This window comes from Mesorhizobium sp. CO1-1-7 (genome assembly GCF_020164885.1).
In the GTDB taxonomy this organism is placed as follows: Bacteria; Pseudomonadota; Alphaproteobacteria; order Rhizobiales; family Rhizobiaceae; genus Mesorhizobium; species Mesorhizobium australicum.
The window spans coordinates 390054-445702 of sequence record NZ_JAIUHA010000004.1 but is presented as its reverse complement, the minus strand read 5'-3'; the positions used below and the strand labels follow the sequence as shown (position 1 = coordinate 445702).

Genomic DNA, 55649 nt, shown 5'->3' with positions numbered 1-55649 from the left:
GAGGCCGAGTTCCTGATGGCGCGCGGCGACGTCGCCTTCGTCGTCACCATCCCGGCCGATTTCGCCCGCCGCGTCGAGCGCGGCGACAAGCCGCAAATCCTGATCGAGGCCGACGCCACCGATCCGGCGGTCGCCAGCGGCGCCATCTCGACGCTCGGCACCATCGCCGGCCAGGCGCTGCTGAGAGCGCAAGGCACGCAGGAAGCCGCGGCGGAAGCCGCCAGGGGGCAGCTCGATGTCGTCGTCCACCGCCGCTACAACCCCGAAGGCATCTCGCAATACAACATCGTGCCCGGCCTGCTCGGCGTCATCCTGCAGATGACCATGGTGATGATGACCTCGATCGCGCTGACGCGCGAGACCGAGCGCGGCACGATGGAAAATCTCCTGGCGATGCCGTCGAGCCCGCTGGAGATCATGATGGGCAAGGTGCTGCCCTACCTGGCGGTCGGCGCGGTGCAGGTGGTGGTGGTGCTGGCGGCGTCGAAGCTTCTGTTCGCCATCCCCTTCACCGGCTCGATGACGCTGCTTTTGTCGGCGGTGCTGGTGTTCGTGCTGTCGCTGGTGCTGCTCGGCTACACGATCTCGACGATCGCACGCACGCAGATGCAGGCGCTTCAGCTCACCTTCTTCTTCTTCCTGCCCTCGATCATGCTGTCGGGCTTCATGTTCCCCTATCGCGGCATGCCGGACTGGGCGCAGACCTTCGGCGAGATCTTCCCGCTGACGCATTTCCTGCGCATCACCCGCGCGGTGATGCTGAAGGGCGCGGAACTGCCGGCCGTGGCGACCGAAATCGGCTGGCTGGCGGTTTTCGTGGCGCTGTTCGCCGGCGTGGCGCTGGTGCGGTTCAGGCGCACGCTGGACTGACGAGAGCTGACCTGTGCCGCCCTACGCCGCCATGATCCCGGCATAGGTGCCGAAATCGACATTGCCGCCGGACAGCACCACGGCAACGCATTTGCCGGACAGCTCGATCTCACCCGATGACAGCGCCGCCAGCGCGACGCAGCCTCCGGGCTCGACCACCAGCTTGAGATAGGCCATGGCGTCGCGCATCGCCCGCCTAACGGCATCCTCTGAGACGGCGACGGCGCCGGCGAGGTTGCGGCGGTTGATCTCGAAGGTGATCGCGCCCGGCTCGGCGGTGAGGATGGCGTCGCAGATCGAACTGTGGCCAGGCTCGTTCGAAACCCTGGCGCCCGCCGCCAGCGAGCGGCGCGTGTCGTCGAAATGCTCGGGTTCGACCGCCCAGATCGCGGTGCCGGGCGAGGTATCCTTCACGGCAACCGAGATGCCGCTGGTCAGGCCGCCGCCGCCACAGGGGATGACGACCGCGTCGAGGCCGACACCCAGCGCCCGCGCCTGCCTCACCAGCTCCAGTCCGATCGTGCCCTGGCCGGCAATGATGGCCGGATCGTCGAAGGGCGGCACCAACGCCATGCCCTTGTCGAGATAGGGGCGCACCACCGTCATGCGATCGTCCTTGAAACGGTCGAAGGGCACCACCTCGGCGCCCATCTTGCGGACATTGGCGATCTTCATGTCAGGCGCGTCCGCCGGCATGGCGATGACCGCCTTGACGCCGAACATGGCGGCGGAAGCCGCCACGCCTTGCGCATGATTGCCCGAGGAGAAAGCCACGACGCCACGCGAGCGCTCCGCCTCGCTCAGCGTCGACAGCTTGTTGTAGGCACCGCGGAACTTGAACGAGCCGGTGCGCTGCAGCGTCTCCGGCTTGAACAGGATGCGGCCGCCGAAGCGCCTGTTCAGTTCCTGCGATTCGATCAAGGGGGTCTCGACGATCAGGCCCGAGAGGCGCGCGGCGGCGGCGTGGATGTCGGCGATGCCGGGAGGGGTGATCATGGCGGGTCCTGTGGCGATGCGATCCGGCCATGGTGCACGCAAAGGCGCGCGCGATGCCAACGAAAAGATGTGACGGGGACAAAGTTCGCGATTGTGATCAAGACACAAACACATCCAGCGTTGCGGCCGTCACGCCCGCATATCGAAATTCACCCCAGCAATGTCCGCTGCCGCTTGCTGCCGCCCAGCTTGCGCCAATTGTTGAACCGATGCGTGGCGGCGGCAAACGAGATCTTCATCTGCTGGGCGACCGAATAGCGCGACTTGCCCTCGTCGAACATGCGGTAGCAGCACTCGACGCCTTCCTCGGTCAGCTTGCCGTCGGGTGCCTTGTTGTGCGGGTTGGCGGGGTCGAATTTCTCGATCTGCTGCTCGACCAGCCCCTTCAGGCGCTGCAGGTCGGCCTCGATGCTGGCGATGAGATCGAGGACCGGTTTCGGGTCGTAGGCGTGCGGAGGCTTCTTGGCCGTCATCAGCTCGTTCCTTTTTTGGCTTGGCCCGATATATAGGTAAACATTCGCTGATAATGAAGGGGGGATGCCCGGTGCCGGCTCAACTATTCTTGACTGCGGCCAAGCGCACGATTGACCAAGGACGTTGCAAACCATAGTTTAGAACAATTCTAAACTAGGGTGATTCCTCATGCTTTCCCGTGTTTTCGGCTTCGGCCGCCGCTCCTTCGAATCGCTCTCCGAACAGGAGATCCTGGCGCTGGCCATTTCATCGGAGGAGGATGACGGGCGTATCTACCGGGCCTATGCGGACGGATTGTCCGAGACCTTTCCGCAATCGGCCAAACTCTTCGAGGCCATGGCCGAGGAGGAAGACGGCCATCGCGACTCGCTGATCGAACTCTTCCGCAAGCGGTTCGGCGAGCGCATTCCGCTGATCCGCCGTGAACATGTGAGGGGCTATTTCGAGCGCAAGCCCGACTGGCTGGTGCGGCCGCTCGGCATCGAGGCCGTGCGCCGCCAGGCCGAGGCGATGGAGCGGCAGGCCTATCTGTTCTATGTCGAGGCGGCCAAGCGCACCACCGACGCCTCGACCCGCAAGCTGCTCGACGATCTGGCCGCGGCCGAACAGGGCCATGAAAGCTCGGCGCATGCGCTGGAGCAGAAACACGTGCCGGGCGAAGTCAAGGTCGAGGAGGCGACCGCCGAGCAGCGCCAGTTCATCCTCACCTATGTGCAGCCGGGCCTGGCCGGGCTGATGGACGGGTCGGTGTCGACGCTGGCGCCGATCTTCGCCGCCGCCTTTGCCACCCATGACACCTGGCAGACGCTTCTGGTCGGTCTCGCCGCCTCGATCGGCGCCGGCATCTCGATGGGTTTCACCGAGGTCGCTTCCGACGACGGCAAGCTGTCGGGCAGGGGTTCACCGATCAAGCGCGGCCTGACCGTCGGCATCATGACGACGCTGGGCGGCCTCGGCCACGCGCTGCCCTATCTCATCCCGCATTTCTGGACCGCGACGGCGGTAGCCGCCGTGGTGGTGTTCTTCGAATTGTGGGCCATCGCCTTCGTCCAGAACCGCTACATGCAGACCCCGTTCCTGCGCGCCGCCTTCCAGGTGGTGCTGGGCGGCGCCCTGGTGTTCGCGGCGGGCGTGCTGATCGGGAATGCGTAAACAAAGTGGCGAAGGTCAGCGCTGCCCCTCATCGCCCTGCCGGGCACTTCTCCCCGTATAGTGACGGGGAGAAGGAGGCTGGCTGCCGCGCTGGCTCCTTTCTTCCTCACCCATTCACGGCCCGGCTGTCCGCCGGGGCCTCGTCCCTCTCGGTCAGTCCGTAGTCGCGCACCACGTGCGCGATCCGCAATCGATAGCCGGCAAAGATACCGCCGCGCCCGGCCCGCTGCGCCTGCCGGTGCTCTTCGGTGTTGCGCCAGGCCTTCACCGCCTCCTCGTCGCGCCAGAACGACAGCGACAGCACCCGGTTCGGGTCGGCCAGGCTCTGGAAGCGCTCGACGGAGATGAAGCCGTCAATGCCGTCGAGCAGCGGACGCAGGTCGGCGGCTATGCTCAGATAGGCCTCGCGCCGGCCCTGCGCAGGCTGCACCTCGAAGATGACGGCGATCATAGCTTGACCAGCGGCGCATGCGGGCCGGAAGCCAGTTTCAGGAACATGCGGTCCTCCTTGAGGATGAAGCGTTCGCGCTTGGCGAATTCATAGTTTGCCTTGCCGGCGGGGTCCGCGGCAAGCCGGGCGCGGTAGGCTTCATAGGCGGCAAGGCTTTCGATGTTGTAGGCGGCATAGGCCGTCGTGGCCGAGCCCTCATGCGGCGCGAAATAGCCGATCAGATCGGCGCCGCAGCGCGGAATGGCCTGACCCCAGTTGCGGGCATACTCCTCGAAGGCGGCCTTGCCGAACGGGTCGATCTCATAGCGGATGAAGCAGGTGATGGTCATGGTCGGCTCCTTGGTGTTTAGCGGCGACAGTTCGGGCGGCGTCGAAACGTCGTGCCACCCGATCTGCTAGGCAGATGAGTTGGCGATCACACCTGCCAGAAGGATTTCGCGCATTCGCGGCGCACATCCTCCCGTGTCAGGCCGAGGTCACGCAGCAGGTGGTCGTCGATCTCCGAGAGGTCGCGGCGCTGCGCATGGCGGTCATACCAGCGGGCCAGCAACCGTGAGCGGACCCAGGTGACGAACGGGAACGATTGGCGGCGGGGCACCGGCTCGGGGGTGAAAGCGATTCGTGCGGCCATCCTCGTCTCCTTGATCCCGTCGGAGAATAATGGTTATCTGACAAGAATGCTTCGATGAGGATCAAACCATGCGTGAAGGACCCGACATTGCCCGCATCGCCAGCCTGGTCGGCGATCCGGCCCGCGCCAACATGCTGAACGCCCTGATGGGCGGCACGGCATTGACCGCGAGCGAACTGGCGCTGGAGGCCGGCGTGTCGCTGCCGACCGCCTCCTCGCATCTGTCCAAGCTGATGGAGGGCGGGCTGCTGACCTTGGCCAGCCAGGGCCGGCATCGCTATTACGGTCTGGCCGGCCCGCAAGTGGCCGGCATGATCGAGGCCATCACCGGCGTTGCGGAAGCCGTTGGCCTCAAGCGCGTGCGGCCGGGCCCGCGCGACGGCGCGATGCGCGTCGCGCGCGTCTGCTACGATCACCTTGCGGGCGAGCAGGCCGTTGCGATGCTGGACCGCCTTGTGGAGAAAAACATACTGGTCCGCAACGACAAGGAGATCAGGCTCGGGCCGTCCGCCGCATCGCATTTCGCGGCGATCGGCATCGATGTCTACACCAAGCCGCGGCGGCCGGTGTGCCGCGCCTGCCTCGACTGGAGCGTGCGGCGCTCGCACCTCGCCGGGACGCTTGGCGCCGCCATCCTCGACAAGATCCTTGCCGAGAAATGGGCGCGCCGCGAGAAGGACAGCCGCGCGGTGATTTTCTCGCCGCCGGGCAAGCAGGCGTTCGAGAGGGTGTTTTTGGGGTGAGGTCGGCGCGCCGAAAGTCGAGCTAGCCCCGCTTCAGCACCTTCCCCTTCTTGAAGAAATCCACCCACGGATCGGCTTCCGAGAGCCGTTTCAGCGTCGTCTTGTCGCCGATCGGGAAGGCGTTCGGCGGCAGGCCGGCCTCGATCTCGGCCCAGGTCACCGGCATCGACACCGTCGCGCCCTTCTTGGCGCGCGAGGAGTAGGGCGCGACGGTGGTCGCGCCGCTGCCGTTGCGCAGGTAGTCGACGAAGATCTTCCCCGTGCGCGCCTTCTTCGACAGCGTCGCGGTGTAGCGATCCGGCGCGCCTTGCTCCAGCGCCCTGGCGAAATCATGGGCGAAGCCTTTGACCTCGGCCCAATCCGCCGACGGCTTCAGCGGAACGACGACGTGAAAGCCCTTGCCGCCCGATGTCTTGACGAAGTTGGGCAGCGACAGCTCGTCGAGCTTGCCCCTGATGTCGAGCGCCGCCTCGCGCACCGCCTTCACATCGACGCCCTCGTCGGGGTCGAGGTCGAAGACGACCTGGTCGGGCTGTTCAAGCTTGTCGATGGTGCAGCCCCAGATATGGATCTCGACCACGCCGAGCTGGACCAGCGCCGCGATGCCGTCGAAATCGCGGATGAACAGGATTTCCTCGCCATCCGTGGGATCCTTGGTCTTCTCGATCTTCGCATGCATGCCGGGCGAGGCATGCTTCTGGAAGAAGCGCTGGCCGCCGACACCATCGGGCGCCCTGACCAGGCTGAGCGGGCGGTCGACCACGAACTGCTTCATGCGCGGCCATACCAGCGCGTAGTGATCGAGCAGGGCCTGCTTCGAGATCTTTTCGTCGGGCCACAGAAGCTTGTCCGGGTGGGAGAGCTTCACGCTGGTTTTCGCCGCCGGTGCTGCCGTATTGGCGCTGCCTGCCGCCGGCTTGGCCTTGGCGGGGCTTTTGCCTGTCGCTGTTTTGGTTCCCGCTGCCCCTGTTCCCGTTGCCCCTGTTCCCGTTGCATTGGGCTTTTCCTGCACGACTTCCTCCGCCGGCTTGTCCTCGCGCAGCCCCTGGAACGAAGCATGGCGTATTATACGGTCCGACGTCCAGCTGCGAAACTCCACTTCGCCGACCAGTTCCGGCTTGACCCAGACCAGGCCCTTGCCCTTCGGCACGGCCGCATCGAAGGGCGAGGCGTCCGCCTTCAGCGCATCGAGCTTCTTCTTCAGGTCGTTGGCGCTCTTGGTGGAGAAGCCGGTGCCGACACGGCCGGCATAGTGCAGGCTGCCGCCTTCGAAATAGCCGACCAGCAGCGAGCGCAGGCCGCGCCCGGTCTTGTCCGACGGCAGATAGCCGCCAATGACGAATTCCTGCCGTGCCGTGCATTTCGATTTGACCCATGCCGGACCGCGCCCGCTGCGGTAGGGCGCATCGGCGCGTTTTGAGACGACGCCTTCCAGCCCCATGCGGCAGGCATGTTCCAGCATGATCTTGCCGGGTTCGGCAAAATGGTCGGAAAAACGCACCGCCGCGGTGTCGGACGGCTCGCCGAGCAGCGCCTGCAGGGCCTGCTTGCGCTCGACAAGCGGCTCGCGGCGCAAATCCTTGCCGTCGAGCCGCATCAGGTCGAAGACGTAATAGATGAAGCGGTTCGTCCGCTTCGCCGACAGATCCTGCTGCAGCAGCGCGAAGGACGACACGCCGCTGTCGGCCAGCACGACGATCTCGCCGTCGAGGATGGCGTCGCTGCATTTCAGCCCGGCGAGTTCGGCCGCGATCTCGCCGCCGAATTTTTCCGTCCAGTCCAGCCCGGTGCGGGTCAGGAGCCGAACGTCGGTGCCGGCGATCTGCGCCTGCATGCGGTAGCCGTCGAACTTCACCTCATGCAGCCAGTCCTGGCCCGACGGTGCGTCGCGCTCCAGCGTGGCGAGCTGCGGCTCGATGAAATCGAGCTTCTTGCCGCCGGTCTTGGCCTTGCCGGCGGTCGGCTTGTTCGAATGCCAGACCTTCGGCTTCTCGCCCTTGGCCGCCTTGCCTTCGCCGACCTCCTCGATCGTCAGGCCTGATTTCACCGATTTCGGCTCGTCTTGCAGAATATCCTCGCCGGGGCGTGCGGCGGCATCGTCCGACTTGATCAGCAGCCAGTTGTCGCGTTTTTCGCCGGGCCGCGGTCGCAGCCGCACCAGATGCCACTTGCCACGCAGCTTGTGGCCCTCGAGCTCGAAGTTGATGTGCCCCTTCGCCATCATCTTGGCCGGATCGCCCTCGGGCATCCAGGCGCCCTCGTCCCAGACGAGGACCGAGCCGCCGCCATACTCGCCCTTGGGGATGGTGCCTTCGAAGCCGGCATAGTCGATGGGATGGTCCTCGACATGCACGGCCAGCCGCTTTTCGTGCGGATCGAGGCTCGGACCGCGCGTCACCGCCCAGCTCCACAGCACGCCGTCATGCTCGAGGCGAAAATCGTAATGCAGCCTTGTGGCGGCATGCTTCTGGACGACGAAGATGCCGCCGGCCTTCTTGCCGCGCGCAACCTTGCCCGCCGGCTCGGCGGTCTTCTTGAAGTCACGCTTCGAATGATACTGTTCGAGGCTGCTGGCCATCTCGTATCCTCAGGCCGATTTGCGCTTCGGCGCAACGCTTTTCGCCTTGGCACGTTTGGCCGCCGGCTTGGCTTTCGCCGGGGACGACTTGGTTTGTCCTGAACCCGAATCCGACGACAAGCTCTTCTTCAGCGCGTCGAACAGGTTGACGACATTGGAGGGTTTGGGCGCCTCCTTGGCCTTGGGCGCCTTGTGCCCCGCCTTCTTGGCGCGGATCAGCTCGAGCAGGGCTTCCTCATATTTGTCGTCGAATTTCGAGGGATCGAACTTGGTCTTCTTCTTGTCGATGATGAGCTCGGCCAGATCGGTCATCTCCTGGTCGGTCTTCACCGCCTCGATGTCGCCAAAGACGGTCTCCGGCTGGCGCACCGTGTTGTCGTAGCGCAGCGTGGTCAGCACCATGCCCTTGCCGAGCGGCTCGATGACCACGGGACGCTCGCGTCGATAAAGGACGATGCGCGCCAGCCCGGCCATCTTCTTGCCCGCCATCGCGTCGCGGATGACGGCGAACGCCTCCTCCGAAACCTTATCGGCCGGCGCGACATAGTAGGGGGTGTCGAGATAGATCTGCCGGATCGAGGATTTGTCGACGAAGCCGTCGAGGCTCATCGTGTGCGAGGTTTCGATCTGCACCGCCTCGATCTCGTCCTCCTCTATATGGACGAAGTCGCCCTTTTCGATCTCGTATCCCTTGATCTCGTCGCCGTCCTCGACCGGTTTGCCGGTCTCGGCGTCGACATAGATCCGCTTCACCGTATTGCCGGTCTTGCGGTTCAAAATGTGGAACGAGACCTTGTCGGCATGGGTGACCACGTTGGTCAGTTCGATGGCGCAGGTGACCAGCGAGAGCTTCAGATAGCCTTTCCAGGCCGGGCGCGGCGCCATGATGATTTCCCCGTGAGAAAGATCAGCTGGAACGGGCGACCACCCCGCTCGGTTCCAACCCGGTCGGCCGGGGCCGGCGCGGTTGCCGCCGGCCCTGGCTTCAGCCCCTATTCGGCGGCCTGCAGGTTGATCTTGCTTTCCGCGATTTCGGTCAGCTTGCGATCCGTCGCCTGCTCTTCCTTGAGATTCTTGGCCAGCACATTGGCGCAGTCGCTGCGGCCGAGCTGCTTGGCCCAGGCGATCAAGGTGCCGTAGCGGGTCATTTCATAGTGCTCGACGGCCTGCGCGGAGGCGATCAGCGCGGCATCCAGAACGTCCTTGTCGTCGACATCGCCGCTGACGTCGTCGGCCTCCTCGAGAATGCCGTCGATGGCCGGGCAGTTGACCTGCTTGGCCTTGACGCCATGCAGCTCGAACACCTGCTCGACGCGTTCGATATGGCCCTTGGTCTGCTCGAGGTGTTTTTCGAAGCCGGCCTTCAATTGCGGATCGGTTGCCTTGTCGACCATCTTCGGCAGCGCCTTCTCGATCTGCTTTTCGGCATAATAGATGTCGCGCAGCGTGTGCACGAAGAGGTCGTCCAGCGTTTTGATGTCCTTCGAAAAGAAGCCCATGATTTCAACCTTTCCATTGCTCTTGCTTGTTCGGGAGATCCCGGCCTTGCCTGGGCAGTGCCTGTGAGCCGGCAATGCCGGTTCTTGGAACTCAACGTCCATTGGTGGGGCCGGTTCCGAGCGCTCGCGGCCGCACGGCAGGAAATTCCCGGGCGGCACGAAAGTTGAAACACAAGCGCGCCAAGGCGACATTCAAACGAAACATATGTGATGCAAAAGTCACACCAACCGAAATGGTGACAAAAGGCGTCGAAACACCCCGAATCAGCCGCAATCCGGCCATGAAGCGACGGGTTTTCGACCAAAAATTAACATCACGTTCACTGAGTATTCACGCCTCGATGCTATCGTTCTCGCACTTCGGAAGGGACGTCCGAAAATCGGGACAGGGACCAGGTAAAATGAACTTCCTCACGCAACTCATCGGCTATGCCGCCGCCATCCGCGAATTCGTCGCGCCGACCTATCGGCCCGAGCGCTATTACATGCGCGGCCCCGGTCCGGCCTGCGCCCGTCGCGGCACGTCGCTGGGCGCGCACTGACCATGAGCTTCGAAAGCCGCCACAACAGCCGCATCTGCAGGCCGGACGCCGACAGCCGCGCCACCGCCTATCGCGCCGAACGCCCTGTCCTGGCCGACCGCCGGCGTGCGGCAACGCCGCGTCTTTGATGCCGCCATCGGCTGGCTTGGTGTCATAGGACATAAGCAGCCGAGGCCAGCGTGACCGCGCGTCCGCGGACGAGCCATCCCACGCAAGCCGTCCCTCTGAACCCTTCGGTGCAGCCGCTGATCCTCTTCGAGAGCGTCGCGCCTGGTTGCGGCCAATCGGATGAATGCGCGCTACCGCGGCCGGCTCAAGCGATCGGCCACACAGGGTTGGAGCACAATCGCGCCGCCCGCCGCCTTACCCAGTTCGCGGCAATCCTGGGACGTGCACAGCGTCCAGCCACCGGCCGTCGCGCCGGAGGCCGCCAGCACGAGACGGGGCTGCGGCCCGACCTTGGGCGAATAGGCCCACCAGCCATCCTTCAGCACCGCACCTTCCGGCGGCTCCATGCCGGCACCTGAGCCTTTGATACGGGCCTCGACTACTTGCAGGCCGGAGGGCGTCACCTTCCAGTCTTCCTCCCAGCGCGTCCGCTCCACCGAATGCGCCCAGGACAATGTGAAGGCGGCAACGCCGAGCGTCACGCTCTTGCCGGCGGCGAGGATGCACAGGCTCATGCGGTTTCTCGCCTGAGCAGGATCGCCGCCGCCAGCCGGGTGCCGCTTTTTGCGTTCGCCGACCTTCGCTTCGGGATCATGCCCTGGCCGGCGCCTGCCGGGCACGCCAGACATGCCAGCCGATCCAGGCCAGCGACAGCGCCCAGCCGGTCTCGTCGGTCAGCGGCACCGCCGCCACCAGCAGCACGCCGGCGGCGAAGGCGACCAGCCGTTCCCACCAGGCCATGCGCGTGGCAAGGAAGCCGACGGCGGCGGCGCCCCACAGCACGATGCCCATGCAGGCCTTGAGAACGATGTAGGCGACCTCGACGGGATAACCGAACTGGGCGGCGATCGGTCCGGCGTCCTGCAGCATCAGCGCCGGCGTGTAGACCGCCATGAACGGAACGACGAAGCCGGCAATGGCTAGTTTTGTCGCCTGGATACCGATCTTGAGGCCACTCTCCTTGGCCATGGGTGCGGCGGCAAAGGCGGCCAGCGCCACCGGCGGCGTCAGGTCGGCCATGATGCCGAAATAGAAGACGAACATGTGGCTGACCACCAGCGGCACGCCGAGCGATAGCAGCGCCGGCCCGGCCAGCGACGAGGTGATGATGTAGTTGGGGATGGTCGGGATGCCCATGCCGAGCACCAGGCAGGTCAGCATGGTCAGCACCAGCGACAGGAACAGATTGTTCTCGCCGATCGAGATGATCCAGCCGATGAAGGTCGAGGCGATGCCGGTCAGCGTCAGGGTGCCAATGACGATGCCGACGATGGCGCAGGCAATGCCGACCGGCAGCGCGTTCTTGGCGCCTTCGGCAAGCGAATCGATGCAGATCCGCAGCGTCTCGCGGCCACCCCTGAAGGCAAGGCAGGCAATGACGAGTGCGGCGATGACAAGGCTGAGGATGTTGACGCCGAATTTCATGAAGGAGGCGGCGGCAAGCCCCAGCGCCAGCCAGAAGACGACGCGGAAGGCGAGCGGCCCGATCAGCGCCGCCAGCGGCGTGCCGAGGATCAGCACGATGGTCAGCGCCAGGCCCATCGTACCGGCGAAGACCGGCGTGTAGCCGGCGAACAGCAGATAGATCAGCGCCGCCAGCGGCAGCACCAGCGGCCAGTGCTGTCGCACGGCGTCCCAGGGGTTGGGCAGGTCCGCCTTGGCCATGCCGCTCAGGCCGGCCTTGCCTGCCTCCAGATGCACCTGCCAGAAACAGGCGCCGAAATAGAGCAGCGCCGGGATGATGGCCGCCTTGACCACGTCGGCATAGGGGATGTTCAGCGTCTCGGCCATGATGAAGGCGACCGCGCCCATCACCGGCGGCATGATCTGGCCGCCCATCGATGAGGTCGCCTCGACGGCGCCGGCAAAGGCCGAGCGGAAGCCGAAGCGCTTCATCAAGGGAATCGTGAACTGGCCGCTGGCCACCACATTGGCGACGCCGGAACCGGAAATGGTGCCCATCAGCGCCGAGGACAGCACGCAGACCTGCGCCGGGCCGCCGCGCCAGGTGCCGACCAGGCCGAGCGCGAAATCGTTGAACAGCGCGATCATTCCGGCGCGTTCGAGGAAGGCGGCAAAGACGACGAAGATGAAAATATAGGCGGCCGAGACATAGATCGGCGTGCCGTAAATGCCTTCGGTGCCGTAGGCGAAGGTGTCGACCAGCTGGGCGAAGTCATAGCCGCGATGGATGAAGGGCGGCGGCAGATGATTGCCGACGAAGCAATAGGCGAGAAAGATGAAGGCGATGGCCGCCAGCGGCAGCCCCATCAGCCGGCGCGCCGCCTCGAAGACCAGCACCACCAGCACCGCGCCGACGATCAGGTCCGGCGTGGTGAGGAAGCCGGAGCGCCGGATGAGGTCGGTATAGAACACCCAATTGTACAGGCCGGTGCCGAAGCCGAGCACGCCCAGCGTCCAGAACGCGGCCTTGGCCGGCAGGCTGGTGGCGCGCAGATTGGCGATCAGGCCGAAGCCGAGCAGCAGCAGGAAACCGACATGCATGGCCCGCACCACCTGGCTCGGCAGGCTGCCATAGGCGGCGATGTAGATCTGGAAGGCGGAAAAAGCGACCGCGATGGCGAAGGCCGCCTTGCCGGCGATGCCGTCGCCGAAACCCGGCGGCAGTCCTTCGACCTGCTCTTCGGCGACGGGGAGATGGAAGGTGGAGGATTTGCCGTCGACTGCTTCGCTCATCCGACGCACTCCAAAATGAGCGAATGATAGTGCGAGGCGCGTCGCGAAGACATCTCAGATAGTCCTCGCCTACTTCAGCAGCCCCTTCTCCTTGTAATACCGCTCCGCGCCCGGATGCAGCGGCACCGGCATGCCGTCGAGGGCCTTGGCCGGGTCGATCGCCTTGGCGGCGGCGTGCGCGGCGGCAAGCTGGTCGAGATGCTCGAACATCTGCTTGGTCATCTGGTAGGCGGTCTCATCCGAGACATCGGCACGGGTGATGAGGAAGTTGCCGACGGCGGCTGTCGCGACATCCTCTGCCTGGCCCTCATAGGTGCCCTTGGGAATGACCACCGACAGATAGGGCGAGCCGATCTTGGCGACGTCTTCGGCCGGCACCGCAACGACATTGATCGGCAGCGAGGTGGCGAGATCGCGGATCGAGGCGACGCCCAGCCCGGCCGATTGCAGCGTGGCGTCGAGCTGGCGGTTCTTGATCAGCTCGACCGATTCGGCGAAGGGCAGATATTCGACGCGGCCGAGGTCCTCGTATTTCAGCCCGGCGGCGGCGAAGATGGCCCGCGCGTTGAGCTCGGTGCCCGATGCCGGCGCGCCCACCGACAAGCTCTTGCCCTTGAGGTCGGCGAGCGTCTTGATGCCGGATTCCTGGCTGGCGACGATCTGGATGTAATTGGGATAGATGGCGGCGATGCCGCGCAACTTGTCCAGCTTGCCGGGGAAGCCGGCCTCGGCATTGCCCTCGGCGGCCATCTTGACGGAATCGCCAAGCGCGAAGGCGATCTCGCCCTTGCCCTGCTGCAGGAGGTTGAGGTTCTCGACCGAGGCCTTGGTCGCCTGCACCTGGGTGCGGGCGCCCTCGATGCCCTTGCCGTAGATTTCCGACAGTGCCACGCCGAGCGGATAATAGACGCCCGAAGTGCCGCCGGTCAGCACATTGATGAATTCCTGCGCGGTGGCAGACACCGCGCCAAGGCCAAGGGAAAGCGCCATCGCGCCGGCAGCAACAAATTTCGTCCTGAAATTCAACATCCGGTTTCCTCCCTGAAATATCGGCCGCATCGCCTCCCTGACGCGAACCGGGCGAGTTTAGACAGCGGAGGGGAAATGCCAACCCGCAATTCCGCTCGTTAGACGAATGGTTGAGAGTGTCGCCAAACATATGCCCGCTTGCACAAGGCGCGGCCGGAGCCGAAAGTTTTTCCAGCGCCTGTCGAAATCGGCCAAGGTCGCGCGACATACGTTCGGCCCGCAACGAAGCGGCCTTCGAAACCACGGGAGAAGACCCATGCGATACATGCTTATGATTTACGCCGACGAAGCCGCGATGGCGAACGTGCCGACCGAGGCGACCTATCAGATGAGCGCCGCCTATGACGCCTACACGGAAGCGCTGAAGAAGTCCGGCACCTGGCTGGCCGGCGACAGGCTGCGCCCGAGCCAGGCGACCACCCTGGTCCGGATGACTGACGACAAGACCAGCGTGCTCGACGGCCCCTATGCCGACACCAAGGAGCAGCTTGCCGGCTTCTACATGATCGAGGCCGAGGACGCCGACGCCGCGATCGCCTGGGCGGCGCGCTGTCCGGCGGCCAGCACCGGGACTGTCGAGGTGCGACCGATCTGGGAAATGGCCGACTATCTGCCCAAGAAATGACGGCGTGATGGACACTCGCCCCGAAATCGCCCGGGTGGCCGCCGAGACGGCCGCCCGGCAGAGCTACGGCAAGCTGGTCGCCTGGCTGGCGGCGCGCACGCGCGACGTGGCCGCCGCGGAGGATGCGCTGGCCGACGCCTTTGCGGCGGCGCTTGAACGCTGGCCGCGCACCGGCGTGCCGGAAAAGCCGGAAGCCTGGTTGCTCGCCGTGGCAAGGCGGCGGCGTGTCGATGCGATGCGGCGGCGGCTGACCAGCGAAGCCGGCCGCGACCATCTCAAGCTGATTGCCGAGGAGGCGGAGGCGCGCATGACCGATGAGGACCTGCCCGACGAACGATTGCGGCTGATGTTCGCCTGCGCCCATCCGGCGATCGAACCCGGCGTGCGGGCGCCGCTGATCCTGCAGACCATCCTCGGCTTCGATGCCGCGACGATCGCTTCCGCTTTCCTGCTCTCGCCGTCAACGATGGGGCAGCGCCTGGTGCGCGCCAAGAGCCGCATCCGCGAGACCGGCATTCCGTTCCGCGTACCGGAGCGAGCCGAACTCGGCGAAAGGCTGGACGCGGTGCTGGAGGCAATCTACGCCGCTTTCGCCGAGGGCTGGTCCGACCCGGCCGGTACCGAGACGCGGCGCCGGAACCTCGCCACCGAAGGCATCTGGCTCGGCCGGCTGGTGGCCTCGCTGCTGCCGCACGAGCCGGAAGCGCTGGGCCTGCTGTCGCTGATGCTGTTCGCCGAAGCGCGCCGCGCCGCGCGTCGCGACACGGCCGGAGAGTATGTGCCGCTCGCCGAGCAGGACCATGCACTGTGGGATCACGCCCTGGTCGACGAGGCCGAAGCCCTGCTCCGCCGTGCCGCCACCATGGGCACGATCGGCCGCTATCAGCTCGAGGCGGCGGTCCAGTCGGCGCATGTGGCGCGACGACTGAGCGGCCGCACCGACTGGGCGGCGATCCGCGCGCTCTACGAAGCGCTGTTTTCGATCGCGGGATCACCGGTCGTGGCGATCAACCGTGCGGTGGCGATCGCAGAGACCGAGGGCGCGGTGGCGGGGTTGGCGGCTCTTTACGTGCTGGGAGACGACAAGCGGCTCAATGACTACCAGCCCTACTGGGCCGCGCGGGCCGGCCTGCTGGCCAGGCTCGGCCAGGCACCGCAGGCGCTCGAGGCCTATGATCGGGCGATCGGCTTAGAGCGCGATCCGGCGGTGCGCCGCTTCCTGCAGGCAAGACGCGCCGCTCTCATCCAATGAGCTCCCGGGCGCGGGCGGCCTTTCGGACCACCTCGTTCAGGCCGGCCACATCTCGTGCGACGTGTTGAGCGTCTTCATGAGCGGATGCTCGCGCAACCGCGCCCACAGGCATTCGATACCGGGCCAGGCCGCCCGCGCCATGTCGATGTCGGGATGCCAGGCCACCAGCATGACGAGATAGATGTCGGCCAGCGACATCTGATCGCCGGCGAGCCAGTCGCGGTTGCGCAAGGCTGTATCGACGACGGCAAACCCGCGGTCCATCTCGGCGACCGCCGCCTGTTTCACCGCCTTCGTGCCCTCGGCATCCGTCGTGTAGCGATGGGCGTAGTAGAGCCGCAGCATCGCCGGGTAGAGCACCGAGGACATGAACGCCATCCAGCGCAGGAACTCCGCGCGCGCCGGTTCATCGGCGGTCGGTGCCAGGCCGGCTTGCGGGTGGCGCTCGGCGAGCAGGATGCAGATCGCCGCCGATTCGGTGACCGAGCGTCCGTCCGGCAAGGTCAGCACCGGCACCTGGTTCAACGGGCTGATGGCGAGGAAGGCCGGATCGGGCGCCTCGCTCTTCGGCACGTCGATCTGCTGGAAAGGCGCATCGATCAGCGCCAGCGCCGCCTCGACGACAAAGCCGCCGCTGCCCGGACGCGTGTAGAGCTTGTACATGAAATCCTCCCCCGGCCCGAACCAGGGCGCGCTCGAGATTTGCACCGGAAGCAGGGGCTACTCAAGTCGGGTAAGGACTCCACGGCAGGTTTTTCAACGGGCCAGGCTCAGGACGCTAAACAAGCCACGCTAGCGGGCCAGCGCCCCCCTCTGTCCTGCCGGACATCTCCCCCTCAAGGGGGGAGATCGGATGTCACGAACGTTTTCGCCAATTTTTGGCGCTGAAGAAAGGACGCGGGGCTGAAACTGCCAATCTCCCCCCTTGAGGGCGCTGGCCCGCCAGCGCTGCTGTTCTTGGGTATCGAGGCCTAAGCCCCCAGCCCCTCGAACAGGATCGTCGACAGATACCGCTCGGCGAAATCGGGGATGACCACGACCAGGGTCTTGCCCTTGTTCTCTGGGCGCGAGCCGACGACGATGGCCGCCTGCAGGGCCGCGCCCGAGGAGATGCCGACCGGCACGCCTTCGAGGCGGGCGATGAGGCGCGCATTGGCGACCGAATCCTCGTTCGAGACCTTGACAATCTCGTCATAGACCGTGGTGTCGAGGATTTTTGGCGCGAAGCCGGCGCCGATGCCCTGGATCTTGTGCGGGCCGGGCTGGCCGCCCGACAGCACCGGCGAGGCATCCGGCTCGACGGCGACGACATGCAGCGCGGGCTTGCGCTTCTTCAAGACCTGGCCGACGCCGGTGATGGTGCCGCCAGTGCCGATGCCGGCGATGAAGATGTCGATCCCGCCCTGGGTGTCGTTCCAGATTTCCTCCGCCGTCGTCTTGCGATGGATCTCTGGATTGGCCGGGTTTTCGAACTGCTGCGGAATGATGGCGTTGGGGATCGTCGCGGCCAGTTCGTCGGCCTTGGCGATGGCGCCCTTCATGCCTTTCGGGCCTTCGGTCAGCACCAGCTCGGCGCCGAGCAGCGCCAGCATCTTGCGGCGCTCGACCGACATTGTCTCCGGCATGGTCAGGATCAGCTTGTAGCCCTTGGCGGCGGCGGCGAAGGCGAGCGCGATGCCAGTGTTGCCGGATGTCGGTTCGATCAGCGTGGTCTTGCCGGGGGCAATCTTGCCGGCCGCTTCCAGCGCCTCGATCATCGCTACGCCGATACGGTCCTTGACCGAGGCGATCGGATTGAAGAATTCGAGCTTGGCGACCAGATTGGCGACGATGCCCTTCTCCTTGGCGAACTTGTCGAGCCGTACCAGGGGCGTGTCGCCGATCGTGTCGGTGATGGAATCGTAGATGCGCCCGCGGCCGGGCACGCGGGCTGAAGTGACGGGCTTGTTCATTGGTTTCGCTCCCTGGATTTCAGGCAATTGGCAGTAGCCGACAGAATAGGGCTTTCAACCGCGCAAGATAGGCTGCGGCTGGAAAATATCCGAGTGGGGCGCGTGCTGAAAACGCCTGGCACTCGGAAAAGCATTTCCCGAAACAGCCGAAGTAGGGAATGGTTTGGCCGAAACGACCTACTGACGAGCGGCGATCGCCGCCGCCGCGCCAACCATGAAGGCGCCGGCGGTGCGGTTCAGCACCTTCAGCGCGCGCGGCGACTTCAGGAACCAGCGCGCCTTGGCCGCCAGCGCCAGGTAAGGCACCAGCACGACGAACAGAACGACGACCGTCAGCGCGACGAGAATGCCGTAATCGGCAAGCGCGATCGTCTTCAGGTCGACGATGGTCGGCGTGATGGCGAGGTAGAAGATCATCGTCTTGGGGTTGCCGAGCGTCACGGTGAGGCCGGCGACGAAGCTCGACAGCAAGCCGCCCTTTCCCTTCCTGGCTTCGATGGTTTCGGGTGTGATGCCGGCGGTCCAGAAGCGCCAGCCGAGAAAAGCCAGGTAGGCGACGCCGGCCCATTTGATGGCCAGGAAAACCATGCCGAATTCCTGCGCGACGAAGGCGAGGCCCAGCACCACGGCGGTCAGGTAGGTGAGATCGCCCAGCATGAGGCCGAAGGACATGGCCAGCGACGAGCGAAAGCCCGAGCCCAGCGCACGCGCGACCAACGCGGTGATGCCGGGGCCAGGAATGGCGGCGGCGATACCAAGAGCGGCGCTATAGGCGAGGAATCCGGTGAGGGTCATGGCGTTGGCGTCCAAGGGCGGTCGCGCCCCTTGTCGCATGAGGCGGCCTCCAGGAGAACGCCCTGAGCGCGAAATTCGCTTGCACCAGACGGCATGGCCCGGTTCGCAAGCAAGGATCAGGAGCGGTCGCCGCTATAAGTCACGCGCCAGATCGTGCCGTTGCCATCCTCGGAGACGATCAAGGATCCGTCGCCGGCCACCGCAACGCCGACCGGGCGGCCCCACACCTCGCCGTTCGAAACGACGAAGCCGGTCATGAAATCCTCGTATTCGCCGGTTGGCTTGCCGTCCTTGAACTTGAGCCGGACCACCTTGTAGCCGGTCCTGTTGCCGCGGTTCCACGAACCGTGCAGGGCAACGAAGGCGTCGCCTCGATACGCCTGGGGAAAGCCGGTGTCGGCGGGCAAATCCTTGCCATCGTAGAAGGCGATGTTGAGCGGCGCCGAATGCGCCTGCATCAGCACGTCGGGACTGTCAGCCTTGCCGGCGAGATCGGACCGCTCGCCCCTGTGGCGCGGGTCCTCATTGTCGCCGATATAATACCAGGGCCAGCCATAGAAGGCGCCTTCCCTGACCGATGTCGCGTATTCGGCGGGCACATTGTCGCCGAGCCCGTCGCGCTCGTTGACGACACACCATAGCGCGCCGGTCGCCGGCTGGACGGTCATGCCCGAACAGTTGCGCAAGCCGGTGGCGACTGTGCGGCCGTTCTTGCCGTCGGGATCGAAGGCCCGGACCTCGGCCCGGCCCGCCTCGGAACCCCAACTGGCGCCGAGCGGCTTAGCCTTGACCCAGGCGTCGAGCCCGCCCCTGGGCCTCTTGCCCATGTCCTCGGCGACATTCGAGCCGGAGCCGACGGAAAGATAAAGTGTCTTGCCGTCGGGCGAGAAGGCGATGTCGCGGGTCCAGTGGTGGGTCGAAGGAATGTCGGCGACGATGGTTTGCGGCTCGCCCGAGGCCTTCAGGTCGCCATTGCCGTAGGCAAAACGCACGATGCTGTCGCTGTTGGCGACGTAGACCCATTGCGGGTCCTTGCCCGGGGGATAGAAGGCAATGCCATAGGGCCGGTTGAGACCGCCGGCAAAGATGCTTTTCTCCGCGGCTTTCGCGCTGCCCTTCGCCAGGCGATAGACCCGAACCTGGTTGGCCTTGCTGTCGGCAACGAACAGGTCGCCGTTGGGTGCGATGCGCACGACGCGCGGATTGTCGATCCCCGAGGCGATCAACTCGGCCGAAAACCCCGGCGGCAAATGCGGCTTTGCGTCCGCCGGCATGTCGATCACGCCGGCGCTGTTGGAGGCGGATTTGGTGACATAGGGTTTCGGCAGGTCTTCCGGCTTGATCAGCCGGCGCACGCCGGGCCTGTCCGCCCGCCAGTCGCCGAAGGCGGCCGGGCCTTTGAGCACAGGCTGGTCAGCTTGCTGGGCGAGCGCCGCGGTCGTGACAAACAGTGCGGACAGCGCCAGTCCGGCCAATCGCATCACTTCCTCCAATCCGTCATGAAGGAAAGCAACGATCGGTTTGCCCGTGGGTTCCGTTCGCACGATGCGCAAAACTTCTCGGATCAGGTCCCGGCAGCGTAAAAATCGTCGTCCAGGCGTTTTTCCAATTCAACGAGATCGGCCGGCAATGGCAGGCCCATGGCGCGCATCTCGCGCAGTTTTTCGCGCAGCTGTTCCTGAATTTCGTGCTGGTCCTCCGGCTGGTTGACCATCTCCTCGAGCAGCAGACTGATCTGGGCCTTGAACGATTCCAGCGCCATTCTTTTTCTCCTTTGCAGCCTGTCTGGATTTACGGTCCCGCCAGGAAAGTCGTTCGCGGTCGAATTCCGGCATGGAAACCAAAGCAATAATTCCTCGGACTCCTTACCTCAGCATGCGGGAAATCAGCTGTGCCGTATAATCCACCATCGGCACGATGCGGGCATAGTTCAGCCTTGTCGGGCCGATGACGCCGAGCGCGCCGACGACGCGGGCGTCCTTGTCGCGATAGGGCGCCACCACCAGCGACGAGCCCGACAGCGAGAACAGCTTGTTTTCCGAGCCGATGAAGATGCGCACGCCCGATCCCTGCTCGGCGAGGTCGAGCAATTGGATCAGCCCGTCCTGCGTTTCCATGTCCTCGAACAGGTGGCGCAAGAGTTCGATGTCGGCCTGGGCGGTGACGTTTTCCAGCAGATTGGCGCGGCCGCGCACGATGAGCCGGGCCGGCAGGCCGCTTTCGGCGCCCGCCCACACCGCAAGCCCCTTCTCGACGAGGTCCTGCGACAGCGTGTCGAGGGCGGCTCTCGTCTCTTCCTTGATGCGGGCGATCTCGGTGCGCGCCTCGGCCAGCGTGCGGCCACGGATATGCGCATTGAGGAAATTCGAGGCCTCGTGCAGTTGCGAGACGGTGATGCCGGCGGGCAGCTCGACGACACGGTTTTCGACATCGCCATTCTGCGATACCAGCACGGCAAGCGCCTTGGTCGGCTCCAGCTGGATGAATTCGATATGCTTGAGCGCCACCTCGTTCTTGGCCGCCAGCACCAGGCCGGCGCCCCGCGACATGCCCGACAGCATCTGGCTGGCCTCGGTCAGCATATGCTCCAGCGTCGCGCCGGAGCCGGAGGCCCGCACCTGCGCCTCGATGGTGCGGCGCTCCTCGTCGGAGAGGTCGCCAAGCTCCATGAAGGCATCGACGAAGAAACGCAGGCCAGCCTGGGTTGGCAGGCGCCCGGCCGAGATGTGCGGCGCGTAGATCAGCCCGAGATGCTCGAGGTCGCTCATCACGTTGCGGATGGTGGCGGGCGACAGCGAGGACGGCAGGATGCGCGACAGGCTGCGCGAGCCCACGGGTTCGCCGTCCCGCAGATAGGAATCGACGATGCGCCGGAAGATGTCGCGCGAGCGCATGTCGAGCGACTGAAGAGCCAGCGACTGCGAGGCGGGATCGACTGCCTTGGTCATTCGGCTAAAAACCTCCGGTTCAAGGATATAGACTTCGGTGGGCCGCGCGCAACCCGGTGTCTGTGTCGGGTCACCGCCCCTTTTCCTTTGCGCCGTGCCCTGCATGCGTCTAAAAGCCGGCCACGATTCAAAAAAATGACAAGAAAGCAGGCCGAATGCGCCCCTCCAAACGCCAATTCGACGAAATGCGCGCCATATCCTTCGAGCGCGGCGTCTCCAAGCATGCCGAAGGCTCGTGCCTGGTGAAGTTCGGCGACACGCATGTCCTGTGCACCGCCAGCCTCGAGGAAAAGGTGCCTGGCTGGATGCGCAATTCCGGCAAGGGCTGGGTGACGGCCGAATATGGCATGCTGCCGCGCTCGACAGGCGAGCGCATGCGCCGCGAGGCCTCCGCCGGCAAGCAGGGCGGCCGCACGCTGGAGATTCAGCGGCTGATCGGCCGTTCGCTGCGCGCCGTGGTCGACCTGCAGGCGCTGGGCGAACAGCAGATCACCGTCGACTGCGACGTCATCCAGGCCGATGGCGGCACCCGCACCGCTTCGATCACCGGCGGCTGGGTGGCGCTGTATGACTGCCTGCGCTGGATGGAAGCGCGGCAGATGGCCAGTGTTTCGAAAGTGCTGAAGGATCATGTCGCGGCGATTTCCTGCGGCATCCATGACGGCCAGCCGGTCATCGATCTCGATTATATCGAGGATTCCTCGGCCGGCACCGACGCCAATTTCGTCATGACCGGCAAGGGCGGCATCGTCGAGATCCAGGGCACCGCCGAGGGCGAGCCCTTCTCCGAAGAGCAGTTCGCGGCCTTGATGGGCCTGGCCAAGAAGGGCATTTCCCGGTTGGTCAGCCTGCAGCAGATGGCGGTGGCTTAGTTTATTCATGCGGAGCCTGGGCGCCCCCCTCTGCCCTGCCGGGCATCTCCCCCGCAAGGGGGGAGATCGGATGTTGTCGAGAGCTTCGCCAATAATCAGCATAGAATACCACGAGCCGGCGCTCACGCCGCCAATCTCCCTCCTTGCGGGGGAGATGGCCGGCAGGCCAGAAGGGGGTGCCTCGTGACTCCCTCTGCCATTCTTGAATCCGCCCTCTATGTCACCGACCTCGCTGAAGCAGAGGTCTTCTACACCGATATCCTCGGCCTCACTCTCCTCGGCAAGGTTGACGGCCGCCACCTTTTCTTCCGCTGTGGCCCGGGCGTCCTGCTCGTCTTCAACGCCGAGGCGACCAGAATTCCGCCCGCGCCGGACGCAAGGCTGAAAGTGCCGCCGCACGGCACGGTCGGCGAAGGCCATCTGTGCTTTGCCGCGAGCGCCGCTGAAATCGAGCTTTGGAAAACCCATCTCTTGGCGAAGAAAATCGCCATCGAAAGCGAATTCGAATGGCCGCAAGGCGGCCGTTCGATCTATATACGCGACCCTTCGGGCAATTCGATCGAGTTCGCCGAGCCGAGAATCTGGGGCCTTTGATGCATTCGCCAAACCTCCATACGCTCGATGGCAAGAAGATCGTCGTCGCCAGCCACAATGAAGGCAAGCTGCGCGAATTCGCCGAGCTGATGGGACCGTTCGGCTTCGAGGCGAAATCAGCCAAGGCGTATGGCCTGCCCGAACCGGACGAAACCGGCACCACCTTCGAGGAAAACGCCTACATCAAGGCCTTTGCCGCCGCAAAGGCGACCGGCCTGCCGGCACTGTCGGACGATTCCGGCCTCTGCGTCGACGCGCTCGACGGCGCGCCCGGCGTCTATACCGCGAACTGGGCCGAGACTCCGGACGGTTCGCGCGATTTCGCCATGGCCATGCAGCGCACCGAAGTGGCGATGCAGGAAGTCGGCGCGGCCACGCCCGAACGGCGCACGGGCCGCTTTGTCGCCGTCATCTGCCTCGCCTTTCCCGACGGCGAGGCCGAATATTATCGCGGCGAGGCCGAGGGCACGCTGGTCTGGCCGCCGCGCGGCGAGCTCGGCTTCGGCTACGATCCGGTGTTTTTGCCCAATGGCTTCGACAAGACCTTCGGCGAGATGAGCGCGGAGGAAAAGCACGGCTGGAAACCCGGCCAGGCGACGGCGCTGTCGCACCGCGCCCGCGCCTTCCAGAAATTCGCCCAAGCCCGGCTTGGTTCGGTGAGGCCTGGCTCGGCATGATCGGACCCGGCACCACCATGGCGCTCGACCGCGGTCCCGGCTTCGGCGTCTACGTGCATTGGCCGTTCTGCGCCGCCAAGTGCCCGTATTGCGACTTCAACAGCCATGTCCGCCACCAGCCGGTCGACCAGGAGCGCTTCGCCGCCGCCTTCGAGGCCGAGTTGGCAACGATGCGCCAGCGCACCGGGCCACGCGAAGTGACCAGCATCTTCCTCGGCGGCGGCACGCCGTCGCTGATGAAGCCGGAAACCGTGGCCAGGGTTCTGGACGCCGTGGCCAGGAATTGGACAGTGCCTGACGGCATCGAGGTGACGCTCGAGGCCAACCCGTCCTCGGTCGAGGCGGAGCGGTTTCGCGGTTACCGCGCCGCCGGTGTCAACCGCGTCTCGCTCGGCGTGCAGGCGCTGAACGACAAGGATTTGCGCTTTCTCGGCCGGCTGCACAATGTAAGCGAAGCCTTGCACGCCATCGGGCTCGCGCGCGAAATCTTTCCGCGCCTGTCCTTCGACCTGATCTATGCGCGGCCTGGGCAGACGCCGGAGGATTGGCAGGCGGAACTCGAACAGGCGATCGGCCATGCCGCCGACCACCTGTCGCTCTACCAGCTGACCATCGAGGAAGGCACGCCCTTCCATGCGCTGCACGCGGCGAAGAAATTCGTCGTTCCCGACAACGACCACGCCGCCGATCTCTATGCACTGACGCAGGAAATCACGTCGGCGCACGGCCTGCCGGCCTACGAGATCTCCAACCACGCCAGGCCGGGGGCCGAGAGCCGGCACAATCTGACCTATTGGCGCTACGGCGAATATGTCGGCGTCGGCCCCGGCGCGCATGGCCGCTTCGTGGAGAACGGCCACCGTGTGGTGACCATCGCCGAACGGATGCCGGAGACCTGGGCCAATCTGGTCGAGGCCAAGGGCCATGGCATCACCGGCGGCGAGCTGCTGACGCGCTCCGAAGAGGCGGACGAATTTCTTTTGATGGGGCTGAGGCTCGCCGAAGGCATCGACCTCTCGCGCTACGAGGCCTTTTCCGGGCGCGAGCTGTCGAGCGCTCGGCTGTCGGTGCTGCAGGGCGAGGGGCTGGTGGCGCCGATCGGCAACGCGCGGCTGCGTGCCACGCCGGCCGGCATGATCGTGCTCGACGCCGTGGTCGCGGATTTGGCGCGCTAAACCTTGAAAAACGTCCTCTTCGTCTGCAGCCAGAACCGCTTGCGCAGCCCGACCGCCGAACAGGTGTTTTCCACGCGGCGCGACATCGAAGTCGCCTCGGCTGGCACCAATCATGACGCCGACACGCCGCTGACGCACGAACTCGTCGGCTGGGCGGACATCATCTTTGTCATGGAGAAAACCCACCGGACGAAACTGCGGAAGCAATTCAAGGCCAGCCTGAAGGCGGCCAAGGTGATCTGCCTCGATATCCCCGACGATTATGAATTCATGGACCCGGAGCTGATCGCGCTTCTGAAGGCGCGCGTGTCCCGGTATCTGGACTGAGCGCTTGCGTTCGCCCCTTCGCCTTCGGCCGAACACCGTTGACCCCGAAGCCCATCTGTCCGAATTGTAGCCCCGATCCTCCCGGCTCCGGACGTCATGGCCACGCGCGAACCACCCAAACCCACGGACGCCCCGCTCACCTTCGCAGTGCTGGTGTTCCCCGGCTTTCCGATGATGGCGTTCAGTTCCGTCATCGAGCCACTGCGCGCCGCCAACATACTGGCGAAGCGGGAATGCTACCGCTGGATCATCGTCGGGGCGACCCAAGGGACGGTCGAGGCCTCGAACGGCGTCGTCATCCAGCCAGGCTTTTACGCCGAGGCAGCGCCCAAGGTCGACCGCATCGTGGTCTGCTCGGGCGGCGACGCCGACCATCTCGTCGCCGAGGACGCCGCGAGCTGGATCCGCCGCAGCCTGCGCGCCGGCGCCCATATCGGCGCGGTCGCGGATGCGGCGTTCTTCCTCGCACGCGCTGGCCTGCTCGACGGCCATGCCTGCACCTTGCACTGGACCAGCCAGGCCGCCTTCACCGAGGCGTTCCCCAACATCGAGCTGCGCCGCGACCTCTACGTCATCGACCGCAAGCGTTTTACCTCGGCCGGCGGCGTCGGCAGCCTCGACATGATGCTGGAGATCGTCACCCGCGACTACGGCGCCGAACTTGCCGCGGGCGTCGCCGAGTGGTTCGTGCACAGCCAATTGCGCTCGAGCGTCGACCGCAAGCTGATGCCGCTCAGGCTGCGCACCGGCGTGCAGAACGAGCTGGTGCTGTCGGCCATCGCCATCATGGAAGACGCGGTGGAGGAGCGGCTCGGCATGGCCGAGCTGACGGCGAAGCTCGGCGTTTCCTCCGACAAGCTCGAACGCTCGTTCCGCTCCGAACTCGCCATCTCGCCCAACGGCTATTATCGACGGCTCAGGCTGAAACGCGCCGCCGACCTGCTGGCGCATTCGACGCTTGCCGTGCGCGACGTGGCGCTCGCCTGCGGCTTTGCCTCGATGTCGAGCTTTGCGCGGGCCTTTAGGGAGGAGCATGGGCATGCGCCGAAGCTGGCGAGACGGCATTAGTCTTTCAGCGCGCGCAATCGCGGATGCTGCCTCGCCAGCATCTTTCATAAGCCAGCGGCATTCCGCACAGCCCACGCGGTTTTCGGCACAATTCCCCTGCTTCTCCTGCGCCATGGTCAAACCTTGCAACCACCCAAGGCCAGACACCATGAGCATCGTCGTTTTCGACCCCGACAGCACCGAGGACGTCGACTTCAAGGATCGCATGCGCCACCCGGCGGCGGCCGATCCGGCCGGCGGCATGTGGCTGTCGGACACCGAGCCGTCCTTCATCGATGCGGATGCCCTGCGAAAAGGCCGGCTGGCGAAACTGCGCGGCTGGATGCGCGAGGCCGGCTATGGCGGCGTCGTTTTGTTCGACCCCTACAACCAGCGCTACGCCACCGGCTCGCGCAACATGTTCGGCTATTTCCTGCGCAATTCGACCCGCTATTTTTTCATTCCGGCCGACGGGCCGATCGTGCTGTTCGAATATCCGCAGAGCTACCATGTCTCGATGGTGCTCGACACGATCGACGAGGCGCGTCCTTCGAAGCTCGTCTGGTCTTCCGTGTCGGGCCGCGACGACGAAACCGCCGGCCCCTTCGCCGACGAGATCGCCGAACTCTTGAGAAAGCACGGCGGCGGCTCGATGAAGCTCGGGCTCGACCGCTGCAGCCATCTGCAGGCCCTGGCGCTGGAAAAGCGCGGCTGCGAGGTTCGCGATTGCCAGGGCGAAATTCTCGCCGTGCGCGCGGTGAAGACGCCCGAGGAAGTCAAATGCCTGCAGGTGTCGATGGCGGGCGCCGAAGCCGCCGTCTATGCGGTGCGCGAGGCGATCAAGCCCGGCGTTTCCGAAAACGATCTGTTCGCCATCATGTATGGCGAGGTCATCCGCCAGGGTGGCGAATTCATCGAGACGCGGCTCTTGACCTCGGGCCAGCGCACCAATCCGTGGTTCAACGAGGCCAGCGGCCGCAAGATCAGGCCCGGCGAATTGCTGGCGCTCGATACCGACACGATCGGCTGTTACGGTTATTATTCGGATTTTTCCCGCACCTTCCGCTGCGGGCCGGGCAGACCGACGCCTTATCAGAAATCGCTCTACCGCATGGCGCACGATCAGGTTCAGCACAATATTTCGATCGTGAAGCCCGGCATGGCATTCCGCGAGATCGCCGAGAAGGCGTGGAAAATTCCGGACCGCTTCGTCGACCAGCGCTACACCTCGGTCATGCACGGCGTCGGCATGCATGGCGAGACACCATTCATCGCGCATGCCATGGATTACGAGACCTATGGCCGCGACGGCCATATCGTGCCAGGCATGGTGGTGAGCGTGGAAAGCTATATTGGCGAGAAGGGCGGCCGCGAAGGCGTCAAGCTGGAGGACGAAATCCTGATCACCGAGACCGGCACCGAGCTTCTGTCGCGCTTTCCCTATGAGGATGAGTTTCTGGAGAAAGAGATTTGATGGTGGTCTCCGCCGCTGGCCTACACGCGGTACTGCCAGCATTAGAGATTAGCCGCCACGCCTCTCGCTTCGTCATCCTAGGGCGGAGCAAGGTGCGAAGCGACGCGGCGCAGACCCTAGGATCCGCTCCGCTGCATCCTTCGACAAACATCACGGCATGGATTCCAGGGTCTTCGCGACGCCGCTTCGCGGCTGCTGCGCCCTGGAATGACGAAGTCGCGGGGCCTTTTCGGACAATCGTCCAAGCCTGCGCCAGCAGAGAAACAGCGTCAGCCGGAAAACCCTCCGCATGAAAGCCCCCATTTCCATCCGCCCCGACACGGTGGCCGCTGTGTTCATCGACCTGCAGGAAGAGCACCGGCGGGACAAGCGCTACCTTGTCGAGGGCTATGAAAAGATCCTCGGCAACGTCCAGCGCCTGCAGGCGGCGGCGCGTCAAAACCATGTGCCGCTTCATCACTGGGCCTATATCGTCGATCTCGACAGCCAGGACCGGCCCTTTCATCCGGTCGGCGAAGACGGCAAGTCGGCCTTTTCCGACAAGAGCGACCCGCTGACCGAAATCTGCCACGAGGTGGCGCCGGCGAATGGCGAGGCGCTGCTGATCAAGGCCGAGGCCAGCGCCTTCCGCTCCGGTCCGGCTGGCGACCGGCTCAAGGCTTCCGGCATCGAATGGCTCGTCATGGCTGGCGTGTGGACCGAGGCCTGCATCGACGCGTCGGTCAGGGATGCCGTGGCAAGGGGCTTTCGCGTGCTTTTGGTCAAGGATGCCTGCGGCAGCGGCAGCGCGGCCATGCACCAGACCGGCATCCTCAACCTTGCCAACCGGCTCTATGGCGGCGCGGTTACCGACACCGACGGCGCCTGCCGGCTACTGGCCGGCGAGCCGGTCACCGTCTGGCAGGTCGAAGGCTCGGTACCCCTGCGCTTCACTTTTGAAAACGCCGCCCGTCTCTATGCCGAGCTTTGACCTGCCCCTCGGATTGAAATGACCAGCCGCGGCAAATATGGACCATGGCTCGACCCGGCGCTCTGGGCCTATATCGACAGCGTCAACGCCTGGTACCCGCCGGAGATCGCCGGCCTGCCCATCGACAAGCAGCGCGCGGTCTATGCGAGGATGTGCCGGGCCTTCCACCAGGGCCGTCCGCCCGGGGTCAAGGCCACCGACAGCCTGGTCGCCGCTTCGAACCATGATATCCCGGTCCGCCGTTACCGGCTCGCCGGCGCCACACCGCGCGCGACAGTGCTCTATTTCCACGGCGGCGGTTTCATCCTCGGCGGGCTCGAAAGCCATGACGACATCTGCGCCGAAATCTGTGCCGGCACCGGCTTCGACGTTGTGTCGGTCGATTACCGGCTGGCGCCTGAGCATCTCCACCCCGCCGCCTTCGACGATGCGCTGGTGGCTTTCGAATGGGCGGCGGCGACCAGCGAGCCGCCGCTCGTGCTCTGCGGTGAAAGTGCGGGCGGCAATCTGGCGGCGGCGGTGGCACAGGCCACGCGTCGCCATCCGCGCGCCGCGATCGGCCAGGTGCTGATCTATCCCGACCTCGGCGGCAACGAGGCGATCGGCTCCTACGTGGAACACGCCGATGCGCCGCTGCTGTCGACAAGCGACGCCGCCTTCTACCGCGACGTCCGCTCGGCCCGGAAGCAATCGCCCGGCGATCCGACCTTCTCGCCGCTGCGCGACCGCGACTTTTCCGGCCTGCCGCCGACGGTGATCATCACGGCCGAATGCGATCCGCTGTCGTCGGACGGCGAAGTCTATCGCGACCATATCCTGGAGGCCGGCGGCAAGGCCTGGTGGCACGAGGAGCCCCGCCTCGTGCACAGTTTCCTGCGCGCCCGCACGACCGTGCCGGCCGCTGCGGAGGCTTTTGCGCGCATCATTGCGGCCGCTGCCGCGCTGGGCCGGGGGGAATGGCCGTACTGAGGCCGCTCCTCGGATGGCTTTATGAGGACAGCGCCTGGGCTGCTTCCTGGGGGGAGGCTTTCAGCCACAGCGCCTTTTCGCCCAGCGTCGCGACCATGGCGGCGTGCGCGGCGCGCTCCGCTTCGGTCAGGCGGGGCAGCAGCGGCGCCGGACGCTCGGCAACGATGATCTCAATATGCCTGACATTGTTGCCGCCCTGGGCCGGCGCGGTGGCGCTGTCGAGGATCAATGCGGCCTGCTTGCCGCCGATCAGCTCGATATAGACTTCTGCCAACAATTCGGAATCGAGCAGGGCGCCGTGCTTGGTGCGCTTGGTGTTGTCGATGCCGTAGCGCCGGCACAGCGCGTCGAGCGAATTGGGTCCCATCGGGTGCTTGCGGCGCGCCAGGGCCAGCGTGTCGACGACAAGCCCGTTATCGACAGGCGGGTGGCCAAGCCGCCCGAATTCGACATTGAGGAAGCCGATATCGAAGGTGGCGTTGTGGGCGACCAGCTTGGCGCCTTCCGTGAATTTCAGCCATTCCTCGGCAATTTCGGCGAAGCTCGGCTTGCCCGCGAGATCGGCCGCGCTGATGCCGTGCACGGACTGCGCCTCGGCATGGATCGCGCGGCCTTGCGGGTTGATATAATGATGGAAGGTCCTGCCGGTCGGAAAGCGATTGACCAGCTCGACGCCGCCAAGCTCGATCACGCGGTCGTCGCGCGAATCGAGGCCGGTGGTTTCCGTATCGAAAATGATCTCACGCATCGAATCAGGTCGCTCCTGGGAGGAGAATCGCCAGACCGGAACAAAATGGCAATGGGCAATGCTGACGGCCTGCCGTCAGGAGCCCGACTTATCCCTTGATTTCGGCAACAATCGAAGCAACCGCCGCACGCGCGGCGGCCAGCCCCTCGCCGGTGTCGATGACGAAATCGGCCAGCCGGCGCTTTTCGGCATCCGGCACCTGCCTGGCCAGAATCGACGCCAGTTTTTCCTCGCTCATGCCGGGCCGCGCCAGCACGCGTTGGCGCTGGACTTCGGCCGGCGCCGTCACCAAGACGACCTTGTCGACGCGGCCACGGCCGCCGGTTTCGAACAGCAGCGGGATGTCGAGGACCACGAGCGATTCGCCCGCTTCACGATGCCTGGCCAGGAAGGCATCGGCATCGGCACGGACCAGCGGGTGGATGATGGCTTCGAGTTTTTTCAGCGCCGCGGCATCGCCGAGCACGCGAGCGCCGAGTTTTGCGCGGTCAACGCTTCCGCCAACCGTGGTGCCGGGAAAGGCGGCCTCGACCAGCGGGGCCGCCTTGCCGGCATAGAGGCGGTGCACCGTCTCGTCGGAATCATGCACCGGAACGCCTGCCTCGGCGAACATCCTGGCCGTGGTCGACTTGCCCATGCCGATCGAGCCGGTAAGGCCGAGCACGATCATGATTTCGGCACCGGAGATTTGGGCACTAGATCGGCAACGATGAGTGCGCGCAGTTCAGCCGTCACCTTCGGCCTGACGCCGAACCAGCGTTCGAAGCCGGGCACCGCCTGGTTGAGCAGCATGCCGAGCCCGTCGACCGTCTTCAGCCCCCGTGCCCGCGCGGCAGCGAGCAGTGGGGTCTCGAGCGGCACATAGACGATGTCGTTGACCACGGCGTGGGCGGGCAGACCCCTGGGGTCGGCGGCCAGATCCCCGTTGCCCTGCATGCCCAGCGCCGTGGTGTTGACCAGCAGGCCGGCGTCGCGCAGCAATTCGCCGGTCGCCGCCAGGGAATGCGCGGACACCCCGGCGCCAAAGCGGTCGCGCAATTCGATTGCCCGGGCGAGCGTGCGATTGACGATGCGGATATCACGGAGGCCGCGCGCCTTCAGCGCATGGATCACGGCACGGGCGGCCCCCCCGGCACCCAGCACCACGGCAGGGCCATTGGCCGCCCAGCCCGGAGCGTGGTCGTCGAGATTGGCGGCAAAGCCGTGGCCGTCGGTGTTGCCGCCCCACAAAGTGCCGTCCTCGAACCAGAGCGTGTTGACGGCGCCGATCTCGTCGGCCGCATGGTCGCGGCGCGCGACCCCGGCGAAAGCCGCCTCCTTGTGCGGGATGGTTACGTTGCCGCCGCGATAACCGTTCGCCTGCAGCGTCGCCAGGAATTCGGCGAAGTTTTCGGGCGCCACATCGATCGCCTGATAACTGCCATCAATGCCATGCTTGGCCAACCAGTGACCGTGGATCATCGGCGAGCGCGAATGTTTTATGGGGTGGCCGGTGACGAAGGCCTTTTTCGAGGTTTCAGCCATCGATGGCTCCCAGTGCGCGCAGTTCCGCCAGCAACGGCAGCAGCGGCAGGCCGACAATGGTAAAATGGTCGCCTTCGATTTTTTCGAACAGCTGGATGCCTTCGCCCTCGACCTGGTAGGCGCCGACACTCGACAATGCCTTGACGCCGACCCGGGCCAGATGCCGGCCGATGAAGGCGGGGTCGAGCTTGCGCATGGTCATTGAGGCGATGCCGACATGGCGCCACAGCACCTTGCCGTCGCGCACCAGAACGGCGGCGCTGTTGAGCTGATGGGTCTTGCCCGACAACGCCAGGAGATGGCGGCGCGCGCCCTCCATGTCGGCCGGCTTGTGGAACACCTCGTCACCCAAGGACAGCGTCTGGTCGCAGCCAAGCACCAGCGCCCCGGGCCGGCGCTCGCTGACTTCGGTGGCCTTGGCTTCGGCGAGCACCAGGGCGACGTCCTCGGGCGAGGCGCCGCTGTCCTGCAACGGCGCCTCGAGCGCCCGCTCGTCCAGCGTCGCGGGAACCGCCTCGATGTCGACACCGGCATCGACCAGCATCGCCTTGCGGAACGGACTGCCTGAAGCGAGGATGATTTTTTCTGTCATGATCTTTCGCCTGTTACCCGTCGTTGAGTTGCTGGCTGGGTGGGACGCTAGCGGCCGCCGCACCCCTTGGCCACTGTAACGGCATGGATCCTAGGGTCTGCGCGACGGAGCTTCGCTCCTGCTTCGCCCTAGGATGACGAATGCATTGCGATCCACGGCTAATCTCAACGGCCGGAGATTTGCAGTTGTGTCGCCGCATAAGAAGTGACGATGCTGGCAAGTCACAAACCTTCGAGATTAGCCGGGACAATCATCCCTTCGTCATCCTAGGGCGAAGCAAGGAGCGAAGCGACGCGGCGCAGACCCTAGGATCCATGCCGTGACCTTTCGAAACACGCAGCGGTTCTGTTGGCAGGTTGGCGCACGGTTCCAATTATCTGTTCTTCCCCCGCAGGGCAACGATCGCCGCCGCCGTTTCCTCGATCGAGCGGCGGCTGACGTCGATCATCGGCCAGCCATGGCGGGTGCAGATCTGGCGGGCATAGGCGAGTTCCTCGTTGATGGCGGCGCGGTCGACATACTCGGTTGGCACATAGGTGCTCGAATTGCCGAGGATGCGGTTCTGGCGCACATGCGAGATGCGCTCGGCGGTGGCGATCAGCCCGACGACCAGCGGCGCCCTGGCGTTGATCAGGCTTTCTGGCACCGGCACGCCGAGCACGATCGGGATATTGGCGGTCTTGATGCCGCGGTTGGCGAGATAGATGCTGGTCGGCGTCTTCGAGGTGCGCGATATGCCGATCAGCACGACATCAGCGTCATCCATGTTTGCCGGCAGCTGTCCGTCATCATGGTCCATGGTGAAGTTGAGCGCATCGATGCGCCGGAAATATTCGGCGTCGAGCACATGCTGGGCGCCGACGCGGCGGCCGGCCGGCGTCCCGAGATAGGACTGGAAGACCGTCAGCACTGGCTCCAGCACGGACACGCAGGGCAGGCCCATGGCCGCGCAGCGTTCGTCGATGCCGCGTGCCAGCTTCTGGTCGACCACCGTGTAGAGGATGATGCCAGGCTCCTCCTCTATGTCCTCGAACACCTTGGCTATCTGCTTTTCGGTGCGGATGAGCGGATAGATGTGCTCGATGGCCCGTGCATCCTTGTATTGCGCTGAAGCCGCGCGGCCGGCGGCGAGCAGGGTTTCGCCCGTGGCATCGGAAATCAGATGCAGGTGGAAGAAGCTCTGGGGTTTGTTCACAGGGATCACCTGGGGCTGTGGGCGGATGTGGATAAGATCGGACGGGCCGACGGGCCGGCCGGAGGCGACTGTATCAGATGCCGGTTTGTCCACAATTCGATGCGCTGTCAGCTTCTCCGGGCGGCTGGGGACAAGTCCGTGGACGAAGCATTTTGCCTTTTGCTCGTCCACAGGGCAGGTCTCCAGGGCATCAGACCTAGCGCATTGACTCCAGTGGCGGATTCCTGATTGTCCCCAGAACCCTGCCAGCCGCGATCGGGAGTGCGCGACAATATGCTTGCTGGCGTTTTGGCGGCCAAAGCGGGACAGGTGACAACCACCACAACCAACAGACTCTTAGAATCAGAAGACTCTTTTAAAATAAGATATTTGATTAAGAGGAAGCCGGGAGAGGCGAGCGCTCGATGCCTGCAAGACGGATCATGCTGGATGTGCTGAAAGGCGAGGCGATGTTTCCTCCTCCGCTCTGGATGATGCGACAGGCCGGGCGCTATCTGCCGGAATACCGTGAGACGCGGAGACGGGCCGGCTCGTTCCTTGATCTCTGCTACGATCCCGAGCTTGCCGTGGAAGTGACACTGCAGCCGATCGAGCGCTTTGGCTTCGACGCTTCGATCGTGTTTTCGGATATCCTTGTCGTTCCCCATGCGCTTGGCCGCGACGTGCGCTTCGAGGAAGGACGTGGGCCGCTGCTGACGCCGATTTCGGCGGCCGAGATTCCGGCGCTGGGAAGCGATGTGTTTCACGTGAATCTCGAACCGGTCTACGAGACGCTTCGCCGGCTGCGGGCGAAATTGCCCGACGAAACGACGCTGATCGGCTTTTGCGGCGCCCCGTGGACGGTGGCGACCTATATGATCGCCGGCCACGGCACCCCGGACCAGGCGCCGGCGCGGCTGTTCGCCTACCGCGAGCCGGCGGCGTTTCGGCAGCTGCTGAAAGTGCTCGCCGACCATTCGGCGTCCTATCTGATCCGGCAGATCGAGGCCGGTGCGGATGTCGTGCAGATTTTCGATTCCTGGTCGGGGGTGCTCGACGATGCCTCGTTCGAACGCTTCTGCGTCGAGCCGGTGGCCGAGATCGTCAGGCAGGTTCGGGCGGTCCATCCCGATGTGCCGATCATCGGTTTTCCCAAGGGCGCCGGCGCCCGCTACCAGAGCTATCGCGAGAAGACCGGCGTGACGGGACTGGGCATCGACTGGACGGTGCCGCTGGAGGCCGCGAAGGCGTTGCAGCGGCAAGGCGCCGTCCAGGGCAATCTCGATCCCTTGCGGCTGGTCGCCGGCGGGCAAGCGTTGGCCGATGGCGTCGAGGCGATCCTCCAGGCGCTGGGGAATGGGCCGCTGGTCTTCAATCTCGGCCACGGCATCACGCCGGAGACGCCGGTGGCGCATGTCGAGGCGATGGTGAAACAGGTTCGGAGCGCCGCACGCTGATGGCTGACAGAGATAACACCAACAGCACCGGCCAGGCGATGAAGCGCATGGTCGTTGGCATCGCTGTCCTGATCGTTCTCACCGCGCTTTTGTTTTTCTTCGCGCCGGAAAGCTTCTACCCCTGGGCAAAGGCGATACATATCCTCGCCGTCATCTCCTGTATGGCTGGGATGCTTTATCTGCCACGGCTGTTTGTCTATCACGTCGATGCGCAGAAAGGCTCCGTGCAGTCGGAGACTTTCAAAGTGATGGAGCGGCGCCTGCTGCGCGGCATCATCAATCCGGCGATGATCCTCACCTGGGTGTTCGGGCTGTGGCTGGCCTGGAAGATTTTTGCGTTCCAGGGCGGCTGGTTGCATGCCAAGATCGGCCTGGTGCTGATTTTGTCGGGCATTCACGGCTATCTGGCCGGCGCGGTGCGCAAATTCGCCGAGGACCGCAACGAAAAGCCGGCAAGGCACTGGCGGATCGTCAATGAGATCCCCACATTGCTGATGATCGCAATCGTGATCCTGGTCGTCGTGAAGCCCTTCTGAGGCTTCATCGGACCCGCTCAAAAGGCGGCTTGCTCTTTCAGCCGACCGACGATACAAGACGGGTCTTCCTTCCCGTCATGCGCCGCCCGTCATTGCTTTCGGCCGCGCCCGGCATTTGTCGCATCCCGCCGATCTTTCCCCCAAAGCCTACCCAGAGTCCGTCTAATGCAAGAAATGAAACTCACCGAGTTCAAGAACAAGAAGCCGCCAGAGCTGATCGCTTATGCCGAATCGCTCGAGGTCGAGAACGCCAGCGTCATGCGCAAGCAGGAACTGATGTTCGCGATCCTGAAGAAGCTCGCCGCCCAGGACATCGAGATCATCGGTGACGGCGTGGTCGAGGTGCTGCAGGACGGTTTTGGCTTCCTGCGCTCCGCCAATGCCAACTATCTGCCAGGTCCCGACGACATCTACATCTCGCCGTCGCAGATCCGGCGCTTTTCGCTGAAGACCGGCGATACGGTCGAAGGGCCGATCCGCAGCCCGAAGGAGGGCGAGCGCTATTTCGCGCTGCTCAAGGTCAACACGATCAATTTCGACGATCCCGAGAAGATCCGCCACAAGATCCACTTCGACAATCTGACGCCGCTCTACCCGACCTCGCGGCTGAAGATGGAGGTCGACAATCCGCCCGGCAAGGACATCTCGCCTCGCGTCATCGACCTGGTGGCGCCGATCGGCAAGGGCCAGCGCGCGCTGATCAACGCACAGCCGCGCACCGGCAAGACGGTGCTGTTGCAGAACATCGCGCACTCGATCACCGCCAATCATCCGGAATGCTACCTGATCGTGCTGCTGATCGACGAGCGGCCCGAGGAAGTCACCGACATGCAGCGTTCGGTCAAAGGCGAAGTCATCTCCTCGACCTTCGACGAGCCGGCGGTGCGCCACGTCCAGGTCGCCGAAATGGTCATCGAGAAGGCCAAGCGGCTGGTCGAGCACGGCCGCGACGTGGTGATCCTTCTGGATTCGATCACTCGCCTGGGCCGCGCCTACAACACCGTCGTGCCGTCCTCCGGCAAGGTGCTGACCGGTGGTGTCGACGCCAACGCGCTGCAGCGCCCGAAGCGTTTCTTCGGCGCCGCGCGCAACATCGAGGAAGGCGGCTCGCTCACCATCATCGCCACCGCGCTGATCGACACCGGCAGCCGCATGGACGAAGTCATCTTCGAAGAGTTCAAGGGCACCGGCAACTGCGAAATCCAGCTCGACCGCAAGGTGGCGGACAAGCGCATCTATCCGGCCATCGACATCCTCAAATCCGGCACCCGCAAGGAAGACCTGCTGGTGTCGCGCCAGGACCTGCAGAAGATCTTCGTGCTGCGCCGCATCCTGGCGCCGATGGGTACCACCGACGCGATCGAGTTCCTGATCGACAAGCTGAAGCAGACCAAGACCAACGGCGATTTCTTCGATTCGATGAACACGTAATCGAGGCGCGGCAGAGCCTTATCTTCGTCATCCTCGGATCAAGCCCGAGGATGACGAATCACTTTCGCCGCAACAATCCTTCCAATTCGTCAGCATCCGCAACCACCGGCAGGCAGACCTGGCCGGTGCACAACCAGGCGCCGCGCCGGTTGGTCGGAGGCAGGATTCCGCCGGGGAGCAAGGGTCGATTCGCCGCCGTACCGATTGGCACCACGATATCGACGCGACGCGGATCTGGGTTTCGATTCGCCACCGGAATGAGCTTCGGATCCTCCAGCCCGTCCACGATGACCAGTTTCAGCGGCTCGAGGGCAAGCGCGCAGGCATTGACGATACCCGCCTGGCCATAGGCCTGGTGCGCCGCTCGTCCGGCAGCATGCTCGGCCGTTTTCCACGCCTTCTCCTGCAAGTCGAGGTTGCCGGTAATAGAAGCCAGCCGGACCTGCGCCTCGATGATCTGGCTGGTGGCCGAGGGGATGGCCTCGTCGACATCGCCCCGGATGCGGATCGGCACGTCGGTGCTGTCCGAGGCGGTCAGATAGTAGCCCGTGCCTTCCGCGTCGGCGTGCCAATGGTCGAGCTGTCCAAGGAACTGGCTGGCCTGCTCGACATAGCTCCAGTCCTCAGTGGCCTCGAACAGCGAGATCGCCGCGTTGGTCATGGCGGCATAGTCGCTCGACAGTGCGGGAAACAGTTTCCGGACACCAAGCATGGAATGCGGCAAGCGACCGTCGCGGCCGGCTTTGCCGATATGGGCAAAGGCCTTGGCCGCGGCCTCGATCCAATCCGGTCGCGCCAGCGAACGACCCGCCTCGGCGAGGGCGGCGATCATCAGGCCGTTCCAGTCGGTAAGGGTCTTTGCGTCCAGGCCCGGCCTGACGCGTTGTTCCCGGACAGCGAGAAGCCTTGCCTTGAGCGGGACAAGCCGCTCCCGGTCGGCAACACCAGACGCCTGCTGGGAGAGGGTCTGATGGAGCACCGGCTTACCTTCCCATCCGGGCGGGCTGGAAAGGCTGAAGTACTTGAAAAACAAGGTTAAATCGTCTCCAAGAGCAGATTCGATCTCCCCCTGCTCCAGGTGTAGAACAGGCCTTCCTCGCCATCGCTATCGGCATCGAGGCTGGCGGCGAAGGCGCCGCCTTCGACACGCATTTCGCGCAGCAGCCAGTCGACCGTGTCCTCGATTCGGACCCGGAACAAATCATTGCCGGTCGCCGCGAGGGCCCAGTTGCAGAAGCGGATGAGCTGCGCATTGTCGTAGAGCATCTTCTCGAAATGGGGCACCAGCCATTCGGCGTCCGTCGAGTAGCGGCTGAGCCCGCCGCCGATGTGATCGTAGATACCGCCGCTCAGCATATGTTCGAGGCTGACGAGGACGTCGTCGCGATGCGCGGCATTGCCGTCCCGCAGCCAGGACAGCCACAGCGTCTGCATGAACGGCGCGTTCGGGAATTTCGGCGCGCCGGCGAGCCCGCCGCGGTCGCGGTCGATCATGCCACTGACGCGGCCGGCAAGGTCGGACAGCGTATCGCGATCGAGAAGTGCCTTGGAATGCGTGGCCGAGAGCCGCGCCTCGACATGCGAGGTCAGGCCGTCGGCGCTCTGGTGCAGGCTTGCCCGTTTCTCGCACCATGCCTTGTCGACCGCTTCCATCACCTGGATGAACCCCGGACGGCCATAGCGCGGCTCGCGCGGGAAATAGGTGCCGCCCCAGAACGGCTTGCCATCGGGGGTCAGGAACATGGTCAGCGGCCAGCCGCCTTGCTCGCCCATCGAGGACAGTGCCGCCATATAGATCTGGTCGATGTCGGGGCGCTCCTCGCGGTCCACCTTGATATTGACGAACAGACGGTTCATGACGGCGGCGACGTCGTCGTTCTCGAAGCTTTCATGGGCCATGACATGGCACCAATGGCAGGCGGCGTATCCGACGGAGAGCAGGATAGGCCTGTCCAGCGCCTTTGCCTCTTCCAGCGATGCCGGTGACCATCCCCGCCAATGCACGGGGTTGCCGCTGTGCTGCTGCAGATAGGGGCTGGCCTCGTCGGCAAGCAGGTTTTGCGCGGGCAATGTCACAATGGCCAACTTTCAGGAGCAATCCGGGGCGGTGATGAAGCGAAAGCTAGGGCGGTTCGGTAGAGCGGGCAAATGATTTCAGGCGATTCGATCGTGGCGCTGTCGAGCGGCCGGCTTCCGGCCGGAGTCGCGGTGCTGCGCATATCCGGCCCGCAGACTCGATTCGTGATCGAAACGATCGTTGGCGGCATGGTTAAGGCGCGGGCTGCGGTTCTGCGGAGATTCAGGGCTCCGGATGGAACCGTGCTCGATAACGGCTTGGTTCTGTTCTTTCCCGGTCCGGCGAGCTTCACCGGCGAGGATGTCGCCGAGTTCCATGTTCATGGCGGGCGCGCCGTGGTGGCCAGGATGCTGGAAACGATCGCTGGTTTCGACGGCGTCAGGCATGCCGAGCCGGGAGAATTCACGCGCCGCGCCTTCTTCAACGGCAAGGTCGATCTGGTCGAGACGGAGGCGCTGGCGGACCTCGTCAATGCGGAAACCGAGGCGCAGCGGCGTTTTGCCATCCAGAACGCCGGGGGCGCGCAGAGCGCGCTCTACCTCGGCTGGCGTCGGCGGCTGATCCATGCGCGGGCCATGATCGAGGCCGAGATCGACTTTGCCGATGAAGACGATGTACCAGGTTCCGTTTCGGATACGGTTTGGTCCGACGTGAGGTCGATGATCTCGGAGATCGACCGCCACATCGCCGGCTTCCATGCCGCCGAGATCATCCGCGATGGCTTCGAAGTCGTCATTCTCGGCGCGCCCAATGCCGGCAAGTCCAGCCTGTTCAATGCCTTGGCGCGGCGCGATGCCGCTATTGTAACGGATGAACCCGGCACCACCCGAGATTTGCTGGAGGTGGTGCTGGATCTCCGAGGCTTGCGTGTCCGACTGACCGACACGGCCGGGTTGCGGGAAGCGCCTGGCAAAATCGAGGCGATCGGCATCGAGAAGGCAAGAGCCAAGGCGGATCGCGCCGATCTGCTGCTGCTGCTCGAGGACGCCGCGGACCCCAGGGACGCCGGTCCGCTGCCGATGTCGACGCCGGCATTGCGCGTCGGCACCAAGCTCGACCTGCTCGATAGGAGAGCGACCCAGGATGCAATTGGGCGCTACGAGTTTGGTATATCGGTGGTCGACGGGACGGGTGTGGCTGGATTGCTGGCAGAGATCGGTCGCCGCGCTTCCGAGGCGGCCGGCGATAGCGGCGAGGTGCTGCCATCACGGCTGCGCCATGTCGAGTTGCTCGACGCGGCGAACCGGCATCTGTACCGCGCCGCCGATGAACGCATGCCCCAGGAATTGCGCGCCGAAGAGCTGCGCCTGGCAGCGGATCGCCTGGGACGGATAGTGGGTGCGGTGGACGTCGAAGACTTGCTCGACGTGATCTTTTCCCAGTTCTGCATTGGAAAATGACTCACGTGAAACATGATGGCTGCCGAAGCTCGTGCTGACTCACGTGAAACAATCAGGCGGTGATTCACGTGAAACGCCGATAAAAGTGGGGTTTCGCTGTTTCACGTGAAACGCCTGTGCGGAAGTTTTCTTGACAGTCCCGCCTCGCGGGGACATGTGTCGCTCATCTTCTTCGAGTCCGGGACCTATGGAATGACCGATCACTATGATGTGGTTGTGGTGGGCGGCGGCCATGCGGGTTGCGAGGCGGCCAGCGCCGCCGCGCGCGCTGGCGCGAGAACCGCGCTGGTGACGCTGCGTTTCGACACGATCGGCGTGATGTCGTGCAACCCTGCCATCGGCGGGCTCGGCAAGGGGCATCTGGTGCGCGAGATCGACGCCATGGACGGGCTGATGGGCCGTGTGGCGGACGCCGCCGGCATCCAGTTCCGCCTGCTCAACCGCCGCAAGGGCCCGGCGGTGCGCGGCCCGCGTACACAGGCCGACAGAAAACTCTATCGCCTTGCCATGCAGGAAGCGATTCGGCAGCAGAACGATCTCGAGGTCCTGGAGGGCGAAGTTCTCGATTTCGAGATCTCCGATGGAAATATCGTAGCGGTTCTCCTGGCAGACGGCCGTCGGCTTGCCTGCGGCGCCGTGGTGCTGACGACGGGAACCTTCCTGCGGGGCCTCATTCACATCGGTGAGAAGAAGATCGTCGCGGGCCGCATGAACGAGAAGGCCAGCATGGGACTGTCGGCAACGATGGACCGCGCCGGCTTCAAGCTCGGGCGGCTCAAGACCGGCACGCCGCCGCGACTGGACGGACGAACCATCGATTGGGCGTCGCTGGAAAGCCAGGCGGCGGACGAGAATCCCGTACCGTTCTCGCTGATGACCGACCGCATCGTGACGCCGCAGATCGATTGCGGTATCACCCGCACGACCACAGCCACGCATGAGCTGATCCGCGCCAATCTTGGCCGCTCGGCCATGTATTCCGGCTCGATCGAAGGAGTTGGGCCGCGTTATTGTCCGTCGATCGAGGACAAGATTGTCAAGTTCGGCGACCGGGACGGCCACCAGATCTTCCTCGAGCCGGAGGGGCTCGACGACCATACCGTCTATCCCAACGGCATTTCGACCTCGCTGCCCGAGGACGTTCAGCTGGAGATATTGAAGACTATTCCCGGTTTGGAGCATGCGGTCATGCTGCAGCCTGGCTATGCCATCGAATATGATCATGTCGATCCGCGCGAACTGCATCCCTCACTTGAGACCAGGCGCGTTGCTGGGCTTTTTCTGGCCGGGCAGATCAACGGCACGACCGGCTATGAAGAGGCCGCAGGGCAGGGCCTGCTCGCCGGCCTCAATGCGGCGCGGCGGGCGGCGGGCGGCGCACCGGTCGTGCTCAGCCGCACCCAGGCCTATATCGGCGTGATGGTCGACGATCTGACCAGTCGCGGCATCAGTGAACCCTATCGGATGTTCACGTCGAGGGCCGAGTTCCGGCTCTCGCTGCGCGCCGACAACGCCGATGAGCGGCTGACGCCGCTGGCGCAGACGCTGGGGATCGCCTCGGCGCGGCGGATGCAGCGTTATGGGGATGTCATGCAGCGGCTGGATGAAGCGCGCGAGATGGCGCTTTCGTTGACCATGACGCCGAACGAGGCGGCACGGCACGGTTTGGAGATCAATCTCGACGGCGTGCGCCGGTCCGGCTTTGAACTGCTGGCCTATCCCGGTGTCGATGTGGCTTGGCTGGCTGGGGTTGAACCGAAATTTCACGATATCGATGCCAGGACTGCGGAGCGTCTCGAAACGGAAGCGAAATATTCGGTTTATCTGGATCGCCAGAGCACCGATGTCGCGCAGATCCGGCGTGAAGAGAGCCGGCTGATCCCGGACAGCGTCGATTTTGTCGGCGTGCCTGGCTTATCCAATGAGCTGAAGCAGAAGATGCAGGCGCGGCGGCCGCGCTCCATCGCGGAGGCGCAGCGCATGGAAGGCATGACGCCGGCGGCGTTGGCGATCATCGTCGCGCATGTCCGCCATTGGGAATCGGTGCAGAAAGCCGAGCAGAGGGATGTTGCGTGAGTTCCTTCTCTCGCGAGCGCCTGCAGGAGGCCGCCGGCCCCGTTTCACGTGAAACATTCGATCGCCTGGTGGCGTTCGAAGCGATGTTCCAGAAATGGAACCGCAGCATCAATCTCGTGGCGCAGTCGACCTCGGGCGATGTCTGGCAGCGCCACATTCTGGACAGCGCGCAACTTGCTGGGATAGAGCCCGATGCCATGCATTGGGTCGACATCGGTTCTGGCGGCGGATTTCCCGGGCTTGTCATGGCCTTTCTGCTCGGCGACCGCCTGGGCGCCAGCATCGATCTGGTCGAAAGCAACCGCAAGAAAGCGTCGTTTTTGCAGACGGTCGTCGGGCAGTTCGGTCTGCCGGCGCGGGTCGTGGCGCGCCGCATCGAGGACAGCCATGTGCTTGTTTCGAAGCCGGAAATCGTCACCGCACGGGCGCTGGCACCGCTTTCGGTGCTGCTGGACCTGTCGGCCCCATGGCTGGCCTCGGGCGCGCGGGCGCTGTTCCACAAAGGCCGGGATTATCGCGCCGAAGTGCAAGAAAGCGTTAACCGGTGGACCTTCGATCTGGTAGAACATCCAAGCGTGACCGACGCCAGCGGCGTCATCCTCGAATTGTCCAATGTGCGACCTGTCTGAACCGAGACCGGTCTGAGTGTTCGGCGACCCAAGATGAATTTCTGGCATAGACCCATGATGAAGAACGGCCCTCGAATCATCACCGTAGCCAACCAGAAGGGCGGCGTCGGCAAGACCACCACCGCCATCAATTTGGCCACCGCGCTGGCGGCAATCGGCGAGAAAGTGCTGATCGTCGACCTCGACCCGCAGGGCAATGCCAGCACCGGCCTCGGCATCGACCGCAAGGACCGGACGGTTTCGTCCTACGATGTGCTGACGGGCGAACTGGATCTGGAAGCCGCCGCCATTCCGACCGCGGTGCCCGGCCTCTCCATCGTTCCTTCGACGCTGGACCTGCTCGGCATCGAGATGGAGATCGCCTCGGCACCCGACCGGGTGCTCAAGCTGCGCAACGCGCTGCGTGCCGCGACCGAGCGCGGGGCGCCCTTCGGCTATGTGCTGATCGACTGCCCGCCCTCGCTCAATCTTTTGACTTTGAATTCAATGGCGGCGGCCGATTCCGTTCTCGTGCCGCTGCAATGCGAGTTCTTCGCGCTGGAGGGTCTCAGCCAGCTGCTCGAAACCGTCGAGCAGGTGCGTCGCTCGATCAATTCGGACCTCACCATTCAGGGCATCGTGCTGACCATGTATGACGGTCGCAACAATCTCGCCAACCAGGTGGTGCAGGACGTGCGCGAGCATATGGGCGACAAGGTCTACGAGACGATCATTCCGCGCAATGTCCGGGTGTCCGAAGCCCCGTCCTATGGGAAGCCGGCAATTCTCTATGACCTGAAATGCTCGGGCAGCCAGGCCTATCTGCAATTGGCCTCCGAAGTGATCCGCCGCGAGCGTAAATTGCGCGCTGCTTGATTAGAACCGATGCACACTTAACAGCCGATTCGATACCGAAACGATCTGAAATAGACGTGGAATAAAGATGAGCGAAGATCTCTCGAGGAAAAGACTGGGTCGCGGGCTGGCAGCACTGATCGGCGAGATCGATCGCCCGGCGGCCCCGGAAAAGCCCGGCATGAGCGCCGACGGCAAGGTGCCGATCGAGTTTATCAGCGCCAATCCGAAAAATCCGCGCCGGCATTTCGGCGATGCCGAACTGACCGACCTTGCCCAGTCGATCCGCGAACATGGCGTGGTGCAGCCGGTCGTGGCGCGGCCTTCGCCGACGCAGGCCGGCCGCTACGAGATCATTGCCGGCGAGCGGCGCTGGCGGGCGGCGCAGCGCGCCGGCCTGACCGAGATCCCGGTCATCATCCGCGACGTCAACGACCGCACCGCGCTGGAACTGGCGATCATCGAGAACGTGCAGCGCGCCGACCTCAATCCGGTCGAAGAAGCGCAGGGTTACCAGCAGCTGATCGACGACCATGGCTACACCCAGGCCGATCTCGGCCAGGTCATCGGCAAGAGCCGCAGCCATGTCGCCAACACGTTGCGGCTGCTCAAGCTGCCCGACGTGATCCGCGACATGCTGGTCGACGGCGCGCTGTCGGCGGGCCACGCCCGCACGCTGGTGACGGCGGAGGATCCGGCCGGCCTCGCCAAGCGCATCGTCGAGGAGGGGCTTTCCGTGCGCCAGGCCGAAGCGCTGGCGCAGATGCCGGCCGGCGCCAGTTCCAGCACCAAGCCAGCCGCGTCAGCCGTCGAAAAAGACGCCGACACGCTGGCGCTGGAAAAGCTGCTCACCGACACGACCGGCATGATCGTGACGGTCGACCACAAGGGCAAGGGCGGCGTGCTGCGCGTCGCCTACCGCAGCCTGGAACAGCTCGACGAGCTGTGCAGGCGGCTGAAGCAGGATTAACATTTAGCCGGCAAATTATGCGGCACAGCGTTACTCCCGGCGTTCGGCGCCGCCCCTCATCCCCCTGCCGGGACCTTCTCCCCGTATAGAGACGGGGAGAAGAGGCTGGGTGTGCGACGCCGGCGCCTTTCTGTGACGCCGGCGGCCAATTTCTCTACCGCTGACCCAGCCTGGCGCTTTCCACCGCGATACCGAGCAGCGCCTGCCGTGCCAGCGCGACGGACAGGTCCGGGCGCCGCCGCGTCTGCAGCACGGCCTGATGCAACCGGGTCAGCGCGCGGCCGAGCGCTTCGCTGTTCCAGCGCTCCAGGGTCTTCTCCACCAGCTTGCGCCTGGAGAAAAAGACCGGCGGCCGCGCGGCGGCAACGACGGAAGCGGCGTTGCGGCCGCCCGTCTCCATCTGGCCGCGCATGGCCTGGATCTGCTGTAGCTGCCGCATCGCCGAGGACAGCACCTGGAAGGGCTGCCCGCCGCCCTGGCAGTGGCGCGTGAAAGCGGTGTCGAAGTCGCCGACCTTGCCTTCGAGCAGCGCGTCGACGGCATCGTCGTAAGAGGCGCCGGACACGTCGCCGGACATGGCTCTCACCTCTTCCAGCCCGATCTCCTTCAGGCCGTGGGCGTAGAGGACGAGTTTTTCGATCTCGCCGCGCGAGGCCAGCCGATCGCCACCGAGATTGCGGCGCAGCGCCTGCCGCGCCTCCAGTGTCATCGCCATGCCGGCCTTGCGCAGTTCGTCGTCGATGACCGTGTCGATGTCACGGGCCTCATCGGCGTAGCAAGGCAGCGCCATGGCATTGTCCGCGCCCTCGACCACGGCGCGCAGCCCGACGCCTTTCTTCAGATCGCCGGCCTCAATGAGAATGATGGCGTCGCGCACCGGCTCCGCCGTCAGTGCCTTGACGTCGTCGGCCAGTGCTTTCTGGCCGCTGGCATTGCGCACCCAGAGCAGCCGCCGGTCGGAAAACATCGGCACGGTGCGGGCCTCGTCGAGCAGGCGGCCCTCGTCGCGATCGACCTCCGAACCCTCGAGCCTGACCACCGAGAACGGGTCGTCGAGCGGCAGGCCGGTCTTTCCGGCAAAGGCCTTCGCCCGCTCGGAGACAAGGCCGCGATCGGGGCCATAAAGCAGGACGATCGAGATGCGCGGATCAGGCCGCGCCAGCCAACCGTCGACCTCGTATGCCTTCTTCTGTGCCATGGAGGGTGGTTAGCATGATGCGGGGATGGAGTGAACGTCTTCCGGTTCGGATCGCCAACCTTGGCCCATTCCTCTCCCCCGATCGACGGGGGAGAGGAAGGGCGCCAAGGCTGGCGAAACCCCAATTTTCCCCTGCTCGCGGAGGCACAAAAGGAGGCGTGGAACCAAGTCTCGCCAGCCAATCACCTTATCTGGCGACAAACACGGCACAACCATGCGCCAAATTGCGTGCGGCCGCCCAACATCGACAAGAAATTTCGCGGACATATCTTCATCTTGAGCGGGGGAGGCCGGATCGGCCGGCGCGGCCGGAACCGACACCCTGACGCATTCGCACTGGCGGCGCGGATATGCAAATATCCCTGCCAGGCAACATTGGAGGACTCGAGGTCATGGCCGATGCTGGGATGTTGCGGTTTCACGTTCCGGAGCCGGAAGTGCGGCCGGGCGGGACGCCTGATTTCTCCAATGTGACCATCGCCGAGGCCGGCTCCGTGCCACGCCCCGATATCGACGTCGATCCGCGCACCATCCGCGACATGGCCTTTTCGATCATCCGGGTGCTGAACCGCAATGGCGAGGCCGTCGGGCCGTGGGCCGGGCTGCTTTCCAGCGAGGAATTGCTGGAAGGCCTGCGCAACATGATGACGCTGCGCACCTTCGATGCGCGCATGCAGATGGCGCAGCGCCAGGGCAAGACCTCCTTCTACATGCAGCATCTCGGCGAGGAAGCGGTGAGCTGCGCCTTCCGCAAGGCGCTCGCGCCCGGCGACATGAATTTCCCGACCTATCGCCAGGCCGGCCTGCTGATCGCCGACGGCTATCCGATGGTCACGATGATGAACCAGATCTATTCCAACGAGGCCGATCCGCTGAAGGGCCGACAGCTGCCGATCATGTATTCGTCGAAGGAGCACGGCTTTTTCTCGATCTCGGGCAATCTGGCCACGCAGTATATCCAGGCGGTCGGCTGGGCGATGGCGTCGGCGATCTCCAACGATTCCAGGATCGCCGCGGCCTGGATCGGCGACGGCTCGACGGCCGAATCCGATTTCCATTCGGCGCTGGTGTTCGCCTCCACCTACAAGGCGCCGGTGGTGCTCAATGTCGTCAACAACCAGTGGGCGATCTCGACTTTTCAAGGCATTGCGCGCGGCGGCTCCGGCACATTCGCGGCCCGGGGGCTCGGCTTCGGCATCCCGTCGCTGCGCGTCGACGGCAATGACTATCTGGCCGTGCACGCGGTGGCCAAATGGGCGGCGACAAGGGCGCGGGACAACCTCGGGCCGACGCTGGTCGAATATGTCACCTACCGCGCCGGCGCCCATTCGAGCTCGGACGATCCCTCCGCCTACCGGCCGAAGACCGAGTCCGACGCCTGGCCGCTCGGCGACCCGGTCGTGCGGCTGAAGAACCATCTCATCAAGCTCGGTGTCTGGTCGGACGAACGGCATGCGCAGGCCGAGGCCGAAATCCTCGACACGGTGATCGCGGCGCAGAAGGAAGCGGAAAGCCACGGCACGCTGCATGCCGGCGGCAAGCCGTCGACACGCGAGATGTTCGAAGGTGTGTTTGCCGAGATGCCGCCGCATCTCAGGCGCCAGCGCCAGCAGGCGGGAGTCTGAGCCATGCCAAGACGGACCATGATCGAGGCCATTCGCGACGCCATGGACGTGTCTATGGAGCGCGACGACAAGGTTGTCGTGTTCGGCGAGGATGTCGGCTTCTTCGGCGGCGTTTTTCGCGTCACGCACGGGTTGCAGGCGAAATACGGCAAGAGCCGCTGCTTCGACGCGCCGATCAACGAATCCGGCATTGTCGGGTCGGCCATCGGCATGGCCGCCTATGGTTTGAAGCCCTGCGTGGAAATTCAGTTTGCCGACTACATGTATCCGGCCTACGACCAGCTGACGCAGGAAGCGGCAAGGCTGCGCTACCGCTCGAATGGCGATTTCACCTGCCCGATCGTTGTCCGCATGCCGACCGGCGGCGGCATTTTCGGCGGCCAGACGCACAGCCAGAGCCCGGAAGCGCTGTTCACCCATGTGTCGGGCCTGAAGACGGTGGTGCCGTCCAACCCGCACGACGCCAAGGGGCTTTTGATCGCGGCGATCGAGGATCCCGATCCGGTGATCTTCCTTGAGCCGAAGCGGCTCTACAACGGCCCGTTCGACGGGCACCACGACCGGCCGGTGACGCCATGGTCGAAGCACGAGCTCGGCGAGGTCGCCGACGGCCATTACACCGTGCCGCTCGGCAAGGCCGCCATCCGCAGGGCGGGCGCGGCGGTCACGGTGCTGGCCTACGGCACCATGGTCTATGTCGCGCAAGCGGCCGCCGAGGAGACCGGCATCGACGCCGAGATCATCGATCTGAGGACGCTGCTGCCGCTCGATCTCGACACGATCGTGGCTTCGGTCAAGAAGACCGGGCGCTGCGTCGTCGTGCATGAGGCGACGCTGACCTCGGGCTTCGGCGCCGAACTGTCGGCGCTGGTGCAGGAAAACTGCTTCTATCACTTGGAGGCGCCGGTCGTCCGCGTCGCCGGCTGGGACACGCCCTATCCGCATGCGCAGGAGTGGGAGTATTTTCCCGGTCCCGCGCGTGTCGGCCGCGCTTTGCTTGAAACATTGGAAGCCTAGAGTGGGGGAGGCCTGAGATGGGCGAACACATCATCAAGCTGCCCGATGTCGGCGAGGGTGTCGCCGAGGCCGAGCTCGTCGAATGGCATGTGAAGATCGGCGACATCGTGCGCGAGGACACGGTGCTCGCCGCCGTGATGACCGACAAGGCGACGGTCGAAATCCCGTCGCCCGTCGATGGCGAAATCCTGTGGCTGGGCGCCGAGATCGGCGACACGGTGGCGATCGGTTCACCGATCGTGCGGCTGAAAGTGGCGGGCGACGGCAATGTGAAAGCCGGCAAAGAGGCTGAACCGGTGACCGGGGCGGAGCCGCCCGCCAGGCTGCCGAGCCCGAAGCCCCAAGCCGCTTCGCCGCCCAAGCCGGCAAAACCCGCCGAGACACCGGCGAAGCCCGCATCCTCGTCGGCGGCGCCGAAAACCGTGACACGCTCCTCGGCTTCGGGCGCGCCGCGTCCGGAAGGCGAAAAGCCGCTGGCCTCCCCCGCCGTTCGCTTGCGGGCGAAAGAGGCGGGCATCGATCTCAGGCAGGTGGCGGGGACCGGCCCCGCCGGCCGCATCGGCCACGAGGACCTGGAGGCGTTCCTGGCGCGCGGGCCGCAATCGGCCAAGGCGCCGGGCCTCGCCCGCGACGACACCGTCGAGGACATCAAACTGGTCGGCCTGCGGCGCAAGATCGCCGAGAAGATGACGCTGTCGAAGTCGCGCATCCCGCACATCACCTATGTCGAGGAGATCGACGTCACGGCGCTCGAGGAATTGCGCGCCGTGCTCAACAAGGAAAAGCGTGTTGCCAAGGGCGGCGCGGAGAGGCCGAAGCTGACCTTGCTGCCGTTCCTGATGCGGGCGATGGTCAAGGCGATCGCGGACCAGCCCCAGCTCAATTCCCTGTTCGACGACGAGGCCGGCATCATCCACCAGCATGGCGGCATCCATATCGGCATTGCCGCGCAGACACCGTCGGGACTGGTGGTGCCTGTCATCAAGCATGCCGAGGCGCGCGATGTCTGGGACTGTGCCGCCGAGGTGGGCAGGCTGGCGGAGGCTGCCAAGTCGGGAACGGCGACGCGTGACGAGCTGTCCGGCTCGACCATCACCATCACCTCGCTCGGCGCCATGGGTGGGATCGCGACGACGCCTGTGATCAACCACCCGGAAGTGGCGATCATCGGCGTCAACAGGATGATGGTGCGGCCGGTTTGGGACGGCACCCAGTTCATCCCGCGCAAGATGATGAATCTGTCGTCGAGCTTCGACCACCGCGTCATCGATGGCTGGGACGCGGCGGTGTTCATCCAGCGGATCAAGGCGCTGCTGGAGACGCCGGCGCTGATTTTCGTGGATTGAGGGAGATGTGATGCGTTCTCGAGTTTCCATTGGCGGGCGCCGCGCCGCCCCTCATTGCCCTGCCGGGCATTTCTCCCCGTATAGTGACGGGGAGAAAGACGCCGTTATCCATGGTTTCGCCAATCGGCAGCGTTGCAGACGAGGGCGCCAACATCGCGGCCAATCCCTTCTCCCCGTAACTATACGGGGAGAAGGTGCCGGCAGGCGGATGAGGGGCAGCGCTGGGTTGGATGGGAGGACGTTGACGGCTCTCACGACAAGGAAGCTGCCAACATGAAGGAAATCTCCTGCAAGCTGCTCGTCATCGGCGCCGGTCCGGGCGGTTATGTCTGCGCCATTCGTGCGGGACAGCTCGGCGTCGACACCGTGACTGTCGAGGCTGCGAAGCCCGGCGGCACCTGCCTCAATGTCGGCTGCATCCCGTCCAAGGCGCTGATCCATGCGGCGGAGGAGTTCGAGAAGGTTTCGAACATGGCCGGCGGCAACAGCCCACTCGGCATTTCGGTCACCGCACCGGTGCTCGACCTGGCCAGAACCATCGCCTGGAAGGACGGGATCGTCAGCCGGCTCAATAGCGGTGTCGCCGGCCTGCTGAAGAAGGCCGGGGTGAAGACCGTGCATGGCTGGGCGAGGTTTCGCGATGGCAAGACCGTCGAGGTCGAGACCGAGACCGGAAGCCAGGTGATCCGGGCCGAGACGATCGTGATCGCCACCGGCTCCGCGCCGGTCGAGTTGTCTTTTCTTCCCTTCGGCGGGCCTGTGATCTCGTCCACCGACGCGCTGGCCCTGAGTGAGGTTCCCAGGAAAATCGCTGTCGTCGGTGGCGGCTATATCGGGCTCGAACTCGGCATGGCCTTCGCCAAGATGGGTGCGGGGGTCACCGTGGTCGAAGCCTTGCCGCGCGTGCTGGCGCAGTATGACGCGGAGCTGACCCGGCCTGTCGTCAAGCGGCTCTCCGCGCTCGGCGTCGAGGTGATGCTGGGCGCCAGGGCCAAAGGGCTGTCGACAGACGGCGATGCCCTGCTGGTCGAGACATCGGACGGCAAGAGCACCAAGGTCGCCGCGGACAAGGTGCTGGTGACGGTCGGCCGCAAGCCGGTGACGGAAGGCTGGGGACTCGACCAGATCGATCTCGACAGGGCCGGAAAGTTCATACGGATCGACGACCAGTGCCGGACCTCGATGCGCGGCGTCTTCGCCATCGGTGACGTCACCGGGGAGCCGATGCTGGCGCACCGGGCGATGGCGCAAGGCGAAATGGTCGCGGAGATCGTCGCCGGCCACAAGCGCGGCTGGGACAAGCGCTCGATCCCGGCCGTCTGCTTCACCGATCCTGAGCTGGTGACGGCGGGTCTGTCGCCCGAAGAGGCCAAGGCGCAGGGCGGCGAGATCAAGATCGGCCTATTCCCCTTCGCCGCCAATGGCCGCGCCATGACCAAGCTCGGCGAAGACGGGTTCGTCCGCGTCGTGGCGCGCGCCGACAATCACCTGGTGCTCGGCATCCAGGCCGTCGGTCAGGGTGTGTCGGAACTGTCGGCGGTGTTTGGGCTGGCGCTGGAGATGGGCGCCAGGCTGGAGGACATCGCAGGGACGATCCATGCGCACCCGACGCAAGGCGAAGGGTTTCAGGAAGCCGCGCTCAAGGCGCTGGGCCACGCGCTGCATATTTAGAGCTCCCCCTCTCCCGCGTCAGGCGTAAAGGGGGAGGAGTTGCTCGATTGCCCCAGGCTCCTTTCCTCTCCCTCCGGAGGGGGGAGAGGTGGCGCTGCGAAGCAGCGACGGAGTGGGGGAAGCCGGTCCTCAGACGCACCGCCGCTGAAAACTCATCACAAGCCTCAATCAGTCAGGACGAGGCATCACCCCGGCTTGAAATAACAAGCCCGAGCCAGGTCGACCCCCACTCCGTCGAGCTTCGCTCGACACCTCTCCCCCGGTCGACGGGGGAGAGGAAAGGCGCCGGCGCTCACCCCGCCAGCCGGCTTACCATTTCATGCTGGGCATAGGCGCGGCCGAAGCGGTTGGCGAGGAAGGCGTCGAGCGCGATTTCCTCCTGCTTGACGAAGCCGGTCGCCGGCAGCGATCCGTCCGCCAGCATGTCGAGCACGGCGCAGATGCCAGACGCGGTGGTGATCTGGATGGCGCTGCGCACCGTCCGGCCGATGCGCCGGGAATAAATCTTGTTGGCGTAGGTCTCCTGCAGCAGGCGGCCGTTCCTGCGGCCCGAGACGGTGACGAAGACGATGACCACGTCCTGCAGCGTCGCCGGCAGGGCGCTTTCGAAAATGTCCTTCAGGACGTCGCGGCGGTGGCGCAGCCCAAGGTCGTTGAGCAGCGCCTTCATGATCGCGGCGTGGCCGGGATAGCGGATGGTGCGGTAGTTCAGCGTGCGTACCTTGCCCTTCAGCGTCTCGGCCAAGGTACCCAGTCCGCCGGAGGTGTTGAACGCCTCGTAGGTGACGCCGTCGAGCGAAAACTCCTCGCGCTCCTCCAGCGGCGGCACTTCGACCAGCTCGCCCTCGACGATCGCCTCGCAAGGCTCGCAATATTCGTTGATGACGCCGTCGGTGCTCCAGGTCAGATTGTAGTTCAGCGCGTTGGACGGGTATTGCGGCAGCGCGCCGACGCGCATGCGCACGCTTTCCAGCGTGTCGAAGCGGCTGGCGAGATCATTGGCGACGATCGAGATGAAGCCGGGCGCCAGCCCGCATTGCGGGATGAAGGCGCTCTTGGCGGTACGGGCCAGCTCCTTGACCCGCCTGGTCGAGACGACGTCCTCGGTGAGATCGAGATAATGCACGCCGGCGCTGGCCGCCGCCTCGGCGATGCGCGTGGTGAGGTGGAAGGGGGCGGCGCTCAGCACCGCGAACTTGCCGGCGAGCGCGGCTTCCAGCGCACCGGGCGCCGCGATGTCGAGTTCCAGCGTCTCGACACCGACAGGGACTTCCGCCGCGGCGAGCTGCGCCGCCGAGCGGTCGAGGAGAGTGACCTGATAGTCGCCCGTCGCGGCAAGCATTTCGGCGATGGTCGAGCCGATTTTGCCGGCCCCGACGATAATGATCTTGTTCATGATCAAATTCCCCTGCGATCTGCGTTTCCCAAAAACCATCGCAGCTTGCCTGTCGAAAGGAAGCGTGGAATTCTGCAAAGTGAACCCTATCTTTTACCGATCTGCCGAAGGGCTTCGTCGAAATGCTCAGTGATGCCGAACAAGCCCTGCTCTCGCTGCTGCGCGCCAACGCGCGCGCCTCGACGGCCGAACTGGCGCGGCGGCTCGGCGTGTCGCGCACAACGGTGCAAAGCCGGATCGAGCGGCTGGAGCAGCGCGGCATCATCACCGGCTATGGCGTCCGGCTGGCGCCGGACTATGAGCAGGGGCTGGTCAGGGCGCATGTGCTGCTCACCGTCACGCCGAAGCTCGCCGACAAGGTGGTGCGCAGCCTGCAGGCGCTGCCGCCGGTCAGGACGCTGCACTCCGTCAGCGGCAATTTCGACATGATCGTCATCGTCGACGCGCCATCGATCCGCGACCTCGACACGCTGCTCGACCAGATCGGCGCCATGGAGGGGGTCGAGCGGACATCGTCGTCGATTATTTTGTCGACACGGATCGACAGGTGACGTTACGGCCATCTCCCCCCTTGCGGGGGAGATGGCCGCGACGCCGGCTTTCGCTAACTTCCGAAGCTAATCCATCACCAGGGGAAAACTCACCACCACGGCCAGCCCCGGCCGGCGGTCCTCGAGTGCAATGGTCGCGCCGTGCAGCTCGGCGATGGCCCTGACAAGGCTGAGGCCGAGGCCGCTGCCGGGGGTCGAGCGGCTGTGGTCCAGCCGGTAGAGACGCTGAAACACTTTTTCGCGCTCGTCGGCGGGAATGCCGGGGCCATTGTCGGCGACGCCGGCAAGCACGCGGTCGTCCCGGCGCGTCACCGAGAGTTGGATGGATGTGCCGGGCGGACAATGGCGTAGCGCATTCTCGACCAGGTTGGCGAACATCTGCGTCAGCAGTTCACGGTCGCCATGAATGCGGTCCGTGGTCTTGTCCAGTTCCGCAGCCGACAGCACCTTGCCGTCGTCCTCGGCCACGCCGGCGTAGATCTCGGCGATGGTCCCGAGGATCTCGCCGAGATCGACGTCGGTGAAGCGCGCCTTGCGCGCGCCGGCCTCGATCTGAGCGATGCGCAGCAGCGCGTCGAAGGTCTCGTTGATCTGGTGGCCCTCGGCGCGCGCGTCGGCCAGATCGTCGGAGACGTCCTGGCGCCGTGCGGCCTTGTCGGCGGCGCTCTCCAGGATCATCTGCAGGCGGTTGAGCGGCGTCTTCAAATCATGCGCGATGTCGGCGCTGACCTGCTTCATGCCCTCGACCAGCGCCGACAGGCGGTCGAGCGCGGCGTTGATCTGGCTGGAGACGATGTCGATGTCATCGTCCTTGCCGGTCAGCGGGATGCGGGTGTCGAGGCGGCCATGCGAAACGTCGACCATCGTGGCGGCAATGCCGTCGAGACGGCGCTGGACGCGCGAGGCGAGCAGGGCGCCGCCGGCGACGGCCAGGCCGGTGATGATCAGCGTCGCCCAGCCGAAGCTCATCAGCATGATCGTTTCCAGCTCCTCGGTCTCGGAGAGGCTGAAGGCGATGGTCAAAGTGTTGGCGCCGACCGGACCGGAATAGGCCCGGTATTCGGTGTCCGGCGGCAGGCCCGGCATTTCGGCGCCGAACATCGAGAAACCGTCGGGAAGCCCCGCCGCGGTGAAGTTGCCCGCAATACGGTTGCCGGCGGCGTCGGTCAGCGAAAAGAGCTGCTCCTTCCCAGGGCTGCGCGCGGAGTGGTTTTCGACGGTCTCCACCAACTCCCTGAGATCCTTGTCGGCATAGGTCGCGGCGATGACGGCATAGGTCTCGCTGATGGTGTCGTCGAGCTGCTCGGCAAGGTCGGCGCTCATCATCTGGTAGACGATGGCGCCCGCCAGCACGAAGGCCAGCATGAACAGGAAGGCGAACGTCAGGGCAAGCCGGAATGGCGTGCTGCGCAGCAGGCGGGTCCGGGTCACGGTCATCGGAAAGTCGCCGTCATGGGAAGTTCGCGGTCATCGGAAGGTCGCGATCACTGGGAGAGCGGCGCGTGCAGGCTGTAGCCGGTGTTGCGGATGGTGTGGATGAGCTGGGTACCGAACGGCTTGTCGACCTTGGTCCGCAAGCGGCTGATATGGGTCTCGACGACGCTGGTCTTGGGGTCGAAGTGGAAATCCCAGACCCGCTCCAGCAGCATGGTGCGGGTGATGACGCGGCCCTCGCCGCGCATCAGCACCTCGAGCAGGCTGAACTCCCTCGGCTGCAGCTCGATCGGCTGGCCCTGCCTGACGACGCGCCGCATGATCAGGTCCATTTCGAGGTCGGCGACCCGCAGAACGGTCTTCTGCTCCTGCGCGGCTGGCCGCCGGCCGAGCGCATTGATGCGCGCAAGCAGTTCCGAAAAAGCGAAGGGCTTGACCAGATAGTCGTCGCCGCCG

At 64.9% G+C, this 55649-nt stretch carries 55 protein-coding genes and 1 pseudogene (2 of these 56 cut by a window edge); 29 read left to right on the top strand and 27 right to left on the bottom strand.

Annotated features, from left to right (window positions below):
- A protein-coding gene (locus tag LB516_RS11455) for an ABC transporter permease (protein ID WP_140660343.1) crosses the window boundary here: on the top strand, positions 1 to 870 show its 3' portion. 267 nt of this gene lie to the left of the window's left edge; only the last 870 of its 1137 coding nucleotides appear in the window; the start codon falls outside the window, past its left edge; the stop codon is at positions 868 to 870.
- A gap of 21 nt (positions 871 to 891) precedes the next feature.
- On the opposite strand, the gene LB516_RS11450 is transcribed toward LB516_RS11455, so the two are convergent.
- Together LB516_RS11450 and LB516_RS11445 are read right to left on the bottom strand one after the other, a co-directional pair.
- A complete protein-coding gene (locus tag LB516_RS11450; protein WP_224719569.1) occupies positions 892 to 1866 on the bottom strand; it encodes a threonine/serine dehydratase in 975 nt (324 codons plus the stop codon).
- Between the two features lie 149 nt (positions 1867 to 2015).
- Positions 2016 to 2339 carry a hypothetical protein gene (locus LB516_RS11445; protein ID WP_224719568.1) on the bottom strand — a complete coding sequence of 108 codons (324 nt, stop codon included), beginning with the start codon at positions 2337 to 2339 and terminating at the stop codon, positions 2016 to 2018.
- A 169-nt stretch (positions 2340 to 2508) separates the two neighbouring features.
- Here LB516_RS11445 and mbfA point away from each other — a divergent pair, with 169 nt between their 5' ends.
- Entirely contained in the window at positions 2509 to 3492 is a 984-nt protein-coding gene (mbfA, locus tag LB516_RS11440) for an iron exporter MbfA (protein WP_015314774.1), read from the top strand.
- 106 nt (positions 3493 to 3598) lie between these two features.
- On the opposite strand, the gene LB516_RS11435 is transcribed toward mbfA, so the two are convergent.
- The 3 genes from LB516_RS11435 to LB516_RS11420 all read right to left on the bottom strand — a co-directional run bounded on the left by LB516_RS11435 (position 3599) and on the right by LB516_RS11420 (position 4574).
- Positions 3599 to 3943 (bottom strand): antibiotic biosynthesis monooxygenase family protein, encoded by a 345-nt coding sequence (locus LB516_RS11435; protein ID WP_224719567.1) that lies wholly within the window; start codon positions 3941 to 3943, stop codon positions 3599 to 3601.
- Entirely contained in the window at positions 3940 to 4272 is a 333-nt protein-coding gene (locus tag LB516_RS11430) for an NIPSNAP family protein (RefSeq protein WP_140712071.1), read from the bottom strand. The genes LB516_RS11435 and LB516_RS11430 overlap by 4 nt, the downstream gene beginning before the upstream one ends.
- Positions 4273 to 4358: 86 nt before the next feature.
- On the bottom strand, positions 4359 to 4574 hold the full coding sequence (locus LB516_RS11420; RefSeq protein ID WP_140618124.1) for a DUF1127 domain-containing protein: 216 nt from the start codon (positions 4572 to 4574) through the stop codon (positions 4359 to 4361).
- Between the two features lie 68 nt (positions 4575 to 4642).
- Here LB516_RS11420 and LB516_RS11415 point away from each other — a divergent pair, with 68 nt between their 5' ends.
- Positions 4643 to 5317 (top strand): ArsR/SmtB family transcription factor, encoded by a 675-nt coding sequence (locus LB516_RS11415; protein ID WP_224719566.1) that lies wholly within the window; start codon positions 4643 to 4645, stop codon positions 5315 to 5317.
- A 22-nt stretch (positions 5318 to 5339) separates the two neighbouring features.
- Here LB516_RS11415 and ligD read toward each other — a convergent pair whose 3' ends face one another.
- From ligD to LB516_RS11400, 3 genes are all read right to left on the bottom strand, one after another.
- Positions 5340 to 7895, bottom strand: a complete 2556-nt coding sequence (gene ligD, locus LB516_RS11410; protein ID WP_224719565.1) for a DNA ligase D — start codon at positions 7893 to 7895, stop codon at positions 5340 to 5342.
- Positions 7896 to 7904: 9 nt separating this feature from the next.
- Positions 7905 to 8780, bottom strand: a complete 876-nt coding sequence (locus tag LB516_RS11405; protein ID WP_140618129.1) for a Ku protein — start codon at positions 8778 to 8780, stop codon at positions 7905 to 7907.
- A gap of 107 nt (positions 8781 to 8887) precedes the next feature.
- Complete coding sequence (locus tag LB516_RS11400) at positions 8888 to 9394, bottom strand: ferritin-like domain-containing protein (RefSeq protein ID WP_015314781.1); 507 nt, start codon at positions 9392 to 9394, stop codon at positions 8888 to 8890.
- Positions 9395 to 9795: 401 nt separating this feature from the next.
- Here LB516_RS11400 and LB516_RS11395 point away from each other — a divergent pair, with 401 nt between their 5' ends.
- Complete coding sequence (locus tag LB516_RS11395) at positions 9796 to 9936, top strand: hypothetical protein (protein ID WP_015314782.1); 141 nt, start codon at positions 9796 to 9798, stop codon at positions 9934 to 9936.
- A 2-nt stretch (positions 9937 to 9938) separates the two neighbouring features.
- Positions 9939 to 10064, top strand: coding sequence for a hypothetical protein (locus tag LB516_RS28840; RefSeq protein WP_263484918.1), 126 nt, complete (start codon positions 9939 to 9941; stop codon positions 10062 to 10064).
- A gap of 171 nt (positions 10065 to 10235) precedes the next feature.
- Here the strand turns inward: LB516_RS28840 and LB516_RS11390 are convergent, their stop codons facing one another.
- From LB516_RS11390 to LB516_RS11380, 3 genes are all read right to left on the bottom strand, one after another.
- On the bottom strand, positions 10236 to 10619 hold the full coding sequence (locus LB516_RS11390; RefSeq protein ID WP_140618416.1) for a DUF1850 domain-containing protein: 384 nt from the start codon (positions 10617 to 10619) through the stop codon (positions 10236 to 10238).
- Between the two features lie 76 nt (positions 10620 to 10695).
- A complete protein-coding gene (locus LB516_RS11385; protein ID WP_140618131.1) occupies positions 10696 to 12801 on the bottom strand; it encodes a TRAP transporter permease in 2106 nt (701 codons plus the stop codon).
- Positions 12802 to 12870: 69 nt separating this feature from the next.
- A complete protein-coding gene (locus LB516_RS11380; protein WP_015314785.1) occupies positions 12871 to 13830 on the bottom strand; it encodes a TAXI family TRAP transporter solute-binding subunit in 960 nt (319 codons plus the stop codon).
- 256 nt (positions 13831 to 14086) lie between these two features.
- Between LB516_RS11380 and LB516_RS11375 the strand changes: the two genes are divergently transcribed.
- Positions 14087 to 14455 carry a YciI family protein gene (locus LB516_RS11375; protein WP_224719564.1) on the top strand — a complete coding sequence of 123 codons (369 nt, stop codon included), beginning with the start codon at positions 14087 to 14089 and terminating at the stop codon, positions 14453 to 14455.
- A gap of 7 nt (positions 14456 to 14462) precedes the next feature.
- Positions 14463 to 15707, top strand: coding sequence for an RNA polymerase sigma factor (locus LB516_RS11370; protein ID WP_224719563.1), 1245 nt, complete (start codon positions 14463 to 14465; stop codon positions 15705 to 15707).
- A gap of 36 nt (positions 15708 to 15743) precedes the next feature.
- On the opposite strand, the gene LB516_RS11365 is transcribed toward LB516_RS11370, so the two are convergent.
- The 6 genes from LB516_RS11365 to hrcA all read right to left on the bottom strand — a co-directional run bounded on the left by LB516_RS11365 (position 15744) and on the right by hrcA (position 21402).
- A complete protein-coding gene (locus tag LB516_RS11365; RefSeq protein WP_224719562.1) occupies positions 15744 to 16370 on the bottom strand; it encodes a glutathione S-transferase family protein in 627 nt (208 codons plus the stop codon).
- 308 nt (positions 16371 to 16678) lie between these two features.
- Positions 16679 to 17659 (bottom strand): cysteine synthase A, encoded by a 981-nt coding sequence (gene cysK, locus LB516_RS11360; protein WP_140618137.1) that lies wholly within the window; start codon positions 17657 to 17659, stop codon positions 16679 to 16681.
- A 177-nt stretch (positions 17660 to 17836) separates the two neighbouring features.
- Entirely contained in the window at positions 17837 to 18454 is a 618-nt protein-coding gene (locus LB516_RS11355; RefSeq protein WP_015314790.1) for a LysE family translocator, read from the bottom strand.
- Positions 18455 to 18570: 116 nt separating this feature from the next.
- On the bottom strand, positions 18571 to 19935 hold the full coding sequence (locus LB516_RS11350; RefSeq protein ID WP_224719561.1) for a PQQ-dependent sugar dehydrogenase: 1365 nt from the start codon (positions 19933 to 19935) through the stop codon (positions 18571 to 18573).
- A gap of 83 nt (positions 19936 to 20018) precedes the next feature.
- On the bottom strand, positions 20019 to 20216 hold the full coding sequence (locus tag LB516_RS11345; RefSeq protein ID WP_015314792.1) for a hypothetical protein: 198 nt from the start codon (positions 20214 to 20216) through the stop codon (positions 20019 to 20021).
- A gap of 103 nt (positions 20217 to 20319) precedes the next feature.
- Positions 20320 to 21402, bottom strand: a complete 1083-nt coding sequence (gene hrcA / locus LB516_RS11340) for a heat-inducible transcriptional repressor HrcA (protein ID WP_015314793.1) — start codon at positions 21400 to 21402, stop codon at positions 20320 to 20322.
- A gap of 155 nt (positions 21403 to 21557) precedes the next feature.
- On the opposite strand from hrcA, the gene rph reads away from it, so the two are divergent.
- The 9 genes from rph to LB516_RS11295 all read left to right on the top strand — a co-directional run bounded on the left by rph (position 21558) and on the right by LB516_RS11295 (position 29507).
- The gene (gene rph, locus LB516_RS11335; protein WP_015314794.1) at positions 21558 to 22274 is read left to right on the top strand and encodes a ribonuclease PH; all 717 of its coding nucleotides are present in this window, start codon (positions 21558 to 21560) and stop codon (positions 22272 to 22274) included.
- Between the two features lie 183 nt (positions 22275 to 22457).
- Positions 22458 to 22868, top strand: coding sequence for a VOC family protein (locus LB516_RS11330; RefSeq protein WP_140719553.1), 411 nt, complete (start codon positions 22458 to 22460; stop codon positions 22866 to 22868).
- On the top strand, positions 22868 to 23545 hold the full coding sequence (rdgB, locus tag LB516_RS11325; RefSeq protein ID WP_015314796.1) for an RdgB/HAM1 family non-canonical purine NTP pyrophosphatase: 678 nt from the start codon (positions 22868 to 22870) through the stop codon (positions 23543 to 23545). Before LB516_RS11330 ends, rdgB begins: the two co-directional genes overlap by 1 nt.
- A complete protein-coding gene (gene hemW, locus LB516_RS11320; protein ID WP_140618144.1) occupies positions 23542 to 24720 on the top strand; it encodes a radical SAM family heme chaperone HemW in 1179 nt (392 codons plus the stop codon). The genes rdgB and hemW overlap by 4 nt, the downstream gene beginning before the upstream one ends.
- 3 nt (positions 24721 to 24723) lie before the next feature.
- Positions 24724 to 25047 (top strand): low molecular weight protein tyrosine phosphatase family protein, encoded by a 324-nt coding sequence (locus tag LB516_RS11315; RefSeq protein ID WP_015314798.1) that lies wholly within the window; start codon positions 24724 to 24726, stop codon positions 25045 to 25047.
- Positions 25048 to 25143: 96 nt separating this feature from the next.
- Complete coding sequence (locus LB516_RS11310; protein WP_224719560.1) at positions 25144 to 26115, top strand: GlxA family transcriptional regulator; 972 nt, start codon at positions 25144 to 25146, stop codon at positions 26113 to 26115.
- Positions 26116 to 26263: 148 nt separating this feature from the next.
- Complete coding sequence (locus LB516_RS11305) at positions 26264 to 27568, top strand: M24 family metallopeptidase (RefSeq protein WP_224719559.1); 1305 nt, start codon at positions 26264 to 26266, stop codon at positions 27566 to 27568.
- A gap of 289 nt (positions 27569 to 27857) precedes the next feature.
- Positions 27858 to 28538 carry an isochorismatase family protein gene (locus LB516_RS11300; RefSeq protein WP_224585040.1) on the top strand — a complete coding sequence of 227 codons (681 nt, stop codon included), beginning with the start codon at positions 27858 to 27860 and terminating at the stop codon, positions 28536 to 28538.
- 18 nt (positions 28539 to 28556) lie between these two features.
- Positions 28557 to 29507 (top strand): alpha/beta hydrolase, encoded by a 951-nt coding sequence (locus LB516_RS11295; RefSeq protein ID WP_224719558.1) that lies wholly within the window; start codon positions 28557 to 28559, stop codon positions 29505 to 29507.
- Between the two features lie 19 nt (positions 29508 to 29526).
- Here LB516_RS11295 and dnaQ read toward each other — a convergent pair whose 3' ends face one another.
- From dnaQ to LB516_RS11270, 5 genes are all read right to left on the bottom strand, one after another.
- A complete protein-coding gene (dnaQ, locus tag LB516_RS11290; RefSeq protein ID WP_015314803.1) occupies positions 29527 to 30255 on the bottom strand; it encodes a DNA polymerase III subunit epsilon in 729 nt (242 codons plus the stop codon).
- An 88-nt stretch (positions 30256 to 30343) separates the two neighbouring features.
- Positions 30344 to 30925, bottom strand: coding sequence for a dephospho-CoA kinase (gene coaE / locus LB516_RS11285; protein WP_140712101.1), 582 nt, complete (start codon positions 30923 to 30925; stop codon positions 30344 to 30346).
- Entirely contained in the window at positions 30922 to 31779 is an 858-nt protein-coding gene (locus LB516_RS11280) for a shikimate dehydrogenase (RefSeq protein WP_224719557.1), read from the bottom strand. Before LB516_RS11280 ends, coaE begins: the two co-directional genes overlap by 4 nt.
- Entirely contained in the window at positions 31772 to 32371 is a 600-nt protein-coding gene (locus LB516_RS11275; RefSeq protein WP_140660365.1) for a Maf-like protein, read from the bottom strand. Before LB516_RS11275 ends, LB516_RS11280 begins: the two co-directional genes overlap by 8 nt.
- Before the next feature lie 373 nt (positions 32372 to 32744).
- Positions 32745 to 33566, bottom strand: a complete 822-nt coding sequence (locus LB516_RS11270; RefSeq protein ID WP_140822968.1) for a pyruvate, water dikinase regulatory protein — start codon at positions 33564 to 33566, stop codon at positions 32745 to 32747.
- A 404-nt stretch (positions 33567 to 33970) separates the two neighbouring features.
- Here LB516_RS11270 and hemE point away from each other — a divergent pair, with 404 nt between their 5' ends.
- The 3 genes from hemE to rho all read left to right on the top strand — a co-directional run bounded on the left by hemE (position 33971) and on the right by rho (position 36969).
- The gene (gene hemE / locus LB516_RS11265; RefSeq protein WP_224719556.1) at positions 33971 to 35002 is read left to right on the top strand and encodes a uroporphyrinogen decarboxylase; all 1032 of its coding nucleotides are present in this window, start codon (positions 33971 to 33973) and stop codon (positions 35000 to 35002) included.
- On the top strand, positions 35002 to 35538 hold the full coding sequence (gene hemJ / locus LB516_RS11260) for a protoporphyrinogen oxidase HemJ (RefSeq protein WP_224719555.1): 537 nt from the start codon (positions 35002 to 35004) through the stop codon (positions 35536 to 35538). Before hemE ends, hemJ begins: the two co-directional genes overlap by 1 nt.
- A 165-nt stretch (positions 35539 to 35703) precedes the next feature.
- Positions 35704 to 36969 carry a transcription termination factor Rho gene (gene rho / locus LB516_RS11255; RefSeq protein WP_015314810.1) on the top strand — a complete coding sequence of 422 codons (1266 nt, stop codon included), beginning with the start codon at positions 35704 to 35706 and terminating at the stop codon, positions 36967 to 36969.
- A gap of 58 nt (positions 36970 to 37027) precedes the next feature.
- On the opposite strand, the pseudogene LB516_RS11250 reads toward rho, so the two are convergent.
- Positions 37028 to 39045 (bottom strand): annotated as a pseudogene (locus LB516_RS11250) (thioredoxin domain-containing protein).
- Positions 39046 to 39117: 72 nt separating this feature from the next.
- On the opposite strand from LB516_RS11250, the gene mnmE reads away from it, so the two are divergent.
- The 5 genes from mnmE to LB516_RS11225 all read left to right on the top strand — a co-directional run bounded on the left by mnmE (position 39118) and on the right by LB516_RS11225 (position 44955).
- Positions 39118 to 40446 carry a tRNA uridine-5-carboxymethylaminomethyl(34) synthesis GTPase MnmE gene (gene mnmE, locus LB516_RS11245; RefSeq protein WP_224719554.1) on the top strand — a complete coding sequence of 443 codons (1329 nt, stop codon included), beginning with the start codon at positions 39118 to 39120 and terminating at the stop codon, positions 40444 to 40446.
- A 192-nt stretch (positions 40447 to 40638) separates the two neighbouring features.
- Positions 40639 to 42522: a tRNA uridine-5-carboxymethylaminomethyl(34) synthesis enzyme MnmG gene (gene mnmG, locus LB516_RS11240; protein ID WP_224719553.1), complete on the top strand. Its 1884-nt coding sequence runs from the start codon at positions 40639 to 40641 to the stop codon at positions 42520 to 42522.
- A complete protein-coding gene (gene rsmG / locus LB516_RS11235; RefSeq protein WP_224719552.1) occupies positions 42519 to 43151 on the top strand; it encodes a 16S rRNA (guanine(527)-N(7))-methyltransferase RsmG in 633 nt (210 codons plus the stop codon). Before mnmG ends, rsmG begins: the two co-directional genes overlap by 4 nt.
- A gap of 54 nt (positions 43152 to 43205) precedes the next feature.
- On the top strand, positions 43206 to 44006 hold the full coding sequence (locus LB516_RS11230) for a ParA family protein (protein ID WP_224719551.1): 801 nt from the start codon (positions 43206 to 43208) through the stop codon (positions 44004 to 44006).
- A 67-nt stretch (positions 44007 to 44073) separates the two neighbouring features.
- Positions 44074 to 44955, top strand: a complete 882-nt coding sequence (locus LB516_RS11225) for a ParB/RepB/Spo0J family partition protein (RefSeq protein ID WP_141907068.1) — start codon at positions 44074 to 44076, stop codon at positions 44953 to 44955.
- A 154-nt stretch (positions 44956 to 45109) separates the two neighbouring features.
- Here the strand turns inward: LB516_RS11225 and holA are convergent, their stop codons facing one another.
- Complete coding sequence (gene holA, locus LB516_RS11220; RefSeq protein ID WP_224719550.1) at positions 45110 to 46153, bottom strand: DNA polymerase III subunit delta; 1044 nt, start codon at positions 46151 to 46153, stop codon at positions 45110 to 45112.
- Positions 46154 to 46545: 392 nt separating this feature from the next.
- Here holA and LB516_RS11215 point away from each other — a divergent pair, with 392 nt between their 5' ends.
- The 4 genes from LB516_RS11215 to lpdA all read left to right on the top strand — a co-directional run bounded on the left by LB516_RS11215 (position 46546) and on the right by lpdA (position 51812).
- Positions 46546 to 47778 (top strand): 3-methyl-2-oxobutanoate dehydrogenase (2-methylpropanoyl-transferring) subunit alpha, encoded by a 1233-nt coding sequence (locus LB516_RS11215; protein WP_015314818.1) that lies wholly within the window; start codon positions 46546 to 46548, stop codon positions 47776 to 47778.
- Positions 47779 to 47781: 3 nt separating this feature from the next.
- Positions 47782 to 48795, top strand: a complete 1014-nt coding sequence (locus LB516_RS11210) for an alpha-ketoacid dehydrogenase subunit beta (protein WP_140618177.1) — start codon at positions 47782 to 47784, stop codon at positions 48793 to 48795.
- Between the two features lie 17 nt (positions 48796 to 48812).
- Positions 48813 to 50141: a dihydrolipoamide acetyltransferase family protein gene (locus LB516_RS11205; protein ID WP_224719549.1), complete on the top strand. Its 1329-nt coding sequence runs from the start codon at positions 48813 to 48815 to the stop codon at positions 50139 to 50141.
- Positions 50142 to 50414: 273 nt separating this feature from the next.
- On the top strand, positions 50415 to 51812 hold the full coding sequence (lpdA, locus tag LB516_RS11200; protein ID WP_224719548.1) for a dihydrolipoyl dehydrogenase: 1398 nt from the start codon (positions 50415 to 50417) through the stop codon (positions 51810 to 51812).
- A 292-nt stretch (positions 51813 to 52104) separates the two neighbouring features.
- On the opposite strand, the gene LB516_RS11195 is transcribed toward lpdA, so the two are convergent.
- The gene (locus LB516_RS11195; RefSeq protein WP_224719547.1) at positions 52105 to 53208 is read right to left on the bottom strand and encodes a saccharopine dehydrogenase family protein; all 1104 of its coding nucleotides are present in this window, start codon (positions 53206 to 53208) and stop codon (positions 52105 to 52107) included.
- 122 nt (positions 53209 to 53330) lie between these two features.
- On the opposite strand from LB516_RS11195, the gene LB516_RS11190 reads away from it, so the two are divergent.
- Positions 53331 to 53759, top strand: coding sequence for an Lrp/AsnC family transcriptional regulator (locus LB516_RS11190; RefSeq protein ID WP_140719599.1), 429 nt, complete (start codon positions 53331 to 53333; stop codon positions 53757 to 53759).
- Positions 53760 to 53825: 66 nt separating this feature from the next.
- On the opposite strand, the gene LB516_RS11185 is transcribed toward LB516_RS11190, so the two are convergent.
- Together LB516_RS11185 and LB516_RS11180 are read right to left on the bottom strand one after the other, a co-directional pair.
- Positions 53826 to 55196 carry a sensor histidine kinase gene (locus tag LB516_RS11185; RefSeq protein ID WP_224719546.1) on the bottom strand — a complete coding sequence of 457 codons (1371 nt, stop codon included), beginning with the start codon at positions 55194 to 55196 and terminating at the stop codon, positions 53826 to 53828.
- Between the two features lie 47 nt (positions 55197 to 55243).
- On the bottom strand, positions 55244 to 55649 hold the 3' portion of the coding sequence (locus tag LB516_RS11180) for a winged helix-turn-helix domain-containing protein (protein ID WP_140618187.1). It continues 278 nt past the right edge of the window; 406 of the gene's 684 nt are visible here — the last part of the coding sequence; its start codon lies beyond the right edge, outside the window; it ends in the stop codon at positions 55244 to 55246.

Bases quoted from the DNA above. Each gene is read 5' to 3' on its own strand.
- LB516_RS11450 (WP_224719569.1), bottom strand. From the start codon at position 1,866: ATGATCACCCCTCCCGGCATCGCCGACATCCACGCCGCCGCCGCGCGC.
- LB516_RS11445 (WP_224719568.1), bottom strand. From the start codon at position 2,339: ATGACGGCCAAGAAGCCTCCGCACGCCTACGACCCGAAACCGGTCCTC.
- mbfA (WP_015314774.1), top strand. From the start codon at position 2,509: ATGCTTTCCCGTGTTTTCGGCTTCGGCCGCCGCTCCTTCGAATCGCTC.
- LB516_RS11435 (WP_224719567.1), bottom strand. From the start codon at position 3,943: ATGATCGCCGTCATCTTCGAGGTGCAGCCTGCGCAGGGCCGGCGCGAG.
- LB516_RS11430 (WP_140712071.1), bottom strand. From the start codon at position 4,272: ATGACCATCACCTGCTTCATCCGCTATGAGATCGACCCGTTCGGCAAG.
- LB516_RS11420 (WP_140618124.1), bottom strand. From the start codon at position 4,574: ATGGCCGCACGAATCGCTTTCACCCCCGAGCCGGTGCCCCGCCGCCAA.
- LB516_RS11415 (WP_224719566.1), top strand. From the start codon at position 4,643: ATGCGTGAAGGACCCGACATTGCCCGCATCGCCAGCCTGGTCGGCGAT.
- ligD (WP_224719565.1), bottom strand. From the start codon at position 7,895: ATGGCCAGCAGCCTCGAACAGTATCATTCGAAGCGTGACTTCAAGAAG.
- LB516_RS11405 (WP_140618129.1), bottom strand. From the start codon at position 8,780: ATGGCGCCGCGCCCGGCCTGGAAAGGCTATCTGAAGCTCTCGCTGGTC.
- LB516_RS11400 (WP_015314781.1), bottom strand. From the start codon at position 9,394: ATGGGCTTCTTTTCGAAGGACATCAAAACGCTGGACGACCTCTTCGTG.
- LB516_RS11395 (WP_015314782.1), top strand. From the start codon at position 9,796: ATGAACTTCCTCACGCAACTCATCGGCTATGCCGCCGCCATCCGCGAA.
- LB516_RS28840 (WP_263484918.1), top strand. From the start codon at position 9,939: ATGAGCTTCGAAAGCCGCCACAACAGCCGCATCTGCAGGCCGGACGCC.
- LB516_RS11390 (WP_140618416.1), bottom strand. From the start codon at position 10,619: ATGAGCCTGTGCATCCTCGCCGCCGGCAAGAGCGTGACGCTCGGCGTT.
- LB516_RS11385 (WP_140618131.1), bottom strand. From the start codon at position 12,801: ATGAGCGAAGCAGTCGACGGCAAATCCTCCACCTTCCATCTCCCCGTC.
- LB516_RS11380 (WP_015314785.1), bottom strand. From the start codon at position 13,830: ATGTTGAATTTCAGGACGAAATTTGTTGCTGCCGGCGCGATGGCGCTT.
- LB516_RS11375 (WP_224719564.1), top strand. From the start codon at position 14,087: ATGCGATACATGCTTATGATTTACGCCGACGAAGCCGCGATGGCGAAC.
- LB516_RS11370 (WP_224719563.1), top strand. From the start codon at position 14,463: ATGGACACTCGCCCCGAAATCGCCCGGGTGGCCGCCGAGACGGCCGCC.
- LB516_RS11365 (WP_224719562.1), bottom strand. From the start codon at position 16,370: ATGTACAAGCTCTACACGCGTCCGGGCAGCGGCGGCTTTGTCGTCGAG.
- cysK (WP_140618137.1), bottom strand. From the start codon at position 17,659: ATGAACAAGCCCGTCACTTCAGCCCGCGTGCCCGGCCGCGGGCGCATC.
- LB516_RS11355 (WP_015314790.1), bottom strand. From the start codon at position 18,454: ATGACCCTCACCGGATTCCTCGCCTATAGCGCCGCTCTTGGTATCGCC.
- LB516_RS11350 (WP_224719561.1), bottom strand. From the start codon at position 19,935: ATGCGATTGGCCGGACTGGCGCTGTCCGCACTGTTTGTCACGACCGCG.
- LB516_RS11345 (WP_015314792.1), bottom strand. From the start codon at position 20,216: ATGGCGCTGGAATCGTTCAAGGCCCAGATCAGTCTGCTGCTCGAGGAG.
- hrcA (WP_015314793.1), bottom strand. From the start codon at position 21,402: ATGACCAAGGCAGTCGATCCCGCCTCGCAGTCGCTGGCTCTTCAGTCG.
- rph (WP_015314794.1), top strand. From the start codon at position 21,558: ATGCGCCCCTCCAAACGCCAATTCGACGAAATGCGCGCCATATCCTTC.
- rdgB (WP_015314796.1), top strand. From the start codon at position 22,868: ATGCATTCGCCAAACCTCCATACGCTCGATGGCAAGAAGATCGTCGTC.
- hemW (WP_140618144.1), top strand. From the start codon at position 23,542: ATGATCGGACCCGGCACCACCATGGCGCTCGACCGCGGTCCCGGCTTC.
- LB516_RS11310 (WP_224719560.1), top strand. From the start codon at position 25,144: ATGGCCACGCGCGAACCACCCAAACCCACGGACGCCCCGCTCACCTTC.
- LB516_RS11305 (WP_224719559.1), top strand. From the start codon at position 26,264: ATGAGCATCGTCGTTTTCGACCCCGACAGCACCGAGGACGTCGACTTC.
- LB516_RS11300 (WP_224585040.1), top strand. From the start codon at position 27,858: ATGAAAGCCCCCATTTCCATCCGCCCCGACACGGTGGCCGCTGTGTTC.
- LB516_RS11295 (WP_224719558.1), top strand. From the start codon at position 28,557: ATGACCAGCCGCGGCAAATATGGACCATGGCTCGACCCGGCGCTCTGG.
- dnaQ (WP_015314803.1), bottom strand. From the start codon at position 30,255: ATGCGTGAGATCATTTTCGATACGGAAACCACCGGCCTCGATTCGCGC.
- coaE (WP_140712101.1), bottom strand. From the start codon at position 30,925: ATGATCGTGCTCGGCCTTACCGGCTCGATCGGCATGGGCAAGTCGACC.
- LB516_RS11280 (WP_224719557.1), bottom strand. From the start codon at position 31,779: ATGGCTGAAACCTCGAAAAAGGCCTTCGTCACCGGCCACCCCATAAAA.
- LB516_RS11275 (WP_140660365.1), bottom strand. From the start codon at position 32,371: ATGACAGAAAAAATCATCCTCGCTTCAGGCAGTCCGTTCCGCAAGGCG.
- hemE (WP_224719556.1), top strand. From the start codon at position 33,971: ATGCCTGCAAGACGGATCATGCTGGATGTGCTGAAAGGCGAGGCGATG.
- hemJ (WP_224719555.1), top strand. From the start codon at position 35,002: ATGGCTGACAGAGATAACACCAACAGCACCGGCCAGGCGATGAAGCGC.
- rho (WP_015314810.1), top strand. From the start codon at position 35,704: ATGCAAGAAATGAAACTCACCGAGTTCAAGAACAAGAAGCCGCCAGAG.
- mnmE (WP_224719554.1), top strand. From the start codon at position 39,118: ATGATTTCAGGCGATTCGATCGTGGCGCTGTCGAGCGGCCGGCTTCCG.
- mnmG (WP_224719553.1), top strand. From the start codon at position 40,639: ATGACCGATCACTATGATGTGGTTGTGGTGGGCGGCGGCCATGCGGGT.
- LB516_RS11230 (WP_224719551.1), top strand. From the start codon at position 43,206: ATGATGAAGAACGGCCCTCGAATCATCACCGTAGCCAACCAGAAGGGC.
- LB516_RS11225 (WP_141907068.1), top strand. From the start codon at position 44,074: ATGAGCGAAGATCTCTCGAGGAAAAGACTGGGTCGCGGGCTGGCAGCA.
- holA (WP_224719550.1), bottom strand. From the start codon at position 46,153: ATGGCACAGAAGAAGGCATACGAGGTCGACGGTTGGCTGGCGCGGCCT.
- LB516_RS11215 (WP_015314818.1), top strand. From the start codon at position 46,546: ATGGCCGATGCTGGGATGTTGCGGTTTCACGTTCCGGAGCCGGAAGTG.
- LB516_RS11210 (WP_140618177.1), top strand. From the start codon at position 47,782: ATGCCAAGACGGACCATGATCGAGGCCATTCGCGACGCCATGGACGTG.
- LB516_RS11205 (WP_224719549.1), top strand. From the start codon at position 48,813: ATGGGCGAACACATCATCAAGCTGCCCGATGTCGGCGAGGGTGTCGCC.
- lpdA (WP_224719548.1), top strand. From the start codon at position 50,415: ATGAAGGAAATCTCCTGCAAGCTGCTCGTCATCGGCGCCGGTCCGGGC.
- LB516_RS11195 (WP_224719547.1), bottom strand. From the start codon at position 53,208: ATGAACAAGATCATTATCGTCGGGGCCGGCAAAATCGGCTCGACCATC.
- LB516_RS11190 (WP_140719599.1), top strand. From the start codon at position 53,331: ATGCTCAGTGATGCCGAACAAGCCCTGCTCTCGCTGCTGCGCGCCAAC.
- LB516_RS11185 (WP_224719546.1), bottom strand. From the start codon at position 55,196: ATGACCGTGACCCGGACCCGCCTGCTGCGCAGCACGCCATTCCGGCTT.